Origin of the sequence: Sneathiella sp. HT1-7, from assembly GCF_020731145.1 — a bacterium.
Lineage (GTDB): Bacteria > Pseudomonadota > Alphaproteobacteria > Sneathiellales > Sneathiellaceae > Sneathiella.
Window position 1 is genome coordinate 1 of record NZ_JAJFZN010000005.1, and the last position, 57,671, is coordinate 57,671.

Annotated in this window: 53 protein-coding genes and 2 pseudogenes; 39 read left to right on the forward strand and 16 right to left on the reverse strand. The window is 49.1% G+C overall.

All coding sequences use genetic code 11. From position 1 onward, the window contains the following. Nucleotides 1–269: 269 nt before the first annotated feature. From LKE13_RS16195 to LKE13_RS16225, 7 genes are read right to left on the reverse strand one after another with little or no spacing between them, the layout of a single operon-like run. Entirely contained in the window at nt 270–1,427 is a 1,158-nt protein-coding gene (locus LKE13_RS16195; protein ID WP_227952438.1) for an acyl-CoA dehydrogenase family protein, read from the reverse strand. Between the two features lie 51 nt (nt 1,428–1,478). Next, nucleotides 1,479–1,844: a MaoC family dehydratase gene (locus LKE13_RS16200; RefSeq protein WP_227952439.1), complete on the reverse strand. Its 366-nt coding sequence runs from the start codon at nt 1,842–1,844 to the stop codon at nt 1,479–1,481. A 5-nt stretch (nt 1,845–1,849) separates the two neighbouring features. Then, nucleotides 1,850–2,236, reverse strand: a complete 387-nt coding sequence (locus tag LKE13_RS16205; protein ID WP_227952440.1) for an FAS1-like dehydratase domain-containing protein — start codon at nt 2,234–2,236, stop codon at nt 1,850–1,852. Between the two features lie 2 nt (nt 2,237–2,238). Next, on the reverse strand, nt 2,239–2,646 hold the full coding sequence (locus LKE13_RS16210) for a Zn-ribbon domain-containing OB-fold protein (protein ID WP_227952441.1): 408 nt from the start codon (nt 2,644–2,646) through the stop codon (nt 2,239–2,241). A gap of 3 nt (nt 2,647–2,649) precedes the next feature. Further along, nucleotides 2,650–3,801, reverse strand: coding sequence for a thiolase family protein (locus LKE13_RS16215; RefSeq protein WP_227952442.1), 1,152 nt, complete (start codon nt 3,799–3,801; stop codon nt 2,650–2,652). Nucleotides 3,802–3,813: 12 nt separating this feature from the next. Further along, a complete protein-coding gene (locus LKE13_RS16220) occupies nt 3,814–4,629 on the reverse strand; it encodes an enoyl-CoA hydratase/isomerase family protein (protein WP_227952443.1) in 816 nt (271 codons plus the stop codon). 2 nt (nt 4,630–4,631) lie between these two features. Further along, a complete protein-coding gene (locus LKE13_RS16225) occupies nt 4,632–5,768 on the reverse strand; it encodes an acyl-CoA dehydrogenase family protein (protein WP_227952444.1) in 1,137 nt (378 codons plus the stop codon). 177 nt (nt 5,769–5,945) lie between these two features. Between LKE13_RS16225 and LKE13_RS16230 the strand changes: the two genes are divergently transcribed. The 3 genes from LKE13_RS16230 to LKE13_RS16240 all read left to right on the forward strand — a co-directional run bounded on the left by LKE13_RS16230 (nt 5,946) and on the right by LKE13_RS16240 (nt 9,028). Continuing rightward, nucleotides 5,946–6,479, forward strand: a complete 534-nt coding sequence (locus LKE13_RS16230) for a TRAP transporter small permease (protein WP_227952445.1) — start codon at nt 5,946–5,948, stop codon at nt 6,477–6,479. After that, nucleotides 6,472–7,779 (forward strand): TRAP transporter large permease, encoded by a 1,308-nt coding sequence (locus LKE13_RS16235; protein ID WP_227952446.1) that lies wholly within the window; start codon nt 6,472–6,474, stop codon nt 7,777–7,779. Before LKE13_RS16230 ends, LKE13_RS16235 begins: the two co-directional genes overlap by 8 nt. 109 nt (nt 7,780–7,888) lie before the next feature. Next, complete coding sequence (locus LKE13_RS16240; RefSeq protein WP_227952447.1) at nt 7,889–9,028, forward strand: C4-dicarboxylate TRAP transporter substrate-binding protein; 1,140 nt, start codon at nt 7,889–7,891, stop codon at nt 9,026–9,028. 60 nt (nt 9,029–9,088) lie between these two features. On the opposite strand, the gene LKE13_RS16245 is transcribed toward LKE13_RS16240, so the two are convergent. Further along, a complete protein-coding gene (locus LKE13_RS16245) occupies nt 9,089–9,877 on the reverse strand; it encodes an IclR family transcriptional regulator (RefSeq protein ID WP_227952448.1) in 789 nt (262 codons plus the stop codon). 444 nt (nt 9,878–10,321) lie between these two features. On the opposite strand from LKE13_RS16245, the gene LKE13_RS16250 reads away from it, so the two are divergent. The 7 genes from LKE13_RS16250 to LKE13_RS16280 all read left to right on the forward strand — a co-directional run bounded on the left by LKE13_RS16250 (nt 10,322) and on the right by LKE13_RS16280 (nt 17,871). After that, nucleotides 10,322–11,311: a thiamine pyrophosphate-dependent dehydrogenase E1 component subunit alpha gene (locus LKE13_RS16250; RefSeq protein ID WP_227952449.1), complete on the forward strand. Its 990-nt coding sequence runs from the start codon at nt 10,322–10,324 to the stop codon at nt 11,309–11,311. A 2-nt stretch (nt 11,312–11,313) separates the two neighbouring features. After that, entirely contained in the window at nt 11,314–12,288 is a 975-nt protein-coding gene (locus LKE13_RS16255; protein WP_227952450.1) for an alpha-ketoacid dehydrogenase subunit beta, read from the forward strand. A gap of 13 nt (nt 12,289–12,301) precedes the next feature. After that, complete coding sequence (locus LKE13_RS16260; RefSeq protein WP_227952451.1) at nt 12,302–13,087, forward strand: enoyl-CoA hydratase/isomerase family protein; 786 nt, start codon at nt 12,302–12,304, stop codon at nt 13,085–13,087. A gap of 2 nt (nt 13,088–13,089) precedes the next feature. Further along, a complete protein-coding gene (locus tag LKE13_RS16265) occupies nt 13,090–14,334 on the forward strand; it encodes a dihydrolipoamide acetyltransferase family protein (RefSeq protein WP_227952452.1) in 1,245 nt (414 codons plus the stop codon). Nucleotides 14,335–14,350: 16 nt separating this feature from the next. After that, entirely contained in the window at nt 14,351–15,523 is a 1,173-nt protein-coding gene (locus LKE13_RS16270; protein ID WP_227952453.1) for an acyl-CoA dehydrogenase family protein, read from the forward strand. 30 nt (nt 15,524–15,553) lie between these two features. Continuing rightward, nucleotides 15,554–17,068 carry an AMP-binding protein gene (locus LKE13_RS16275; RefSeq protein WP_227952454.1) on the forward strand — a complete coding sequence of 505 codons (1,515 nt, stop codon included), beginning with the start codon at nt 15,554–15,556 and terminating at the stop codon, nt 17,066–17,068. Nucleotides 17,069–17,163: 95 nt separating this feature from the next. Further along, nucleotides 17,164–17,871 carry an IS6 family transposase gene (locus tag LKE13_RS16280; protein ID WP_227952455.1) on the forward strand — a complete coding sequence of 236 codons (708 nt, stop codon included), beginning with the start codon at nt 17,164–17,166 and terminating at the stop codon, nt 17,869–17,871. 125 nt (nt 17,872–17,996) lie between these two features. Here LKE13_RS16280 and LKE13_RS16285 read toward each other — a convergent pair whose 3' ends face one another. Continuing rightward, complete coding sequence (locus LKE13_RS16285) at nt 17,997–18,899, reverse strand: LysR family transcriptional regulator (protein ID WP_227952456.1); 903 nt, start codon at nt 18,897–18,899, stop codon at nt 17,997–17,999. A 339-nt stretch (nt 18,900–19,238) separates the two neighbouring features. Here LKE13_RS16285 and LKE13_RS16290 point away from each other — a divergent pair, with 339 nt between their 5' ends. The 6 genes and pseudogenes from LKE13_RS16290 to LKE13_RS18955 form a co-directional block, all read left to right on the forward strand. Next, nucleotides 19,239–20,048: a transporter substrate-binding domain-containing protein gene (locus LKE13_RS16290; protein ID WP_227952457.1), complete on the forward strand. Its 810-nt coding sequence runs from the start codon at nt 19,239–19,241 to the stop codon at nt 20,046–20,048. A gap of 83 nt (nt 20,049–20,131) precedes the next feature. Further along, entirely contained in the window at nt 20,132–20,878 is a 747-nt protein-coding gene (locus LKE13_RS16295) for an amino acid ABC transporter permease (protein ID WP_227952458.1), read from the forward strand. Further along, nucleotides 20,875–21,723 carry an amino acid ABC transporter permease gene (locus tag LKE13_RS16300; protein WP_227952460.1) on the forward strand — a complete coding sequence of 283 codons (849 nt, stop codon included), beginning with the start codon at nt 20,875–20,877 and terminating at the stop codon, nt 21,721–21,723. Before LKE13_RS16295 ends, LKE13_RS16300 begins: the two co-directional genes overlap by 4 nt. A 6-nt stretch (nt 21,724–21,729) precedes the next feature. Beyond that, nucleotides 21,730–22,476, forward strand: a complete 747-nt coding sequence (locus LKE13_RS16305) for an amino acid ABC transporter ATP-binding protein (RefSeq protein ID WP_321576150.1) — start codon at nt 21,730–21,732, stop codon at nt 22,474–22,476. A 113-nt stretch (nt 22,477–22,589) separates the two neighbouring features. Next, a complete protein-coding gene (locus tag LKE13_RS16310; RefSeq protein WP_227952461.1) occupies nt 22,590–24,041 on the forward strand; it encodes an aspartate/glutamate racemase family protein in 1,452 nt (483 codons plus the stop codon). 111 nt (nt 24,042–24,152) lie between these two features. Then, nucleotides 24,153–24,482 (forward strand): annotated as a pseudogene (locus LKE13_RS18955) (DDE-type integrase/transposase/recombinase); the annotation flags it as partial. A gap of 249 nt (nt 24,483–24,731) precedes the next feature. On the opposite strand, the gene LKE13_RS16320 reads toward LKE13_RS18955, so the two are convergent. After that, nucleotides 24,732–27,530 carry a penicillin acylase family protein gene (locus LKE13_RS16320; RefSeq protein WP_227952463.1) on the reverse strand — a complete coding sequence of 933 codons (2,799 nt, stop codon included), beginning with the start codon at nt 27,528–27,530 and terminating at the stop codon, nt 24,732–24,734. A 150-nt stretch (nt 27,531–27,680) separates the two neighbouring features. Continuing rightward, complete coding sequence (locus LKE13_RS16325) at nt 27,681–28,589, reverse strand: LysR family transcriptional regulator (RefSeq protein WP_227952465.1); 909 nt, start codon at nt 28,587–28,589, stop codon at nt 27,681–27,683. Between the two features lie 120 nt (nt 28,590–28,709). Here LKE13_RS16325 and LKE13_RS16330 point away from each other — a divergent pair, with 120 nt between their 5' ends. The 8 genes and pseudogenes from LKE13_RS16330 (at nt 28,710) to LKE13_RS16365 (ending at nt 37,869) form a co-directional block, all read left to right on the forward strand. Continuing rightward, on the forward strand, nt 28,710–29,999 hold the full coding sequence (locus LKE13_RS16330) for a TRAP transporter large permease (RefSeq protein WP_227952467.1): 1,290 nt from the start codon (nt 28,710–28,712) through the stop codon (nt 29,997–29,999). A 74-nt stretch (nt 30,000–30,073) separates the two neighbouring features. After that, complete coding sequence (locus LKE13_RS16335) at nt 30,074–31,054, forward strand: TRAP transporter substrate-binding protein (RefSeq protein WP_227952469.1); 981 nt, start codon at nt 30,074–30,076, stop codon at nt 31,052–31,054. Between the two features lie 23 nt (nt 31,055–31,077). Further along, the gene (locus tag LKE13_RS16340) at nt 31,078–31,614 is read left to right on the forward strand and encodes a TRAP transporter small permease (RefSeq protein ID WP_227952478.1); all 537 of its coding nucleotides are present in this window, start codon (nt 31,078–31,080) and stop codon (nt 31,612–31,614) included. After that, on the forward strand, nt 31,601–32,797 hold the full coding sequence (locus LKE13_RS16345; RefSeq protein WP_227952479.1) for a M20 aminoacylase family protein: 1,197 nt from the start codon (nt 31,601–31,603) through the stop codon (nt 32,795–32,797). Before LKE13_RS16340 ends, LKE13_RS16345 begins: the two co-directional genes overlap by 14 nt. After that, nucleotides 32,794–34,134 (forward strand): MmgE/PrpD family protein, encoded by a 1,341-nt coding sequence (locus LKE13_RS16350; RefSeq protein WP_227952481.1) that lies wholly within the window; start codon nt 32,794–32,796, stop codon nt 34,132–34,134. Before LKE13_RS16345 ends, LKE13_RS16350 begins: the two co-directional genes overlap by 4 nt. A 436-nt stretch (nt 34,135–34,570) precedes the next feature. Further along, complete coding sequence (locus tag LKE13_RS16355) at nt 34,571–35,518, forward strand: aspartate/glutamate racemase family protein (protein WP_227952483.1); 948 nt, start codon at nt 34,571–34,573, stop codon at nt 35,516–35,518. Between the two features lie 85 nt (nt 35,519–35,603). Next, nucleotides 35,604–36,242, forward strand: a pseudogene (locus tag LKE13_RS16360) (fumarylacetoacetate hydrolase family protein). Nucleotides 36,243–36,249: 7 nt separating this feature from the next. Beyond that, the gene (locus LKE13_RS16365; protein ID WP_227952485.1) at nt 36,250–37,869 is read left to right on the forward strand and encodes a GMC family oxidoreductase; all 1,620 of its coding nucleotides are present in this window, start codon (nt 36,250–36,252) and stop codon (nt 37,867–37,869) included. Between the two features lie 102 nt (nt 37,870–37,971). Here the strand turns inward: LKE13_RS16365 and LKE13_RS16370 are convergent, their stop codons facing one another. Beyond that, complete coding sequence (locus LKE13_RS16370) at nt 37,972–38,673, reverse strand: Crp/Fnr family transcriptional regulator (protein WP_227952487.1); 702 nt, start codon at nt 38,671–38,673, stop codon at nt 37,972–37,974. 150 nt (nt 38,674–38,823) lie between these two features. On the opposite strand from LKE13_RS16370, the gene LKE13_RS16375 reads away from it, so the two are divergent. The 8 genes from LKE13_RS16375 (at nt 38,824) to LKE13_RS16410 (ending at nt 48,943) form a co-directional block, all read left to right on the forward strand. Continuing rightward, the gene (locus LKE13_RS16375) at nt 38,824–40,002 is read left to right on the forward strand and encodes an NnrS family protein (RefSeq protein ID WP_227952489.1); all 1,179 of its coding nucleotides are present in this window, start codon (nt 38,824–38,826) and stop codon (nt 40,000–40,002) included. Between the two features lie 224 nt (nt 40,003–40,226). Then, on the forward strand, nt 40,227–42,401 hold the full coding sequence (locus tag LKE13_RS16380; RefSeq protein ID WP_227952491.1) for a NosR/NirI family protein: 2,175 nt from the start codon (nt 40,227–40,229) through the stop codon (nt 42,399–42,401). A 52-nt stretch (nt 42,402–42,453) separates the two neighbouring features. Beyond that, on the forward strand, nt 42,454–44,352 hold the full coding sequence (gene nosZ / locus LKE13_RS16385) for a TAT-dependent nitrous-oxide reductase (RefSeq protein WP_227952493.1): 1,899 nt from the start codon (nt 42,454–42,456) through the stop codon (nt 44,350–44,352). Further along, nucleotides 44,353–45,633 (forward strand): nitrous oxide reductase family maturation protein NosD, encoded by a 1,281-nt coding sequence (locus LKE13_RS16390; RefSeq protein WP_227952495.1) that lies wholly within the window; start codon nt 44,353–44,355, stop codon nt 45,631–45,633. 2 nt (nt 45,634–45,635) lie between these two features. Next, on the forward strand, nt 45,636–46,580 hold the full coding sequence (locus tag LKE13_RS16395) for an ABC transporter ATP-binding protein (RefSeq protein ID WP_227952497.1): 945 nt from the start codon (nt 45,636–45,638) through the stop codon (nt 46,578–46,580). Beyond that, nucleotides 46,573–47,406 (forward strand): ABC transporter permease subunit, encoded by an 834-nt coding sequence (locus tag LKE13_RS16400; protein WP_227952499.1) that lies wholly within the window; start codon nt 46,573–46,575, stop codon nt 47,404–47,406. The genes LKE13_RS16395 and LKE13_RS16400 overlap by 8 nt, the downstream gene beginning before the upstream one ends. Further along, nucleotides 47,403–47,960 (forward strand): nitrous oxide reductase accessory protein NosL, encoded by a 558-nt coding sequence (locus LKE13_RS16405; protein ID WP_227952501.1) that lies wholly within the window; start codon nt 47,403–47,405, stop codon nt 47,958–47,960. The genes LKE13_RS16400 and LKE13_RS16405 overlap by 4 nt, the downstream gene beginning before the upstream one ends. After that, the gene (locus LKE13_RS16410) at nt 47,957–48,943 is read left to right on the forward strand and encodes an FAD:protein FMN transferase (protein WP_227952503.1); all 987 of its coding nucleotides are present in this window, start codon (nt 47,957–47,959) and stop codon (nt 48,941–48,943) included. The genes LKE13_RS16405 and LKE13_RS16410 overlap by 4 nt, the downstream gene beginning before the upstream one ends. 72 nt (nt 48,944–49,015) lie before the next feature. Here the strand turns inward: LKE13_RS16410 and LKE13_RS16415 are convergent, their stop codons facing one another. Both LKE13_RS16415 and LKE13_RS16420 read right to left on the reverse strand, forming a co-directional pair. Then, a complete protein-coding gene (locus LKE13_RS16415) occupies nt 49,016–50,113 on the reverse strand; it encodes an AI-2E family transporter (protein ID WP_227952505.1) in 1,098 nt (365 codons plus the stop codon). A gap of 23 nt (nt 50,114–50,136) precedes the next feature. Beyond that, nucleotides 50,137–50,580: a hemerythrin domain-containing protein gene (locus LKE13_RS16420; protein WP_227952507.1), complete on the reverse strand. Its 444-nt coding sequence runs from the start codon at nt 50,578–50,580 to the stop codon at nt 50,137–50,139. A 459-nt stretch (nt 50,581–51,039) separates the two neighbouring features. Here LKE13_RS16420 and LKE13_RS16425 point away from each other — a divergent pair, with 459 nt between their 5' ends. Together LKE13_RS16425 and LKE13_RS16430 are read left to right on the forward strand one after the other, a co-directional pair. Continuing rightward, nucleotides 51,040–51,216, forward strand: coding sequence for a DUF1328 domain-containing protein (locus tag LKE13_RS16425; protein ID WP_227952509.1), 177 nt, complete (start codon nt 51,040–51,042; stop codon nt 51,214–51,216). Between the two features lie 112 nt (nt 51,217–51,328). After that, nucleotides 51,329–53,584, forward strand: a complete 2,256-nt coding sequence (locus LKE13_RS16430) for an ATP-binding protein (protein WP_227952511.1) — start codon at nt 51,329–51,331, stop codon at nt 53,582–53,584. Between the two features lie 21 nt (nt 53,585–53,605). Here the strand turns inward: LKE13_RS16430 and LKE13_RS16435 are convergent, their stop codons facing one another. After that, entirely contained in the window at nt 53,606–54,094 is a 489-nt protein-coding gene (locus LKE13_RS16435; protein ID WP_227952513.1) for a sigma-70 family RNA polymerase sigma factor, read from the reverse strand. A gap of 163 nt (nt 54,095–54,257) precedes the next feature. Between LKE13_RS16435 and LKE13_RS16440 the strand changes: the two genes are divergently transcribed. From LKE13_RS16440 to LKE13_RS16460, 5 genes are all read left to right on the forward strand, one after another. Then, on the forward strand, nt 54,258–54,974 hold the full coding sequence (locus LKE13_RS16440) for a response regulator (RefSeq protein WP_227952515.1): 717 nt from the start codon (nt 54,258–54,260) through the stop codon (nt 54,972–54,974). Nucleotides 54,975–55,051: 77 nt separating this feature from the next. Beyond that, nucleotides 55,052–55,339, forward strand: coding sequence for a DUF883 family protein (locus LKE13_RS16445; RefSeq protein WP_227952517.1), 288 nt, complete (start codon nt 55,052–55,054; stop codon nt 55,337–55,339). Nucleotides 55,340–55,342: 3 nt separating this feature from the next. Further along, a complete protein-coding gene (locus LKE13_RS16450) occupies nt 55,343–55,774 on the forward strand; it encodes a hypothetical protein (protein WP_227952519.1) in 432 nt (143 codons plus the stop codon). A 104-nt stretch (nt 55,775–55,878) separates the two neighbouring features. Then, the gene (locus LKE13_RS16455) at nt 55,879–55,995 is read left to right on the forward strand and encodes an entericidin A/B family lipoprotein (protein ID WP_415776552.1); all 117 of its coding nucleotides are present in this window, start codon (nt 55,879–55,881) and stop codon (nt 55,993–55,995) included. A 258-nt stretch (nt 55,996–56,253) separates the two neighbouring features. Then, complete coding sequence (locus LKE13_RS16460; protein ID WP_227952523.1) at nt 56,254–56,466, forward strand: hypothetical protein; 213 nt, start codon at nt 56,254–56,256, stop codon at nt 56,464–56,466. A gap of 37 nt (nt 56,467–56,503) precedes the next feature. Here LKE13_RS16460 and LKE13_RS16465 read toward each other — a convergent pair whose 3' ends face one another. Then, nucleotides 56,504–57,586 (reverse strand): endonuclease/exonuclease/phosphatase family protein, encoded by a 1,083-nt coding sequence (locus tag LKE13_RS16465; protein WP_227952525.1) that lies wholly within the window; start codon nt 57,584–57,586, stop codon nt 56,504–56,506. Between the last annotated feature and the right edge of the window lie 85 nt (nt 57,587–57,671).

The following is a 57,671-nucleotide window of genomic DNA, read 5'->3' on the forward strand; positions in this document are numbered from 1 at the left end:
GAGAAACATTCAAGCTTCAACGAAATGCTGCGCTGGCCGAGTGGCAGCAGCTTAGCGTGGCATAATTGGGGTGCTTTATTGGCAAATTGCGTCAAATAGAGACGAGGTCGCATTAGTCTGACAGCACCGCCATACGGAGACGATGTCGCATTCTTCTGACAGCACCTAGCGCAGCGTAATCGGGACGTCATATTGGTAAATTTCGTCAAACAGAAACGAGTTCGCATTCGCTTGATAGAACCTGACCGGTTCATTTTTGTCGGATAGAGTCATTTATGTGGGCCATGGATTCCAAGTTCCTTGCAGATAACTTGAAGCATAACCTCGTTTGCTCCGCCACCAACGGCCGTTTGACGAGCTTCCCGATATATGCGAGAGATGAAACTTTCATTCATGAAGCCTTGGCCACCCCAGAATTGGGTGAGTTCTACCGGGATTTCCATGGAAAGCCGCCCGATCAGATATTTGGCCATGCTAGCAAGCTTGGTGACATTTTCTCCGGCGACATATTTCTCGGTCGCCTGATAGAGAAGGGCACGGACTGATTCTATTTTTGCCTGGAATTCGGCAATCTTGAAATGAATAAACTGATTGTCCAGCAAAGGTTTGCCAAAGGCGATACGCTGTCCAAGATATGTGACAGTTTCCTCGATGGCGAGCTCCAGAAAGCGGATGGAACGGGCGACGACAAAGAGACGTTCTTCCTGGAATTGCTGCATTTGATAGATAAAGCCCTTTCCTTCCTCGCCGATTATATTCCGTTTGGGAACCCGGACATCATCAAAGAAAAGCAGGGCCGTATCTGAAGAGCGATAACCAACCTTGTCGAGTTTCTTTCCGACGGAAACGCCCTTTGTGTCCAGCGGGACAACGATCAGTGATTTGTTACGATGCGGCCCATTCTCCGTGGAGGTATTGACGAGTAGGCATATCCAGTCGCCTTGTACACCATTGGTAATCCACATTTTGCTGCCGTTGATTACATAATCATCCCCGTCCGCTATGGCAGTGGTTTTGATATTGGCGACATCGGATCCGGCGCCGGCTTCACTGACACCGATACAGCCGACCAGGTCGCCCGCGATGGTTGGGGCCAGAAACTCGCGTTTCAGCTCTTCCGATCCATAATTCGTGAGCGCCGGGGTGCACATGTTGGTCTGTACACCTATCGCGGAGCAAATTCCCATTGTGTGCAAGTTGCCGAGTTCTTCCGCAAAGGCGACCTCATAGGAAAAATCGAGATCAGATCCGCCATATTCGGTGGGCTTGCCAATGCCGAGAAGTCCCGCATCGCCTAGCCTTTTCATAACCTGATGGGCAGGGAAGATGCCTTCTTCCTCCCATTGATCAACATGCGGGTTGATATGTTCGTCGATTATTTTACGGGTGACCCGACGAAGTTCGTCATGCTCATGGTTCCAAATCACCGTTCTCTCCTCATTTGGTGTTGCGGGAGTATTATTATTCTTTCGGCTGGGTTACAGCTCCAGCCAGCCCTTGATCACAAGATCGCCGTTCTGTGTTTTGACGAATACGTCATACCGGTTTTCCTGATCCGCGGTTTGTGTGCCTCCCGCGGTAACAATATCGCCATTCCGCACGGGCGCGGAGAAGCGGATATTCAGCTTGGCAGAGGACACGGCCTCCTTGCCGAAGGTCCGGGTAGCCGACTGCCAGATCAGGGACAGGGACATCGTGCCGTGGGCAATCACATCGCCAAAAGGCGTTTTGCGGGCGAATTCCGGATCGGTATGGATTGGGTTGAAGTCATCCGTGATTTCGGCGTATTTCTGAATGGCAGCCTGATCGACCGAGAGGCTGCTCTCAACAAGATTTTGACCCATTTCCCTCAGCCTCCCCAGATAATGCCCATGAAACCGGTGAACAGCAGATCGCCGTTCTGGTCATGGGATTTCGTTTCAAAGTAAACCCAGTTGTTGTTCTTGCGGGTTTCCTTTTCCCGGCAATAGGTCGTGGTTGTAATCTCATCGCCAACTTGCGGAAGTTTGTGGACTTTAAACTCCTGCGTGCCGTGAATATTGCCTTTGGGGCGCGGTTGTACCGTGGCGAGAAAGGCGCGCATGGTAATGGCTGAAATCATGCTCGGCGGTAGATCAGGCAGCAGCTCTTTATCTGCCGGAAATAGTTCGCACCACTGTTCGGCCGACGCATCATTGAACGTCTGGGCGTTGGTTCCGAGGTTATTACCCGGCTGTAGTTTGTCGAAGGTAAGCATGATTACCCTTTGCTGACTGGTTTTGCCTGCGGGATGTACTGCTTACCGCGACGTTCAAAGGTAAGCTCGACATCCATACCGATATGAACATCGGCCACGTCGCAATCGAGGATATTCATCATGGCTCTGACACCCTCTTCCAGGTCGATCAAGGCAAGTACATAGGGCAAGTCTGCCTTAAAGGCCGGGCTAGGCGCGTGATTGACGACGGTGAAGGTTTTGACCTTTCCGCGGCCACTAACTTCTTGCCATTCAAGGTCTTTCGAGTGACAACTTTTGCAGAGTGCACGGGGGTAGAATTGCTTCTCGCCACAGGAATTGCAGCTTTGGATTAGGAACCGTTTTTCATTGCAGGCTTCCCAGAAGACTGCGGAATCGGGGTTGGCTACAGGAACTGGTTTGCCGGTCATATTTTAGACCCTCCCAAGGACGAGTGAGCAATGAGCGGAGAGAATGCCGCCATCTCCGTGAACGAAGGCAAGTTGGCTATCCTCCACCTGACGGCCTTCTGCTTCGTGGCGCAGTTGCCGAACCGCTTCAACAACATGGAACATGCCGCCTGCCGCCCCGGAATGACCATAACTCATCAGGCCGCCGTGAGTATTGCAGGGAAGGCGACCGCCGATTTTGAGGGCGCCGTCAAGGCAGGCGGGACCGGCCTCGCCACGTTCAAAAAAGCCGATTGATTCCAGTTCGACCAGCAGCGTAATCGTGAAGGAATCATAGATTTCCGCAACGTCGATGTCCTTCGCGGTAACGCCGGCGCGTTCAAATGCCGTGCGGGCGGCCTGTTTGCAGCCGAAATCGCTGAGGGACGGGGCCGCCATAATATGTTCATGAGTGTGACCCTGACCGGTACCCATAATCTCGATAGAGGTTTTAGGCCGATCGCCGCCCGAATCCGCGGCACTCACTACGATGGCTGCGCCGCCATCAGAAATCAGACAGCAATCCAGGACATGCAGGGGGCTCGCGATCATCCGGCTGTTCAGCACATCTTCAATGGTGATTGGCGTTTGCCGATGGGCTTTCGAATTCATCATCGCATGTTCGCGCGCGGTGACGGAGATTGATGCAAGCTGCTCGGACGTCACGCCATATTCATTCATATAATGCGTCGCGACGAGGGCGTAGGCAGCCGGGACGGACATTCCGTAGGGATGTTCAAACTGGCCATGCCCGACCTTGGCAAGCGTCGCGACCGCGCCGCCCTTGGCCATGCCGGTTAGGCGGTTATCACCCGTGACGACTAAAACATTTCGGCATTGTCCGCTTTCCACGAGGGAGGCTGCCTGCATGACCATGATGCAGGCCGTGGCTCCGCCAACCACGATGGCGGCGTTAAACTTTGGTTGCAGGCCCATATATTCACAGAAAACGGAACTCAGCATCAGATGAGGTTCCGTGAAGGAATAGGCGCAGAGAACGCCGTCTATGTCAGATTTGTTCAGTCCTGCATCAGCAATGGCACCAAGGGCTGCATCGGCATGTAGGCCCATACAGCTGCTGCCGGGAAGCTCCCCGACATCTGTATCATATGCACCGGTGATAATCGCTTTTTTCATAGAGAAGCCTCTTTACTTGATTTTTTCTTTGTCCCAGTTGAACGCCAGAGGCTGCTTCGCGAGGAACCGCGCAACCGCATCATGGTGATAGTCCGTCTCCAGGCAGATTGCCTGCGCGTAATTTTCCATTTCTGAAAGGGCGCGCTGGTCGAGTTCGGAAGACTTGTTGAGGATAGTTTTGGCCATACCGATTGCCGGACGGGACGCATTGGCAAATTGCTTGGCAAAGGCGAGAGCATGGGTGACGAGATCTTCATGCGGTACAATATCCCGGATCATGCCAAGGGATTTCGCCTCTTCGGGTTCTACTGTCCGGGCCGTGAATACAATGTCTTTTGCCGCCTGTAACCCGACAAGGCGCGGCAACAGGAAGAAGCCGCCCAGATCCGGCACTAGTCCGATGCGACCGAATACCGCGCAGAAGCGGGCGCGGGGGGAGGCGAAGATGAAATCAGCCGCTAGCGCAAGGTTCAATCCGGCACCGAATGCAGGGCCGTCAACGGCGGCAATCACGGGCAGTTCCAGATCAACCAATTCACGGAACCAGAGATGCAAATCCTGTACTCGCTTGCGATTGACTATGGTGGGGCGGCGGGCCTCGCTCAATGATTTCAGATCGCCGCCCGCGCAAAAAGACCCACCCGATCCGGTAATGACAAGAGCCACAATATCCTGATCCTCGCGGACATGAAGGATGACTTTTGTGAGATCGGTCCGCATCTGCAGATCGAGGGCATTTTTGCTGTCTGGCCGGTTCAGCGTAATCAGGCCAATATTGTCATTTACCTCGAAAGTGAGGGTTTCAAGATCTGAAATCGGCTCAGACATGATTATAGCTCCAGACTGCGGGCGATCAGATTTCTTTGGATCTCGCTCGTTCCCTCGCCAATAACATAGACCAAGGCATCCCGATGATAGCGGCCGACCGGATATTCCCGCATGATACCGGCGCCGCCATGAATACGAATGGCGTTTTCTGTAGCTCTCAAGGCGACTTCCGATGAAATCAGTTTGGCCTTGGAGGCAACCGCGTGGGTCAAAGTATCCTGATCTACACACCATGCGGCATAATAAACGAGCCATTTGGCGGCTTCAATTTCCGCACTCATATCCGCAAGCTTATGGGCAATTGCCTGGAAGTCACCGACTTTCTTGCTGCCGATCTTGCGATCACGCGCATATTCGAGGGAGGCGTCAAGAGCGGCCCGCGCAATGCCGAGGGAGTTGGCGGCAACACCAACCCGGTTCTCCATCAGGGAATCAAGAATAATGGGGTAGGTGCCTGTTTCGCCGCCCAGTAGGCAGTCGTCAGGAACAAAGGCGTCGCTGATATAGATCAATCCCGTTTCCGAACTGCGGATACCTTCTTTCTTGAGTTTCGAAATTTCGAATCCATCATTCGGCATTTCAACGATAAACAGGCTGATAGCATCGGCAGTTGGTTCCGGGCTGGTTCGTGCGGCCAGCAGGATGAAATCGGCGAAGGGCGCGTTGGTGATATACATTTTCGCGCCATTGACGCGCCAGCCACCATCGACTTTCTCCGCCCGGGTTTTAAGGCCGCGCACGTTAGAGCCCACGTCGGGTTCGCTCAGGCCAAAGGCGGCAATTTTATCTCCGTCGACGGCCGGCTTGAAGAACCGTTCTTTCTGATCTTCGGTTCCGGCTTTCCATATGGGCCAGATGCCAAGGTGCGAATGTGCGGACATGCTGGAAGCGAAGGCCTGGCTTACGTAACTTAGCTCTTCGCGGATGATGCAGTCCGAAATCTTGTCCATGCCCGTGCCGCCGCTTTCAACAGGATAACGGGTACCAAGGATGCCAAGCTCTCCCCACTTTTTAAACATCTCTTTCGGGAAGGATTCTGTCTCTTCCGACTCAAATACAAGGGGGCGCATTTCTGACTCACAAAAACGCTTGATTGTTTCACGAATTTGTTGTTGTTCCTCAGTGAAGGTGAAGTCCATCAAATGGTTCCCTGCTGTTGCTAATTAGGTTTCAGAATTTGTATTGAATTATTGCAATCCAAAAACATATTGCATTCTTTATAAAAAACAATATTCTGTAAAGAGAATTTTTGAGGCGCTGGGGCAACTGATGAATCAGTGTCCTGATAATAAATAATATTCTATTCGGGAGGATAGATGATAAAGCGGTTTCTCGATCGAATTACCTCGAGTTTTACAATGCTCTCCGGCATAGCGCTGATCTTTATGCTGTTGCAGATCAGTGTGGATGTGTTTTGTAAATATGTTTTCAATACTCCGTTGCTTTGGACAATGGATGTGGTTGCGTCCTATATGATGGTAGCGATCGTGTTCCTGCCACTGGCGGAAGTAGAGCGTAAGAATAGCCATATTCGAGTTGAATTGCTGATCCAGGGTATGAGTTATCCGGTTCGGCGCGTGATGGTGGCATTCTCGACAGTTGCCACGATTGTGTATTTCAGCGCGCTGACATGGCGCGCCTGGGGCGACGCAGTCGAAAAATATGAAATTGGCGAATATGTGATGGGTGAAGCGCAAGTAACTGTCTGGCCCGGGCGGTTTTTTGTGCCTTTTGGCTGTGCCGTTCTGGTGCTTTTGCTGATCTACAAGCTATGGCGCTACATTACGGATAAAGAATTTCTAGAATCCGAAGAAAAACTTGCAGCCTCCGGAGAACTTTTCGATGAGTGATATTCAGATTGGTTTTGCCGGGCTGGCCATTATGGTTGTGCTCATGCTGCTTTACGTCCCTGTTGGCGTTGCGTTGGGGCTTGTCGGTGCGCTTGGCATCTTTTTTGTGCTGGGCAGTGGTGCCATGTGGGGGATTATTACGGCAATCCCTTATGATTTTGCTGCACACTGGACGCTCAGCTCCGTCCCGATGTTCCTTCTGATGGGCTATGTTGCCTATCATGCGAAGCTGACGGATGGTTTGTTCCGTATGGCCCGACTGTGGCTGTCGGCACTGCCGGGTGGGCTTGCTATTGCTTCCATCGGCGGTGCGGCGGGCTTTTCGGCCGTGACGGGCTCCAGCCTTGCCTGCGCGGCTGCCATGGGGCGGATCGCGGTACCGGAAATGCTACGTTACAACTATGACAAGGGGCTCGCTTCCGGCGTGGTAGCGGCGGCTGGTACAATTGGCTCAATGATCCCACCAAGCATTATGCTGCTTATCTACGGTGTTTTTGCTGAAGTTCCGATTGGCAAGCTGTTTGTAGCGGGTGTCATTCCGGGCATTCTGACCGCATTTATGTTCGCCTTGATGGTTGTTGCCCGCGTCAAAATAAATCCGTCGCTCGCGCCCTCACTTGATGCACGACCGACTTGGAGTGAACGGTTTGTGTCGCTTGGTGAAACATGGCCGATCATGGTGATCATCATATCGGTGATCGGTGGCCTTTTCCTCGGCGTCTTCACACCAACGGAAGCCGGTGCGGTCGGTGCCTTCATGTCCTTTGTTGTCGCTGGTTTGCGCCGCAAACTGAATTTCGACCTGATCAAAAAATCTGTATCGGAAACACTTGTCAGCACGGCATCTATCTTCGTGATTGCAATTGGTGCCGCCATACTGACGCGTTTTCTGGCTTTGACCGGGGTGCCTGACTTCTTGTCAGACTTTGTTTTGGAGGCGGCTGTCAACCCGCTGACAATCCTTTTGGGTATGGCGGTAGTCTATATCATCCTCGGAATGTTCCTGGATCCGATTGGCATCATGCTTTTAACATTGCCGATCTTCCTGCCGGTTGTCGAAGCTGCGGATATCAACCTGGTCTGGTTTGGTATTTTGATCGCGAAATTCCTGGAGATTGCTTTAATCACTCCGCCAGTTGGACTGAATGTGTTCGTTATCAAGGGCATAGTGGGCGATGCAATATCCACAGTTACGATCTTCAAGGGGATCGTGTGGTTCTTGGTCGCGGATTTGATCACCATGACATTACTTATCGTGTTCCCGCAACTAAGCCTCTGGTTACCGGCTCTGATGAATTAGTTCGGTGGCGGAATAATAAGAAGAATATGCCTGCAGGATGCGTATTACCACACTGCCACACAGTTATCGCGCAGGCTTAAAATGAAGGAAAAAAGAGAGGAAAAATAAAATGAAAATCGAACTTTCTAAAATTTCACTGGTTGCAGGGGTAGCACTTGCCGCGTCGGTTTCCTTCGCCAGTGTATCTTCTGCAGATCAAGGACGTTTTGCTTCCTTTGTCTCCCCGAAGAACCCGGTCGTTGAATTCGGTGCCGAGCCATTCATTGAAAGGGTTGCCGAGGAAACTAACGGCGAACTGACCTACAAGATGTTCGCGGGCGGTTCTCTGCTCGGTGGTAAAAACATGGTTCAGGGTCTGCGAGACGGCGTTGCTGACATCGGCCAGATCGTTTTTGGCTACTATCCGGCTGAGTTTCCTTATGCCAGCCTAGTTGCCGACATGGCCATTTATGGTGAGTATCCGCCAGCTGTGGCGGCTGCCGTGACAGAATTCAATTTCCTGAACTGCACGGGTTGCCTTGAAGATTACAAGCGGAATGGCATTGTTGTTCTGGGGACAACCAGCACATCCGCCTATCAGCTGCTGGCTGCTGAGGATATGAGCACGGTTGAGGCTCTGAAGGGTAAGAAGATCCGTACGGCCGGTGCCCTGTGGTCTCGTTGGGCAGTTTCTGTTGGTGCGATTCCGGTTTCCGCTCCGTCCAGCGAAATGTATGAGCAGATGTCCCGTGGTCAGGTTGAAGTTGCTATTCAGCCGACAGGCGCCCTGAAGAGCCATAGCATCTGGGATGTTGCTCGCAAGGTTACCAAACTGAATCTTGGCACTTACCGCTCATGGGGTATCTTCTCCGTTAGCTCCAAGCATTGGGCTACGCTTAACACTGATCAGCGGACGATCCTGATGAAGAACGCATCGATCGGCCTGATTGATGCGGCGCTCGGCTATATGGCGAAAGATGATGAAGTCGAAGCCGTTGCTGAAGAAAAGCAGGTCGAAATTATCGAACCTTCTGAAGCGCTGAAGAAATCCGTTACAGACTTCCTAAAAACCGACCGGGCGACCGTGATCGAATTGGCAAAAACCAAGTATAAGATCGCAGATCCTGAGCCGCTGATGGACAAGTTTGTTGAACTCATCAACAAGTGGGAAGATCTGTATAAGCCGATTCAGGGTGACCGGGATGCAATGTCACAGATGCTTTGGGACGAAGTGATGTCCAAGGTTGATGTAGCAACACTGGGCAACTAATCAGGTCTGGATATTTTATAAAGACGGAATGAGCGGGAATTTTCCCGCTCATTTTTTTGATTAACTGGTCTGTTTCGGGATACCCTGAATGGCCGCCGTAATCTTGGTTGCGGCGTTTTTTACTGCAATGGCTATATTGTTCAGTTTTTCGGGATCAAGCTGTGCGCTAATTCCAACGGCACTGATTGTCATTTCCGGCTGCCCTTCAATATCAAACACCGGCGCAGAAACTGTCGTAAATCCGCGCGAGAAATTTCCTTCGTCGATTGCGCAATAGTTATTGCGAACCTCCGTTAGACTTTCATACCATTCCTCGAAAGGAGCGGGGTTTTCTATCCGAATGCCTGAATAGGCTGCTTTCAGCTGTTTTTTCGGAAGGCCGGAAAAGGCGGCGAAGCAACGCCCGAGAGCACCGACAAAGCAAGGAAGCCTTTGACCGATGTTCATATGGATACTGATTACAGCGCCGGATTCTGTAATGGCAATTAGCATGACCCGATCATCCCGTACCTTTTGCCATAATGTAACAGTGACTTGATATTCCGTTGATATTTGGTCAAGCAGCGGCTGAATCATTCGGACCAAACTGGCACTGTTGAGCGCCGAATGGGCTATCTCGACCAAGCCCAGCCCGATTTGATATGTTTTCGTATCCGGATTAAAGACCACTAGTCCTTCATGAACCAGAGTACGTAATAGGTTGAAGCAGGTGCTCGGGTTTATCTTCAAGTCGCGGGCAACTTGTGTAACGCCGAGGGGGCTATTGCTGGCACTAAGGTATCTCAACACGCTGATACCGCCGACCAATGCACCGACGAGTTTTGTTTGTGGAATAGTCTCGCTTTCCATATTGCTCCACTACTCTGCTTTTCTGAAATGTAACAAAATCATTCTAAACGAACCTGTTCTCCGGGCAAGCCGGTATTTAATAGAATCTATTTTCTCAGTTCCAGAGAAAAGTAGATAATTGGATGATTACTATTCTCTTGTTTTGAATAATCGATTTATCTTCTGTCCTAGCAAGGCAGACAAGTACCTCTACGTCTTGTAACCGAAAGTAACTCCTTGCCTCAAACTCCCAGGAACGTCACCTATACTCTATGCTGAAGGGAAGATACTTTTATCGCCCTAAATGACCTCACGATCTGTTGCTTTTATCGAGCAAATTCTGCAAAACCAAAGAAGTTGAGGCAAGCATCAATTGAAATTCTTGTATTCTCTTGACAGAAAATTATTCTCATATAGGAATATATTCAAGAAGTTTTTTTGCCCACGCAAATCAGGCGAATGCATATGTCACCAGCGAAATCGGACAATTCGGTGCCTAAATCCCGGCTATTGGAATTCTATGAACAGATGCTTCTGGTAAGGGAGGCAGAGAACCGGCTAAGCAAATTGTTTGCGGATGGTGAGGTTCCGGGATTTATCCATCTAAGCGTAGGACAGGAGGCCGTGTGTGTTGGCGTGACCTCGGCGCTTAAGAGGGAAGATACACTTGCTTCCAATCATCGGGGGCATGGGCATGCCCTTTCCAAGGGGGTAGAATTAAACAGCTTCTTTCTGGAGATTATGGGCAAGGAAGAAGGGATTTGCGGCGGCCGGGGCGGATCGATGCATGTGGCGGATATGTCTGTCGGGATGCTTGGGGCGAATGGCATTGTCGGTGCCGGTATTCCACTCGCGGTGGGTAGTGCCCTTGCGCATCAGGTGCGGGAAAATGGGGCGATAGCCGCCGCCTTTTTCGGGGATGGAGCGCTGGCAGAGGGCGTGCTGCATGAATCTTTTAATCTCGCGGCGCTCTGGAAGTTGCCCATTCTCTTTGTGTGTGAAAACAATGGCTGGTCGGAATTCTCTCCGACGGACCGTCAGTTTGGCGCCAATGTGAGGGAACTCGCCGGGGTGTTCGGAATTCCTTCAGATTACGTAGATGGAGATGACGTGCTCGATGTCCATGACGCGGCATCCGATCTTGTAACCGCGATCCGCGCGGGTGAGGGTCCGCGCGTTCTGGAATGCGTCACCCACCGGGTGAGAGGGCATTTTGAGGGAGACTCCCAGAAATATCGCGCGGAAGATGAGATGAATTCGCTGTCCAATCATGATCCGATTGCGAAACTTGAATCCGTCATATCGAAGCGACGCATTCCTAAGAAAGAAGTTGCGGCAATCCGGGAGAAAATTGACGCCAAGATCAATGCGGCGGTGGAGGCTGGTCGCGCCGGCAACGCCCCGGATTTTGACCGGGCGCAGGCGGATGTCTACACCGCAGTGAGAGGGGTTTGAAAATGGCGGAAGTCAGATTTGGGAAGGCCGTGAACATGGCCCTTGATGACGCACTGGCGGCTGATCCGACAGTTATCCTCTTCGGTGAAGATGTGGCGGAAGCAGGTGGTCCCTTCGGTGTGACCCGTGGTCTGCTTGAGAAGTACGGCGATCGCCGGGTGAGAGATACTCCAATATCAGAAGCAGCCATTGTCGGTGCGGCAGTTGGCGCAGCAATGAGCGGGTTAAAGCCCATTGTTGAGATCATGTTTATGGATTTTGTCGCTATCGCCATGGATGCAATGGTCAATCAGGCGGCGAAGGCGCGCTTCATGTTCGGCGGGCAATGCTCGGTTCCGATGGTGCTGCGCACACCTCATGGGGGCGGTGTGAATGCAGGCCCACAACATTCGCAGTGTCTGGAAGCCTGGTTCGCGCATATTCCCGGCCTGAAAGTCGTGGTGCCGAGTAATCCGTCCGACGCAAACCGTCTGTTGAGGGCGGCGATTGCAGATCCTGATCCGATCGTGTTTGTTGAGAATAAAGCGATGTATTCCCTTAAAGGGGAGTTTGACGAAAGCAGTGAACCAATCGAGATTGGTAAGGCTTATGTGGCGCGAGCGGGGAATGATGTCACCATCGTCAGCTATGGTGCTGCTGTAAATACGGCCTTGCAGGCCGCGGACAAGCTGGCATCCCGGAATATCTCTGTCGAGGTGGTCGATTTACGGTCCATCCAGCCCTGGGATGAGGAGGCGGTTCTAGCCTCTCTCTCACGGACCCATCGTCTCGTCGTCCTGCATGAGGCAGTTACGGCCTTTGGCGTCGGGGCGGAGATTGTCGCGCGCATGTCGGATATCGGATTCGATGAGCTGGATGCCCCGATCAAGCGGGTCGGCGCCCCCTTTATGCCGACACCTTTTGCGAAGTCCCTTGAAAGCCAATACCTGCCGAATGCGGAAGACGTGATCGCCGCAGTTGAGCAGGTGCTCGCCTAAACCGGAGATAAAAATGACTGAGAACGCTATCCTTATTGAGCAGAACGGACCTGTTGCTACTCTGACCATCAACAGACCGGAAACACTCAACGCCCTGGATGTGCCGACACTTCTGGAAATGGAGAAGGCGCTCACAAAACTGGAGAACGACGATAGCGTACGGGTGATCGTGTTTACCGGCGCAGGTGATCGCGCCTTTGTTGCGGGCGGTGATATCAGTGATCTCAATTCGCGGGAAGGGCTCGCCCATTATGAGGAGTTTGCCGAGATCATCCATCGGGTATTCCGTCGGATCGAAAGCTGTGACAAACCAACAATTGCCGCCGTCAATGGCTGGGCACTTGGCGGTGGAACAGAACTAATCCTCGCGCTGGATATTAGGATACTCTCCGACAAGTCGAAACTGGGTCTGCCGGAAATTACGTTGGGGCTATTCCCCGGTGCCGGAGGAACGCAGCGGATTATCCGGCAGATCCCGCTCTGTCGGGCCAAGGAAATCATGTTTACCGGCGATCGCATTGATCCCGAGGAGGCCGTCAGTCTCGGCCTTGCCAATAAAGTTGTTCCGGCGGATCAATTGATGGACCATGTGAAGGAACTGGCGGAGAAGATTGCCCATAAATCGCCGCTCGTCCTCAAGCTCTTGAAGCGTGGCCTATTGAATGGAGCAGATATGCCGCTTTCCGCGGCCTTGCCGTATGAACAAAGCCTGATCGGGCTCGTTCTCGATTCCAAGGATGCCCATGAAGGATGCAGTGCGTTTCTTGAGAAACGGCCGGCGAGCTTCGAAGGAAAGTAAACATGTCACATGTGACAAACCTGAATATGCCGAAGCTGGGGCTGACCATGACGGAGGGGACCATTTCCGAATGGATGATCTCCCCCGGGGCCAGCTTCAAGAAGGATGATGTTGTTCTGGTTGTTGAAACGGAAAAAATAGCGAATGAGATCGAGGCACCCGCCGATGGTGTCTTGCATGACATCCTTGTCGAGGCGGGCGAAACCGTTGCGGTCGGGGCGCCGCTTGCGAATTGGGATGTCGGCGCTGCCGTAATGTTCGAGGCTGCAGTCGAAGGAGAGGATGCCGCTGCAACGACGCCCGAACCCGCAAAGGAAATTGCAGCCGCTACTACTTCCATAGAGGTGACAAAAATCACGGCGCGTGGAGTAGAAAGCAAGCGTATTATCGCGACGCCACTTGCCAGACGCATTGCCCGCCAGAATGACATTGACCTGGCGGACATTTCAGGTTCCGGCCCCAAAGGACGGATCAAGGCAGAGGATGTGCACGCCGCAATAGCGGGCGGCACGTCCCGCGCTGCGCAAAGTTCCGGCGTGACGGTTACGTCACCTGATGTCCTCCCAGACCGTCGCGCCGCGACCTCCTATGAGACTGCGGCCGCCCGCCGACTGACCGAGGCGAAGCGCGATACGCCGCATTTCTACCTCTCGACAGAGGTGGATGCGGCCGCGCTGCTCGCACTGCGTCAGCAGTTGAACGCCGACAATGAGGGGCTGCGGATCAGTGTGAACCATCTGATCATCGCGGCGGTAGCCCGCGCGCTTCAGGAAAATGAGACTGCCAACTGCGTATGGCGCGATGGCGAGATTATGACCTACGGCACCACCGATATCGGGATGGCGGTCAATACAGAGAAGGGCCTCTTCGCCCCGGTTTTGAAGAATATCGGGAACTTTGGCATTGCTTCCATCGCCGAGGCAGCGAGGGAACTTGCGGAGCGGGCGCGGAGTGGCCAGCTCTCCTCCGATGATCTGAGTGGTGGTGCGGCAACGATTTCAAACGCGGGGATGTTCGACGTCACCTATATGGGATCGATCATTAATCCGGGCCAATCCTCCATTCTGGGCGTGGGAAGCATTCGCGAAATCTTCCGGCCCGATGAAGACGGGCAGCCTGAGTTGAAACAGGAAATGGGGCTGGTGCTGTCCTGTGATCACCGAATTTTCGATGGCGTCAGCGGGCTTACATTTTTGAATTCCATAAAAGCAAATCTGGAAAAACCGCTCCGGTTGCTGGTCAACTAGAATAAGGGACAAAGAGATGGACTTTCGTTTAACCGACGAGCAGAAAATGATCGCCAACACCGCCTATCAGGTGGGCGCAGAATTCGGTGTTGATTACTGGCGCGCGCAGGATGCGAAAAAAGAATTCCCGAAAGAGCTTTGGCAGGCGGTTTGTGATGCGGGCCTCGCCGGTGTTGCCCTGCCGGAGGAGTATGGCGGTGCAGGCGCGGGAATGCTTGAAATGGCGTTGATTGTTGAAAATCTGTCGGCAAGCGGTGGTGGATCGACACTCGGCCAGCTGTTTATGATCAATCCCATCTTTGGCGGGGTTACGATTTCCAAATATGGCACGGACAAGATGAAGCGGGAGCTTCTACCCAAGCTGATTTCGGGGGAGATCAACTTCTGCATGGCCCTGACGGAAGCGCGGGCGGGAAGTAACAGTCTGGAGCTAAAAACCTTCGCGCGCGAGGATGGCGACGGCTGGCGGCTGAATGGGGAAAAACTCTGGATCACTGCAGTTGATAATGCGCAGAAAATGCTGGTGATCGCCCGGACCAAGAAAGTGGAAGATGTCCAGAAGAGAACGGAAGGCCTTTCCATGTTCATGATCGATGTCGAGCGGGATGGCCTGACCTATCACCCCATCGATAAAGTTGGAACCAAGACTCTTTCTTCCTGCTCCGTCTTTTTTGATGATGTCCGTATCGAGCCAGAGGAACTTGTTGGCACCTTGCATGGTGGTTGGAAAGAGTTGCTTGATACGCTCAATACCGAGCGGATCGTGACGACAGCAGGACTCGTGGGCGCGGGTGATCTTGCACTGCGCCTGGCGATTGACTATGCGAACGAACGGAAAGTCTTTGGTGACAAGCCAGTCAGTGCTTATCAGGGAATCCAGTTCCCACTCGCTCAAGCAAAGGCAGAAATCGAATGCGCCCGGCTGATGAACTACAAGGCGGCGGCGCAATTCGATATCGGGGAGCCTTTCGGAAGCGAGGCAAATGCGGCGAAACTGATCGCGGCGCAGGCGGTGGCATCGGCAACCGAAAAGGCGATGCAGGCCATGGGCGGCATGGGTTATGCGACGGAATCGCATCTGGAGCGGCTGTGGCGGGATGCGCGATTGTTCCGTTTCGCACCGGTATCCGAGGAAATGATCCTGAATTTTATTGCCGTGCATGATCTCGGGATGCCACGCTCCTACTAAGACTCTTAATTTGACGGCGAGGCGATAGCGATGATCAATCTCAGCAGTTTCCTGAAATATCATGCGGAGCGGTGGCCAGATAACATCGCCATTGTCTATGAGGACCGCCGCATCAGCTATGCCGAACTATGGGAACGTGTCCGGCAACTCGCGCGCTATATGACAGAGCAGGGGATCGGGCGCGGGGATGTCGTGGCAGCATTCATGAAGAATAGCCCGGCTTTTTTGGAAATCTCCTTCGCAAGCAGCTATCTGGGGGCGGTCTTCCTGCCCATAAACTACCGGCTCGCGACTGATGAGATTGCTTATATCGTCGGAAATGCCGAGGCCTCAATCCTTTTCGGGGATGAGGAGTTTGCGGATATTCTCAAACTTGATGTGCCGGTCCGGCTTCTGGATGAAGAGATGCAGAAAGATATTTCCATCCTGACGGGGTGGGGGGAGGCTATTCCCCCGCAAGCCTATGTGAAGCCCGATGATCTGTTCCGGCTCATGTATACTTCCGGGACGACGGATCGACCGAAAGGCGTGATGCATAGCTACCAGAATTTCTACTGGAAAAGCATGGAACATGTGGTCGTCCTCGGTCTCAGCCGGGAGACCCGTTTGCTCGTCACCGGTCCGCTATATCATGTTGGGGCTTATGATCTTCCAGGTGTGGCGGTTCTTTGGCTCGGTGGAATGTTGAAAATCCATCGGGAATATGATCCGCTTGAGGTCCTCGCCGGGATTGAAGCGGAAAAACTCAACGGGGCTTGGCTTGCGCCGGTCATGCTCTCCGGTATTCTGGGGCATCCCGAGCGAGAGAAGTATGAGGTGAGCAGTCTTGAGTGGTGCATCGGTGGCGGCGAGAAAACGCCGGAAGGCCGTATCCGGGAATTTCAGGATTATTTCAAAAACGGGCGTTATATCGATGCTTATGGCCTCACGGAATCCTGCAGCGGTGATACCTTTATGGAGCCGGGCTGGGAGATAAAGAAAATCGGCTCGACTGGACGGGCAACACCACATGTCTCCATCCGTATCACGGATGAGGAAGGGGCCTCCCTGAATGCCGGGGAGGAGGGGGAAATCTGCCTCCTCGGGCCGAAGGTGGCGGAAGGGTATTGGAAAGATCCGGAAAAGACAGCCGAGACGCGACATGGCGACTGGTTCCGGACAGGGGATGTCGGCTATCTTGATGACGACGGGTTCCTCTATCTGACTGATCGTATGAAGGACATAATCATTTCCGGCGGTGAAAACATTGCCTCCTCCGAGATTGAGCGGGTCATCTATCAGATGCCGGGCGTTCTCGAAACGGCAGTCATCGGCATACCTGATTCCCGTTGGGGGGAAGTGCCAATCGCAGTGGTTGTGATGGAGAATGAGGAAAAACTGAACGAGCAGGAATTGGAAGCACACTGCAGAGAACATCTTGCAGGTTTTAAGGTGCCAAAACATTTTATCTTGAGAGAGACCTTACCACGGAATCCTTCAGGCAAGATTTTGAAACGTGTTTTGCGGGACCAAATTTCAGTTTGCAGCCTTGTAAATGGAAAGTGAGACATTGTTGCAAGAAAACAGTTTGATGGGTATTCGCACAGCATTGTCAGATAAAAATAGCTTGTCCCCAATATATGGATTCTTAATCTCTCTGTATGACAGGACATAATCCATTTCGCTATTTTAAGACCTCACCTGAGATCATCCGCTTGGCGGTGATGATGTATGTCAGTTTTCCTCTTTCACTTCGCAATGTCGAAGACCTTCTTCATGAGCGCGGCATCGATATCTGTCATGAAACAGTATGCTATTGGTGGGGCAGATTTGGCCCACTGTTCGTCGGCGAACTCCGTAAGAAGCGGACCCAACCGTTTCACAGTTACTCAAATTGGAAATGGCATCTCGATGAGGTCATTGTAAAGATAATTGGAGAGACACATTACCTTTGGCGTGCCGTTGACCATGAGGGGGACGTGCTGGAAGCCTATGTTTCTAAACGCCGCGATCGCAAAGCAGCAATGGTTTTTCTTAAGAAACTTATGAAACGGTATGGACGCCCGCGCAAAATAGTGACGGATAAATTACGTTCATATCGTGCCGCAATGAAAACCATCGAAAATGCTGAGATACAAGAAGTCGGGCGGTGGAAGAACAATCGCTGTGAAAACTCCCATCTCCCGTTCCAACAAAGAGGGCAGGCGATGCTGCAATTCAGGCGCCGGTGTTGTTTGCAGAAATTTGCCTCAATCCACGCATCAGCCCATAACCACTTCAACCTTGAGCGCCACTTAGCCAACCGAGAAAAATTCAAGCTTCAGAGAAATGCCGCACGGGCCCAGTGGCAGCAACTTAGCGCGGTATAATGGAGGCACTTTTGTGCTATTCTACGTCATACAGAGACGAGGTCGCATTAGTCTGACAGCACCTCTTTTCCCCCTGCCCGGTCATGCTTTTTTTGAAGGCACAGTTCCGGCGTTTGCTCGGCAACTCAATTCAGTTTCTTGCTTGAAGACAACGCCCACAACCGTTCAATTTCGGTACGGCTTCTCTCTATCGAGCGGTGTAGTTTTACTGATAAACTTGTTTCCTGGTCGTAAGAGCTAATTCGTATCAACCTCCCGTCTTTAAGTTCGTTTTTAATGCCGATCGAAGGGAGCCATGCGACGCCAAGACCTTCAACACATGCAGCCTTTAAAGCTTCCGATACCGAGTTTTCATATCGAAACTCCGCATATTCAGTGAGGTTTGATTTTTCGAGAACATAGCTCGTAACACGACCTAACAGGCTTTCCGCAGTATAGGCCAGGTAAGGAAAATTCCCCCCACTGTTGATGGTATGTTTCGGGTTTCCAGCTGCATCTGGTGCACTAACAGCAATCAGTCGGTCTTCAGCCAGTTTAATCGAGGGATAACGGTCATCGTCGAACGTGGTGGGCACGATAGAATGCTGGTAACACAGCATGAAGTCGCTGGAATCCGAGAGAAGTGATTCGACACAACTGGAAAAATTCTCAGCATTAATCCGAACTTTCAGTGCCCCCAGGGAGCGCTCGATTTCGGATATCCAGACTGGATAATAGGATATTGCGAGAGTATGAAGCGCGACAATGTCGATGATTTCACCATGTCGTGATGCCAGATCCCGTGCTTCTTCCTTGGCTATCGAAAGTGATTTTATCACTTCATGAGCCGTTGGCTTGAACACTTCTCCGGCAGGGGTAAGCCGAACGGGATGTACGCTTCGATCAAACAATGGTGTCCCAATCCAGTACTCAAGGTTCTTAATTCGGCGTGTGAAGGCCGGCTGACTTACATTGCGCGCCTCCGCTGCACGGGAAAAAATCCTGAGGGATGACAATGCCAAAAAATCTTCAAGCCAGGCCAATTCCATGCTGTTCTCCATTTTTACGTTGTAACGGTAAACCAGATTTCAGGAATTACATGATGCAAATGTTGCATAGCCCTTGCGGTTTTTGCAATGGAAAGAGTTCGACTATTATGCGTTTATATTATTGCTTTCGCATGAAGTGACGTGTTCAATAGCGATTATCATTCGCATTCGATTGTTTGGGAGAAGGATAAAAAATACGACAAATTCCAATTGAAAATATTGAGTTCGTTTAATTGGTAGATAGTGGCGTGCGTTAAGAAAAATTTGTGGAGAATTAAACCGCATAGATTCTCAAAATTTGCGTAATTGTTGCGGATATAAACTAGGGAGACTGAATCAATGAAGACAACTATCAAATGCATCATTGGCACTTTATGCTTGGGCGCAGCCGCCCTTTCAGGTCAGGTCGCGAATGCAGAGGCGCTGGATGACATCAAAGCGGCAGGCGTAATAAAAGTTGGCGTGAAAGCCGATTACAAGCCGTATGGCTTTTTGGATTCTTCCGGTGCGTCCATTGGAATCGAACCAGAACTCGCACAAGATGTTGCAGACAAACTCGGTGTGGAAATTGAATTTGTGCCAGTTGTCAGCTCAAACCGGATGCAATTCCTCGAGCAGGGCAAGATCGACCTCATGATTGCCACGATGACGGATAAGCCAGATCGCCGGAAGGTCGTCGGCATTGTTGATCCAAATTATTATTCATCAGGTACAAATATCCTGGCACCCAAAAAATATGGCTTTAAGAAATGGGAAGATTTGAACGGTAAGCCTGTTTGCGGTATCCAAGGCGCTTTTTATAATAAGCGGACATCCGAAAATTACGGTGCGACAATCGTCGCCTTTAAAGGCACAGCGGAAGCCTATGCAGCATTGCAGGCAGGTAGCTGTGTCGCGTTTGTCTATGATGATTCTGCGATCGTTGCGAAAGCCAAGGAAGCTGGCTTCGAAGAATATGAGATGCCTTTGCCAACCATTGATGATGCCCCATGGGGCCTGGCGGTTCCGTTGGGCGAAGAAAAATTCAAGGACTTCATGAGCGAAATGACGATCGACTGGCACAAGTCAGGCCGCATTCTGGAGCTTGAGACAAAATGGGGCGTTGCCAACACGCCATTCGCCATAGCAATGCACGAAAAGTACAAATAGGCTGCACATTCCTCCCAAGGTGTTGCGTCGTAGGGCGCAACACCCACCATTTGTGAATTCGGTAATACCCAGGGGCAGGTAATATGCAGGAATATTTTGAATGGTTCCGGATCCTTTATGAAGAGACGGGGATAAACCTTCCCTTCTTATATGATTCCTATGACCGTAACCGGATGTTCCAAGGCTTTCTGATGACGATTAAATTATCCGTCGTCTGTCTTTTCTTCTCGGTCATCATCGGCATTATCGGCGCCTGGCTGCAAGGCTCCTCACTTAAATGGACGCGCCGAATTGTCGATGCCTATATTCAGCTGTTTAGAAATACGCCGCCGTTGGTCCAGCTCTATTTCTTCTATTTTGCCATCGGTTCGTTAATGCCGAAAGTCGCGACGGAGTGGGGGGGCGAAGCGCCGCTTCTGGGTAATTTTGCATGGGCCGTGATTTCGCTTTCCTTTTTTGCCGGTGCCTTCAACGTGGAAATTTTTCGGTCCGGTATCGAAGCTGTTCCTAACTCCACGGTTGAGGCGGCGGAAGCCTTGGGGTTTTCCAAATTTCAAATTTATAAAGACATTACTCTGCCGCTTGCCTTCCGGGTGTGTCTTCCCTCCCTCAACAACAATCTCGTAAACCTAGTGAAAACGACCACGCTTGCATATGCGATTGCTGTGCCGGAAATGCTGTATGAGGCTAATCAAATCTGGTCGGACAATGTTAATGTTACCGAAATGATGCTGTTCTTGCTGTTTGCCTATTTCATTCTCGTCGGGGCGTTGGTGTGGTGCACGAACCGGTGGGAACGGGCTTTAAGAATTCCGGGGTATGGATCATGAGAACAACGACTCTGAAATCTGTCCTGCCTGTATTACTGCCTGCCAAGGCTAAATCAGGCAGTTTATTCAGTTTCCGATTGAAGCTGTGGCACGGGATTATCCTGCTTTGCATTTGCCTGCTGACCTCGACAGCCGGATTTGCGCAATCGGATCCGATCAAAGCGTCCGTATTCGAAATTCTACTACGTTGGATGCCGTTGTTACTGACGGCATTTATTTTCAACATCGCCATTTCCATGCTGGCAATGGGGATTGGTACAGCGGCGGGAACCGTTCTTGGTCTTGGCCAGATCTCTCCGAACGCTGGGTTGCGCAAGTTCTGCTGGTTTATCACTCAATTCTTCCGCAACTCACCTTGGTTGGTTCTATTGTTTTTTGCGATGTTCCTTCTGCCTTTCGAATTTAGCATTGGCGGAATAGATATTCCGCTCCCTGACTGGCTGAAGGCAACGATTGGTCTGTCATTGCCGGTTATGGCCAATATGTCGGAGATTGTCCGGGGGGCGGTCAATTCATTGCCAAGTGGACAATGGGAGGCTGCGGAAAGCCTTGCTTATTCGCGTCGGCAGACCCTGTGGCTGGTTATATTGCCCCAATGTGTAAAACGCATGCTGCCGCCCTGGATGAACCTTTATTCCATATTGACGATGGCTACTGTACTTGCCTCGGTGGTTGGTGTTTCAGAGGTGATGACGACCACGGGTCGGGCTTTGGCGTCCGAAGGCGGCCGCCCGGATCTGCTTGCTCCTTTTTACTCATTCGTGCTCCTGATTTTCTTCATCTACTGCTATCCGATCGCGCGGTGGACAGTTTATTTGGAAAAGAAATTTGCGGTGAAAGGTTAGAATTTGATGACTTGGACAATAAACGAACCCATGGTTTCCATCCGTGATGTCTATAAGTCCTTTGGAGCCTTTGAAGTACTCAAAGGCATTTCGCTCGATGTCATGAAAGGTGAAGTTATCTGCATCATAGGGCCTTCCGGTTCCGGAAAATCCACACTTATACGCTGCATCAATGCCCTCAATGATATTCAGAAGGGCTCCATACTGGTTGAGGGACAGGAAGTAAATGACCCCAAGCTGGATAAACTGGAGCTTCGAAAGAAAGTTGGCATGGTTTTCCAGCAGTATAATCTTTTCCCTCATAAAACGGCCTTACAAAATATCATGATGGCGCCTGTCAGGGTGCTGAAACAGGATAAGGCAGAAGTTGAAAAAATTGCACGGGAACTGATTAGAAAGGTACGCCTCGAGGGGAAAGAAGACGCCTATCCGGGAGAACTATCCGGTGGGCAGCAACAGCGCGTTGCGATTGCCCGTTCGTTGGCCATGAATCCGGATGTTATCCTGTTCGATGAAGTGACAGCGGCTCTCGACCCGGAAACTGTTGGCGAGGTTCTGCAAACGATCAAGCTTTTAGCGGAAGAAGGGATGACGTGTATTCTTGTAACGCATGAAATGGCCTTTGCGCGTGAAGTTGCGGACCACATCTATTTTACGGATCGTGGTGTCATTGTTGAGCACGGTCCACCGGAGACTTTTTTCTCCGAGGCCAAGGATCCGAGAACGAAAGAGTTTCTAAGTCAGATTTTATAATCCCTGAAATTCCTGATTCAAATTGGAAAAGCCAAATTGCGGAGGCTTTTGGTAACATCGTCGCTTAAGACAGCCCGCGATAAGTTGCTCTTCTTACGGAGATGAAGTTTAAGATGACATCTGGCAGGCACTTAAAGCTGGGCATTGTTGGAGGACTAGGTGCGCGCGCGGGTGCTGACATTCTCAATCAAATAGTTCGGCTGACGCCTATCAGATCTGAAGGGGATCATCGAGAGATCTCCTTCGAACAAAAGCCGCTGATGGAAAGTATCTCCGCCGCAGACAAAGATTATGTCCCGACCCACCGCAAGTTCTATGTGTATGATACCCTGGCCCGCATGGAAAAAAACATGTGCGATGCTGCGCTTTTGCCATGTTTCATCACTCACACCTTTATCGAAGAATTGCGCGTGGAACTCGGAATTAAGCTAATTTCCATGATGGAAGCCATTGGCGAGTATATTCACGATCATTATTCCGGGGTTCATCGAATAGGTGTTCTGACAACACCTTATGTACGAGATAAAAGACTCTTTGATAATTTGTTGGGGCCGCAAATTGAGGTGATCTATCCTGATAAGGAAGCCCAATCGGAAATGCTGCAAGCCATCTATGGCACGGCGGGTTTTAAGGCCGGTCACAGCGGAAATGAAGTAAATGACCGCATTGCAAATGTTATTGCCAATCTTGTAAAAAATGATGCTGAAATCATCGTCCCGGGTATGACGGAAATACCCTTGATGAATATTAATATGAGTCGCCACAGGAACATTCCGCTCATCAACACCAACGAAGTCTATGCGCAATTCGCGTTGAGCCAAACTTCTGAAGTATATGGCAAACCGTTCAAGATCGGAATTGTCGGAGGTGTTGGACCCGCCGCGACAATAGATTTCATGTCCAAGCTCATTGCTGCGACTGAAGCGGAGCGCGATCAGGATCACATCAAACTTATGGTCGAGCAAAACCCGCAGATTCCAGATCGGACGTCAAATCTATTATCAGACGGGACGGATCCCACTCTCGCGCTGTATTCCACCTGCAAAAAACTGGAAAGTGGTGGCGCAGATATAATCGCAATTCCCTGCAATACTGCGCATGCGTATGTCGATCGCATTCAGCGTCATTTGAATATACCAATTGTCAATATTCTGACGGAAACCGTCGACCATATTCGCAAGAGTCGTCCGAAAATACGAAAGGTTGGGATTTTGGCGACATCAGGAACGATCGCTAGCTGTCTCTATCAGGAAGCTCTTCGCGCCGAAAATCTGGTGCCGGTCGTTCTTCAGTCCGATGTCCAGGCGAAGGTTATGGATGCGATTTACGGTGAGATGGGCGTCAAGGCGGGCCATAGAGAAGGTCTATGTCGGCAGCATATGATCGAAGCCATTTCGGCACTTGCGGATAATGGTGCCGAAGCTGTCATCATGGGTTGCACGGAACTACCACTCATCGCGCCCGAACAATGCGATACTCAATCTCTAATACTTTTTGATCCAACCCAAATTCTCGCTCGAAAATGCGTCGATTTTTCTGGAAAGCAAAAACTCCCGGCTTTGTAAAAAGAAAATGGCTTGTTGTCCTATTATTCATTTTCTACTCTTCCTGAATGAAAAGAACATAACCCATTTCGCTATTTCAAAACGTCACCTGAGATCATCCGCCTGAGTGTGATGATGTATATCAGATTTCCGTTGTCCCTTCGCAACGTTGAAGATTTACTTCATGAACGGGGTATCGACATTTACAACAAGACTGTGCGCTATTGATGGAATAAATTTGGCACACTGTTCGCGCGCGAAATTCGTGAGAAACGGGTCAGTCGACCTCAAAATTATTCGAACTGGAAATGGCATCTTGACGAAGTCTTCGTAAAGATCAATGGCGAGACATATTACATTCGGCGAACCATCGACCATGAGGACGAAGTGCTGGAAGTCTATGTTTCCAAGCGCCGAGATCGCAAGGCAGCGATCATATTTCTTAAGAAGCTTATGAAACGGTAAGGACGTCCGCATCAAATAGTGACGGATAGATTACGTTCATATTGTGCCGCGCTGGCGGAGTGGCAGCAGCTTAGTGCAGCACAATAGCGGGGCCTTTGTGCCATTTTACGTCATACGGAGACGAGGCCGCATTCGTCTGACAGCACCAAATATACTATTACGGGAAATTAAATTGGCCCGTTTAATCAACGGGCCAATTCAACTTACAGAAAGAATAATATATTGAGAACGATAAATATTGATTGATTACAGCTTAGATTTAATCTTATGTCCCTTGCGGAGCGTTTGTTGTGGTTTCGGTTTTTCGCCAATCGGCAGTGAAAAATCAATCATTGGCCGGAAGTCATTGTCACGGTATAGCGGCACTTGGTTGTCGGTAAACTTTGTTTTGTCTCCACGATACTCGCGAACTCCGCCGGGAATGGCATTATAGGCTGTCACTTTTTCTCTACTATCAAACGCGACAATATGGTTTTGAGCCCCGCGATTGCGGAAATAAGGTATGCTGAGCGTTGGCTTCCGACGGCTAGTTGTTGCTTTTTCCGCCATTCTAGTTGAAATGCCATAATAGCTCCGGTACGCCGCCGGAATATTTCCATTACTGTCCTTTACTTCGGAATACATTTTGTCGAATTGACTATTGGCCATTTTCAAAGCAGTAGCCATCATCATAAGCGCCTTCTTCTGCGACGTTTTCTTATTAATATTATCAGAATTAGTGCCACCGATGATGTCGTAAGCATTTGGGTCGGCATACTGCACATTTCTAAAAATGAAATGCAGGTTGTTGAGCATAATGCGGCCAATCGGATGAATGTTGGAACTTGTATCAAAAGTTAGCTTGCGTTTTGTACCATTAGAAAACTTCGGCTGTTTCAACTTGGAAAAGTTTGCGGTCCAGGCTCTTGCCAGACCTTCACGCGCCTCTTTTTCGCCCGCAAGAACAGGAATTTGGAACAAATTCGCAAATTCCTGCAACCAGAGCTGGAAAAGAACCTGACCGCCATTCACCCACCTATCTTCATCATAGCGCGTCAAATTATTCGCATCATCACGATATCCATTCCATGTGAGAATTTTTTTAAGTGCTTTGCGTTGATCGCCGTTTAACGAATTGACATCCAGTTTTTCCAGAAATTGTTTGAACTGACCGTAATAAACGTCCTTTAACGACAAAACTCCATTCGTCAAAGCCGTCGACAATACCGATGGCCGCGTGTTTTTCAGGGCGTCAACGATATACAGCGAACGATCCCACTGGAACCAGGCGGAATGGATATAGTCCGGATCCTGCATCATCAGGTAAGGTTTATGATTCCAACTCGTGATCGCGCCGTCATCTGTGGCATAATTAAGTTTATAATACTGAGGAGATTCTTTGCGCCAACCCTTGGTAGGAGACATTGGAATTGGCATGCGAAGATCAAATTTGGTCAAGAAGTTCATTGGATCGAAGGGATTCTTCGATTTGTCAACATTCGTACCGATGCGAGGCGGAATAACACCTGTCAAACGGAAGAGAATAATGCCGGATTTATGGGCCGCCACGACATTCAAGTTACCCCCGAAGGAATCATGCGCCTTTTGAAGTTCTTTTATTGTTTTCGCCTGACTTGCCTCAATGCCGGCGGCGAATGAGCGGATCGTCTGTCCTTCCCAACTCAGGCGCTTAACAAAGGCAACCGCTTTACTACCATTTTCGTTTTTATCCAACAAGACGACCGGCCAGTTGGTACCCCTAATATAATATCCTGTTACGCCAATTTCCCTAAGATCAGGGTTTTGCGCCAGTTCTAGACCTTCGGCGGATTTGTAATTCCCATTTGGGCTCATCGCAACATCTATACAGAAAAGATCGGAACTCCCGTTATTGGCGGCAGTCACCCCAAATGCAAGATTTCCATTTTGGCCGGTGAGAGGTGAAAAAGTACCGGGGAAAGTAGTGCCAGCATACCTGAAACCTTCTTCGCTGCTCAGATTAATCGGATAGAATAAGCTCGGATCAAGTGCGCCGGTCTGAGGACCGTTGATCAACAGGCTTTTCAAATTAGGGTCGACGCTTTTTCCGGCAACAGCCCAGAAGTTACTTGCCGTTGTCGGATACATTTCCGCGGCAGCAAGCTTTTGATCCGGGCGACCATTAACTTTTTTCACAAAGTCGGTTGCGGACGAATAAATGTGGCATTGCGCACTCTTATCTGACTCAAGAAACGCCCCTTCCATCATGTCGCGATATTGCGCCATCATTTTGCGCATCTTCGCGCCCTCTTCGTCGTTGGGCACCGGAATCTCCGTGGCTGCATTTGGATCAGCTACCCATTTACTCGTATTGAAAAGACGGCGGGCTCTTTCAAGATCGTTTGGGTTTGCGCTTTCCAGAGCTTTATAGAAGGCGAGACCGTTCAGCTGATCGTTTCTTGCTGAAAACATATCCATAATTCTATTATGGAAAACGTGGAATATGTCGAATCTGGTCCACTTCCCAGGGAACTCCCAATGATCTAGTGCGAGTTTAATTTGTTTGATTTCACCTTCATCCAAGGCATCTCCAAAAGAAAGTTGCGAGCGAATTTTTTTCTGCAACGGACCTGAATAGCAGGAGTTCTTTACCGCTTCTTTGCCATCTACAGAAGGCTTCGAATTAAGATCGGTCAAAAACTGGTTAATACCGGCGGCCATACAATCTGCAACGGCAAGGGGAAGCGTCGTTATATTGTCCTCCAAATTACCAAAGTTCTCTATTTCTTTATTTAGCTGGCTATGGATGTTTGGATACCGGCTTCTGATAATAACGTTGTAGGGGAAAACATTTTCATCTTTTTTTGAGTTTCCGTTAGCGAGGCGCAAAAGGGCGGCCATTTGACCTATTCTGTCTCGCGCCATGGAATAACCCAGCCCGTAGAACAATTCCTTATTAGTGGTAGCCCGGATGGCAGGGACACCAAATTCATCTCTATTTATCGAGAGCTCCGCAAACGCAGCACCTGGCAAAATAAATGTTGTAAAAAGGAAAGTGCATAGGGATCTTTTTGATATTCTACGCATTATTTTTCATCTCCTTGGTTAAAAAAAAGAAGACGTAAAAATTTTCTACTTTGTGAAAAGTAAAATTAAATATCGATCCGATAGTATTTTAATATTTGGAATTAATAATTCTACGTTCGGATTTGCATAATTTTTGTATTTGCAGTGCTGTTATTGCGTATTCGATAACAGTAACATCGAGTCGCGTAACGAACGAATGTAAAGGTCATCGACAGCCCGATTTGCTGCACCTGCATTTCGAATAGCTTGTACTCTAACGCTAATATCGACGGATAATGGTATTGCCTTTATGTCAATATGCGCGCTTGCAGCAGCTGTCAGGCTGTCTGAAATCCCGCAACAGCCAAGTGCTTCGGCCAACCGCGGTACAATTGCTGGGGAAACTGCGGTCATCAATCTTTTCGCTGAAATACCATGCTTTGTTAGTTCCCGGTCAATAAACCTGCCGACAGGCGCGCGGGTGAAAGGCATAACACAAGGGTATTCTTCCATAGCCGATATGGGGAAGACATCCTCCTGCGCCATGGGATGATTTTTCGGGACAATCATCACAATTTTCGTATGCCCTATGGTAGAAATCTTCAATTCTGGGGTTTCAGGTATTTCAGCGGCGAGGCCGACATCTATATTTCCCTCTCGAAGGGATTGTATTTGATTGGCGCTTGAGCCGACGTCCACCGATACATCAATTTCTGGGTATTCTTCCTTAACTCTTTTCAGGGCAACGGCGAGGAACGGGAACGAAAAGAAACTTGGAGCAGACATCAGGCGTAATGTTTGGCCTCGCCCCTCGCGAATTCCGGCAATGTCATTTTCAACCTGTCGTATTCTTTCGTATGCTCCTTCGCAAATTTGGAATAGGCGATGCGCTTCCCAGGTCGGTTTTATTCTCCCGCTTTTATTAATGAAAAGGCTGAGTTTTAAAGCGGCCTCAAAATCCCTGATGTGCCGGCTGACGGTGGGTTGCGCCAGATTTAGGCGGCGTGCAGCCTCACTTATACTGTTAGTCTCGTAAATAGTTTTGAAAATTTCGAGACGCTGGAGAGTTAGTATTCGCATTAGTCGATACCCAGTTTTGTATGCCGCACAATCTATAGTAAAAAGCTATGGATAGGCAATATATTTTCTATTGTGTTATTGAGCGGTGATTGCCATTCTCCTTTAAACAGGGAAAATAAAATGACATTGATCTGGACACCCTTTCTATTTCTAGTGGTCGCATTGATTTCCGGGACAGCCATTGCCTACCTCGTTGGTGGGTCCGCGGTAATCGGCTTCATTGTGTCTGATAACTCACAATTTTTGGCGGCTTTGCCGCAGCGGGTTTTTAGCCAGCTTGATGTCTTTGCGTTTCTTGCGATGCCATTGTTCATATTCGTTGGTGAATTGATGAACAGAGGCGGAATAGCCGATGCGCTGATCCGTTTTTCCTTGACCATCCTCGGTCGCTTCAAGGGAGGGCTCGGTCACGTCAATATTCTCACGAGCGTTTTTTTTGCAGGAGTATCAGGATCGGCAACGGCAGACGCTGCCGCACTCGGCAATACTCTGGTTCCGATTATGGAGAAAGAGGGCTATCCAAAGGAGTACGCAATCGCGATAACGGCGGCATCATCCATTATCGGGCCCATCATTCCACCCAGCATCATTTTAATTTTTTATGGTGCGCTGATGAACACTTCTGTCGTCGCATTGTTTGCTGCGGGTATTGTTCCCGGTTTGCTACTGGCCGTTATGCTTATGATTCTTAATAGTTTTTTTGCTGTTAAGTATGACCATCCTGGTGGCAGGGGGTCGGATATCCCCAAATTTTTCCCTGCGCTCTCGCATGCCCTTCCGGCCCTCAGTCTTCCGGTCATCATCTTGAGTGGAATTCTATTTGGTTTCATGACTCCGGCTGAGGCGGCCGCGTTGGCTGTTGTTGTTGCTGCCTTGGTCGGATTTATGTATCGGGAGCTTAATGTCACGAAAGTGATTGCCGCTGCCCATCGGACGATAATATTGACGGGTGCGATTTTCGTAATTCTCGTCGCCATTGCTACATTTGGGTATCTATCTTCTCTGGAGCAGATACCGCAATTGCTTGCTTCGTCGATAACGTCGATGGGGCTAGGGGCAACAGGATATATGTTAGTCCTCAACCTTATTTTGATTATTGCCGGAATGGTGATGGATGTTAAGGCTGCCGTCGCACTGCTTGCGCCTCTTCTTGTCCCACCGGCTCTCTTGATGGGGGTTGATCCGACGCATATGGGCATCGTCGTGGGCTTTAATCTGACAGTGGGCCTGTTGACACCTCCTCTGGGGGGTGTGCTGCTAATCTTGTCGACGGTAACCAATTTCAATTACTGGAGTATTGTTCGCGCCATTATCCCATTCCTGGTGGCTGAACTGTTCTTCTTGGGCTTCCTGATCTTCGTTCCGGAGATCAGCTTAGCGCTGCCAAGAGCTCTCGGATACTTGGGCTAACTTCTACACCAAATCTCGACAGTGCACCTGTCATAGTAAACGATATTTTTAACTTTCAATGGAGATTGATATTCATGAAACGTTTATTAGGTATTTCGATGGCTTTACTTTTGACCTTCTCGTCTGCAGCGATTGCGCAGGAAGTCAAAATTGCTCTCGCGGGAACGGAAGATATCCAGAAGAATGGGGAATATGTTTTTATTAAAGCTTTCGCCGATCATCTGAATGCTAACGGTATGAAGACAAAAGTTTTTCCATCAGATACCCTCGGGAAGGAAAAAGAGCGGTTCGACCAGGTTTCCCAAGGCCTGATTCAAGTCGACATGGCTAATTCAGCCGTCCTGTTCAAGCTCGCCCCTATTAGCAAGGGTATTTTTCTGCCTTTCCTGTTTTCTGGCAATGACCATTTCGATACAGCGATGAAAAGAGGGAAAATTATTGAAAAAATTAACAAGCAGATCGAACCGCACGGTGTGCGCCTCGCCGGATTTCCTATGCGAGGTGGTAGCGCGGGTCTCTTTAACACTAAGGTGCCGGTAAGCAAACTAGATGACGTTAAAGCGCTTCGAATTCGAGGTAAGGACGGCGAGCAAATTAAGTTGTTTGAGGCGTGGGGTACAAAAGGGACGGTCGTCAGCTGGGCGGAGGTCGCCAACGCTCTTCAAACAGGTGTTGCTGACGGCTACTTTAACCCTCCCGCATCGGCACTTCTTTATGGGCATACAGCAATTTTGAAGCATTTTACCCCTCTCGACAGTGGTGTTTCAGCTCGCGTTGCGCTGCTTTCCGAGGATTGGTACAGCGGCCTGGATGACAAAGATAAATCTGTCGTTGATGAAGCCGTCGCAAAGGGCATTGCCGCGAACCGTAAGTGGACTGAAGAGTGGAGTAAAAACGCTTTGAATATGCTTAAGGGTGAAGGCGTAACTATAACCGAATTGGAGCCTGGCGAGAGGGATCTCTTTGTCCAGGCAAGTCAGGCGATTTGGGAAGATATAGTTTCGAAAGATGATCTCGAAATTCTCATAGATGCTTCACAGTACCAAGGGAACTAATAATTTCTGGAAAGGCGAGTACCATGACGTCCATAACGAAGGCCATTACCAAGATAAGTAACGGTTGCGACCGAGTGGTTACAATTGCCGCCATAGCATTCCTCGGGGCGATGGTGTTTGCTATCGCCCTGCAGGTTGTGGCGAGGTATGTCTTTGACTCGCCTCCACCCTGGACAGAAGAAGTTGCCCGTTATGCAATGGTATGGGTCGGCTTGTTAGGGGCAACCGTGTCGTTTAAGGCCGGTTTCGACCCGGTTCTTGCCCGCGTACCCGATAATCTGCCAATCTTCTTGAAACGATGTGCCGGCCTGGTCCGGTGGGCTGCCGTGCTCATATTCTTACTGCCCATACTTTGGTACTCGTTTTTTGGTCCAGGCACTAACTTTGTCCGCGGATTTCTGGCAAGGCACTGGTATCTGGAGGCAGAGACTTTCGAAATATCGACCTTCTACGTTGCGATCGGAGTTCCGATATTCATTGTAGTGATACTTCTACATGGGCTTAGCCTTTCGCTCCTTCCAATAACGAAAAGAAATGAAGAAGAAAATGACTCTGTATAGTGATTTGGGTTTGGAAGCTGACCCTGAATTTTTTGAAGAGCTGGTAACGTTGCGCCGGGATATTCACAAATATCCGGAAACAGCATTTCAGGAAACACGAACAGCAGCAATCGTTGCCGCCGAGCTCGAAAAAGCAGGTATTTCGGTAAACTGCGGTCTGGCGGCAACAGGTGTCGTTGGTACTCTAAAAGGAAAGACCGCGAGCTCCCGAACTATCGGCCTGAGAGCAGACATGGACGCACTCTTCATCCATGAAAAAAACGAATTTGAATATAAATCGGTAAATGCTGGAAAAATGCATGCTTGTGGCCATGACGGACATACGGCAATGCTTCTGGGAGCGGCTAAGTATCTTGCGAAACATCGTAATTTTTCTGGAACCGTTCATTTTATATTCCAGCCCGCCGAAGAAAGTGAAGGCGGTGCCCGCGTAATGATCGAGCAAGGCTTGTTTGATAAATTTCCTTGTGACGTTGTTTATGGGATGCATAACATGCCGGGGCTTGGCGTTGGAAAATTTGTCATCAAATCTGGGCCGATGATGGCGGCCGGGGATACATGGCAGGTTGAGTTTGTCGGCACGGGTGGTCATGGAGCCGCTCCGCATCTGGCAACAGATCCGACGATGGCATCCGCCATGTTTATGAGCAATATTTCCACTGTTGTTGCCCGTAACGTCCCTGCTGTTGATTCTGCAGTGATTAGTATTGGACATATCGCAGCGGGTGAATTCAACTCGCCAAATATTATTCCATCCACTGTCCTGGTTCGGGGGACGGCGCGAAGCTATACGCCTGAAACGCGTGACAATATAGAGGCAAGACTGTCAGTTCTGGCGCAATCTTCAGCAAGCGCTTATGAGTGTCAGGCGAATTACAAATTCATCCGCCGTTATCCACCCTTGATTAATTGGCCGGACCAAACTGCTACTGCTATCGACGCGGCGACACTTACGACCGGGCATAAAAATGTCGACGGGAAAGGACAAGCTCTAGGTGGCTCTGAAGACTTCGCCTTCATGCTGGAAAAAGTGCCTGGAGCCTATATTCTGGTTGGGAACGGTGACAAGGAATCCAACAAATTTGTTCATAACTCTCTTTATGATTTCAACGATGAGGCATTGCCATACGGCGTGGCTTACTGGGTAAATCTTGTTGGTGTCGAGCTTGGTGGCGTTTCATGACAAAAGTCCCAGTCGCAAGCATATTGGCGGAATGGGCTGCAGATCTTCCGTCACCTAACTCGGATCTTAGTGATAGTCGGGCAAATAATGCCTTCATAGATACGTTGGCCTGTATTTTTGCAGGCAGTCAAGAAAAGGCGACGCTTTCCGTCCTCGATGCGGCACGTAAGATTCAAGGTGAAGGCAATCATACGATTTTCGGGCATGATGTGAAATTACCGCCCGCCGGAGCCGCCCTGGTCAATGGCATGGCCGCCCATGCGTTAGACTTTGATGACAATTTCCTACCCGGTTATACACATGCCAGCGCGGTCTTGGTGCCGACATTGATTGTCATCGGCGAGATGCAAAAACATTCGGGCCTACGATTGCGAGACGCTTATGTGGTTGGACTTGAATTGCAGGCCCGTGTTTCTTCGCTGCTAAATCCTGGTCACTACGGCGCCGGATGGCACTCTACATCCACGGTCGGCGTTATTGGTGCCGCGGGTGCTGCGGCGGCCTTAATGGGTTTGCCGCCTGAAAGTATTTGTTCCGCTATGAGCATTGGTTTCAGTCTTGCTGCTGGGTCAAAACTCCAGTTTGGGACTTCGACAAAGCCATTACACGCAGGTCTCGCGGCTCACAATGCGGTTTTGGCAGCCAGCATGGCGGCATCCGGTATCGGAGCTCAATCGGAGTTCCTGACAGGACGGTGGAGCTTTCAAGAGTTATATGGTCATGGGAAAAAGGTGGATGATCGCATAGCTCTCGAGGGCTTTGGAACGCATTGGGCTATTGAAGAGCACGGCTTGATGACGAAAAGATTTCCCTGTTGCGCTGCATCACATCTGGCGCTGGATGCCATTGAAATATTAAGGGAAAAATTGGGAGCGGATACCAGTGATCTTTGCAAGGTAACGGCGAGGCTCCCCAAGAGATTATATGATAACCTTCGCTTTGACCGTCCAACTACAGAAAATGAAGCAAGGTTTAGTTTTACCTATCCTGCAGCATGTCTGTTGCGTGAAGGCCATGTATCACTGCATCATTTCACGCCAGAAGCAATTCAAGATACGAAAAGAACGACACAATTGGAGTTATTCCGACGAGAGAGCGTTGATATGAGTCCGGACGACACCCCGATTTCGGTAACGCTTTTGGCCGAGTTTAAATCGGGCAGAAAAGAAGAGATCGTCGCAACGGACTTAATCGGCGGTTCAAACCAGCCTTTAAGTGAAGACGATCTGCAAAGGAAAATATCGGATTGTCTTGCTTGGTCTGGACTGGAGACGAAACGCTCCGTTATCGATAAATTTTCTGACCTCAAAAATATCCAAAGTCTCGAATGCTCCTAATGTCTGATTTGACGCCGTTGATGGCATATGAGGTATCTAGAGTTTTGGGCTGAAAAGGAGATATTTGGGCTGGGTTGCCACCTTTCTGATTCAGCTTTTTGATATCTCCCTGGAGGACGATGGCTGGCTCATCAGACTTATCCTCCTACTTAACCAATGCCCACAGTGGGAAATACACGTTGTCCCGCCATGGGCATTGGTTTTTTTGTTTGGGCAGTTTTTTTATCGAAGAGCTGCATGGGCTCTCTGTTTTTATTCTACTGCGGTCGCTGAGTGGTGAAGAAGCCACCGTATTCTTCTACCATGCAATCAAAATATCCTGCAGTCCCAACCACTGCCGCATTTCACATCGCGGTCAAAATAATCGATATATACAACTTTAAATAGTAATTATATTTTTTAAATACTCTCTATTAGTTCATCTAAGGAGAGAAAAATGTCTGATAAAGAGGTTTTAGCGGAAGAGAAAAAAACTGATGTTCAACAATTTAAAAAAGTCATTCTGTTAGCGGGTGGTGTTGGTCCTGCAGCGGGTGTTTCAGCGCACCATCAAATTGTCGGTCTGACGGATAACGGAAGTTGCAAGGATCAAGGGCATGCATCTGTCATTCATTTAAGTTTCTCGGGAAGTGTTCTGGACAGAACCGTTTGGTTATTTTCGGACCGAAAAGCGCCAAATCCAGGTGGTGAAATGGCAAAGGCTGTGAATCGAGCAATGGACGGCTTTATGAAACAAAATTGTAAAGTGGTGCTGGGGGTTCCCTGCAATACCTTTCATGCGCCGGCTATCTGGGATGTGTTTATAAAAAATCTTAATTTTGTAAATCGGATAAAAATCGTCCACATGATTGAAGAAACGGCTCAAGCAATCAAGAAAGTTAAAAAGAACAACGGTAAAGTACTTAAAGTTGGCCTTATGGCGACGGACGGAACGCGAAAATCAAAAGTTTACGATAACATCTTTAAGAAATACGGCGATCTGCAACTCGTTTTTCCAGAGGTTTTCGATCAAAAAAACATTATGGATGCCATTTACAACTCGAATTATGGGGTCAAGGGTCAGACGCCCGACATGCAAAAAGACCTTAAGTTAATTAATGGCGTTATCGACAAACTTCGCCAAAAAGGTGCAACCGCCTTTATCCTCGGTTGTACGGAACTTCCGCTTCCATTCCAGGCTGTCAATGGCAAGATTCCTAACGACTGTTTCGATCCAGCAAATATCCTTGTCAGAACTTTAATTACCCAAAGCGGGCATACTTTGAAGGGGCTTTTGAATATGAAGAAAGATGGCGAAAAGGACCCGATAACAGGGAACGATTTCCTCAATATACCGACCTCTGGGAAGTTTTTTGAGCGAATATATAGACCCTCGAAACTCTGAGGTTAGAGGATTTATAAGATGCATGGATGGCTTTGTCAGGAGAAAATTGCTTGATGGCTATTTACGCGTGGACTAGCCTCCGCGCATGACAAAAAAGGATACCTTCTGGAGTTTTAAAACCTTACCTGAGATTATCCGCCTCGCGATGATGATGTATGTCCGATTTCCGCTTTCTCTGCGAAATGTCGAAGACCTTCTTCATGAGCTCGGCATTGATATCAGCCACAAGACTGTGCGCTATTGGTGGAACAGATTTGGCCCCTGTTTGCGCGCGAGATCCGCAAGAATGTTGTAGAGGAGAATGCTCTCGATTATGTCGCGGGATACTTCATTGTCAATGAACTCTCTGAACGCGAATGGCAGGCTGAGCGTGAAGGACAGTGGACCAAAGGAAAAAGTCACGACACATTCGCCCCGCTTGGGCCTTGGTTTGTCACCGCAGATGACATTGCAGATCCCGGTGACGTGAACTTAAAGCTTACGGTGAATGGGGGGCCGGCAGGATGGATCAACAAAAACCATGATATTTGGGGTCGCGAAGGTCTTGAGCTATATTAGTGGTTTCATGACCTTGGAACCAGGTGATATCATCTCTACCGGGACGCCGCCTGGGGTAGGGCTGGGCATGAAACCGCCGCTCTATTTGAAAGAAGGGGATCGTATGCGCCTGCAAATCAATGGTCTTGGCCATCAAGAGCAGCTTGTCGTCAAGAAGGCAGATTGACTTCATCATGGCGAATTCGAACAATCCCGCAGTTTATGGTGAATTTGATATTGTCATAGTTGGCGCCGGATCTGCGGGGTGCGTGCTCGCGAATAGATTAAGCGCCGATGCGGACACCCGTGTTTTGCTGATTGAGGCAGGGGGAAGTGATAATCGGTTCTGGATCCATGTCCCTGTTGGGTATCTCTATTGCATGGGGAATCCCAAGACGGATTGGTGCTATAAGACCGAGCCGGAAGAAGGACTAAATGGGCGCTCCCTCGCCTATCCTCGAGGTAAGGTGCTTGGCGGCTGTTCCTCCATCAATGGCATGATTTACATGCGCGGGCAGGCGCGCGATTATGATATATGGCGTCAGCAGGGCAATATCGGTTGGGGGTGGGATGACTTACTGCCCTATTTCAAAAAATCTGAACATCATTATGGCGCGGCGGACGAGTTTCACGGCACGGATGGGGAGCTGTTGGTTGAAAAACAGCGTCTGGCTTGGCCCGCTCTGGACGCAGTGCGTGAAGCGGCAGAAGAACTTGATATTGCGCGGACTGATGATTTTAATTCGGGTGACAATGAAGGATCTGGCTACTTTCCGGTGAACCAGAAAAAAGGCATCCGATGGAATGCCCGAAAGGCATTTATTGATCCAGTCCGTAATCGTAGCAATCTCACGATATTAAAAAATGCCCAAGTGGAGAAACTGATATTCGAGGGCAAGCGGGTTGTTGGACTGGAATTCAGACGCAATAATGTGGTTGAACAGGTTACAGCCCGGAAAGAAGTTATTCTTTCTGCGGGCTCCATTGGTACACCGCAAATTCTCCAGCTTTCAGGAATTGGCCCGTCGCAAGTTCTGAAGGATAAATCTATCCCGGTCATTCATGAACTCAAAGGCGTCGGCGAGAACCTGCAGGATCATTTGCAGATCAGGACAATTTTCGGAATTGAAGGGGCCGCCACGTTGAATGAACGCTCCAATAGCCTTTTTGGCAAATTGTCGATTGCCGCGGAGTATTTTCTTAAGCAGTCGGGTCCGATGGCGATGGCACCCAGTCAGCTTGGCATATTTACAAAATCGTCAGATGAATATGACACGGCGAATATCGAATATCATGTTCAGCCTTTGTCACTGGACGCTTTCGGAGAACCCTTACATAAGTTTCCGGCCATTACTGTCTCTGTCTGTAACTTGCGACCGGAAAGCCGTGGCACATGCCATATTCGAAGCAATGACCCGAGTGATTTTCCTGTAATCAAACCCAATTACCTTTCAACGGTGACGGACCGAAACGTCGCGGTGGACAGTATTCTGCATGCCCGAAAATTGATGGCGACAAAAAGAATGACTGAGTTTTCACCTGTCGAGCTCAAGCCCGGCGCGGATATTTGCACCGCGGAGGAATTGGCGAAAGCAGCGGGAGACATTTCGACGACGATATTCCATCCTGTGGGAACAGCTAAGATGGGTAATGATGAAAATGCCGTCGTAGATGACCAACTCCGCGTTCACGGCGTCGGTGGGTTGAGAATTGTTGATGCGTCTATCATGCCGACCATAACTTCCGGCAATACTCACGCTCCGGTCACCATGATAGCTGAAAAAGCGGCGGATCTGATCGCATTAACACGTTAGTCGATCTATTTACTAACGCGGCATTATAATATGACGTTTTCTTAATGGATTATTGCGCGTCAATGCCTTTTCGGACTGTCATATCGCGAAAAAAACTAACCGCTAGTTATGAAGATCCCTACTTGCTAATACGGCTAGCTGATGGCTATCAGTCACAGTAATTTTCTTTCGGCTGCTCTTAACTATTCCCTTGTTTTCCCACGCACTTAGGAGTCGGGAAACGGTATGTAGTGTCGTGCCGGTCATTTCTGAAATATCCTGCCGTGATATGGGAAAAGAGATCAAAATGCCGTCGTCGGTTTTTTGTCCTGTCTGATTGGCGAGTTTTGAAATGGCCTTGGCGACACGTTGTTCGACCCGTTCCGTCGCCATCTCCACCATTTTGTTCTGTGCCTCCTGAAGACGCGCGCCGACTGTTTTGTATGTGTTGGTCGCAAATGTTGGATACCTGTCAGTGATAGTTTGCCAATATGATCCGGGCCAAGATAACGCTATGCAGTCTACTGCGGCCACGGCGTTGGCCGGATAGCTATCGAGGCTAAGCGCTTGCGCAATCCCGAAGAGTTCACCGCTTGATATATAGCGGGCGATCATCTGATCTCCATCGGGGGTAACTCTGACAACGCGGATATGTCCGTCCAGCAGCAGGAAAAAAGAATGCGCTTCTTCCCCCTGACGGAAAATTGTTCTGCCCATTTCATATCGTTCCGACCTTGCTTTTGAGAGCAATTCAACAAGATTTTGACGCTCTATTCCGCGAAAAGGCGGGACATCGGCGATGAGAGAGGCGTCCAGCAAAGACATAGAAAAATCCTGTTCAATATTTGTCGAAACGCAAATCAATAGTGGCGCTGGCTTGATATACTAAGGCAACATGAATTCCCATAATTTGTGAAAGATATACTACGCGAAAGCAGCCGGATATCGCAATTCTAATGGCGGATGGATTTCTTGATGGCTATTCCAAGACTAAAAAAATATCGGGGCCCCGCTCTTCTGAGCTATGGCTATCGCCCATTTTTCATGTTTGGCGCTCTTTATGGTGGCGCCTCAATTTTGCTCTGGCTGCCCCTTTTCTATGGAGAGCTTACGCTTTCTACGGAATTTGCTGTCGTGGACTGGCATATTCATGAGATGTTTTTTGGCTTCCTGAGTGCAGTGATTACAGGATTTCTGTTCACCGCAATTCCCAACTGGACCGGTCGTATGCCGATTCAGGGAATTCCTTTGCTCTTTCTTCTATTGATCTGGGTAGCAGGAAGGATCGCTGTTACCTATTCAAGCCATATTGGATGGATCGCGGCTATGATAATTGATGTGGCGTTTCTTGCGATCATACTTGCGGTTCTAGCCAACGAGATTATCGCCGGTAAGAACTGGCGCAATCTCAAGGTTCTTTTTCCGCTCGGCTTGCTGATTGCGGCGAATACAGGGTTCCATCTGGAAGCGCATTTCTACGGTTTGAGTGATATTAGCCGGCGGCTCGCAATGGCGGCCGCTATTATACTTATAATGTTGATTGGTGGGCGTATAGTTCCGAGCTTCACCCGAAACTGGCTCGTGCAGAATAATCCCGGCCGCTTGCCTGTTCCCTTCAATCGATTTGATGTTGTGACTATTGGCGTCGCGATTGTTGGCATGACAGCCTGGATCATCAATGATGTGGATGTTTACACGGGCATAGTTTTGTTACTGGCAGCGGCAATGAATTTTTGCCGGTTGGCCCGATGGGGTGGGGATCGTACGCTACGGGAGCCTTTGGTGCTTGTATTGCATCTCAGCTATCTTTTTATTCCAGTCGGGTTCACCCTTCTGGGGCTGGCAGGGTTGTTTCCGGATAGCTTTTCTGCCCTTGCGGGTATTCATGCGCTGGCCACCGGTGCGGTTGGCGCGATGACGCTTTCTGTAATGCTTCGGGCTACGCTTGGACATTCAGGCCAGGCCATTCGTGCCGGAACTGCTGCGAACCTGATATTTGCGTGTATTTATCTATCTGCCACGTCCAGGATTGCGGCTGAGTTCTGGGGCGACAATTACAACGTTCTTTTACATATCTCAGCGTTTGCCTGGTTTTTTGCCTTTGTCGGGTTTGGCATTGCTTTTGCCCCGTTATTTCTAAAAAGGAAAAGATAACCCAGGACAGTAGGAAAAACTAATGTGAGCTTGTTTAAGAACAAATAAGCGGAAAAATTAGCAGCTAAATTATGCCAAGTATCTGAATTAATCCGACCGTTGGCGAAGTGTCGTCGCAGGATAAATTAAAAGGATCTGGCGACGAGATGCAAAATCGAGCTCCGACAGGATTGACTAAAAAAGCTTTGGCTAGGCTTATAGTTTTTAGTCTGTGTGGATATCTTTTGACCATCGCATTCGGCCATGCGGCGCAACCCGGAAAACTTTCCAGCTACCTCGAAAATATTTCTCCATCTGAAATGCTTGCGGGTGCGGATAAGTATGGGCAGTTAATCGAGAATACGCCTGTGGTTCCGGTGATGAGCGGGAACAATGTTGTTGGCTATGTTTTTCTGAATACGGATTTTGTTGGTGCAATAGGCTATTCCGGGAAACCGATTGAAGTTCTTATCGCCATGACCCCGGAGGGACGTATCGCCGCGGGTCGTCTCATGCATCATGCAGAACCAATTGTGCTTTCAGGTATTCCAGAGCAGAAGATTATCGATTTCATTGAGGGCTATAAAGATACCGATATTCTTAAATTGGCGCGGGAAAAAGGTGGAGAGCCACCGCCAGTTGATATTGTATCCGGTGCGACGGTTACTGTTATGGTTATCGATGATAGTATCAAAAGGGCCGCAGTTCGTGCTGCTGCTGCTTTGGGCCTTGGCGGCTTGCAGGGAGTATCACGCGCCACCTCTCCAAAAAAATCTCTCGTCATCGAAGATGGTGATGTTGAAGACTGGCAAACCCTTCTTGGAAACGGGTCCGTCCGTCGCTTGCGCCTTAATCTGAAGGATGTAAACGACGCCTTTATTGCGCAAGGCAATGCGAAGGCGATAGAGCGACCGGAACTTGGCGGTGATGATGAGGTTTTTATCGATCTTTATGTTGCGTCACTCGCTATCCCGACAATTGCCCGTAGTCTTTTAGGTGTGCGTGAGTACCAAAATCTTCAAAAAAAACTGAAGCCCGGACAAAATGCGTTTCTGGTTATGGGATCCGGGCGTTATTCCTTTCGGGGGTCGGGGTATGTCCGCGGCGGCATCTTTGATCGGATACAGGTCGTTCAGGGCGAGGAGGCATTTCGCTTTAGGGATCGGGGATACAAGAACCTCGGTCGCGTCGAGGCGGAAGGCGCGCCTGATTTCAAAGAAGTTGCCCTCTTCAGAACGTCCAAGGGAGCTATCTTCGACCCTGCCGAACCATGGGAACTTCAACTCCTCGTGCAAAGAGCCATTGGCGCCCTCGAAAAAGTATTTGTGGCATTCGAGCTTAACTATCAGTTTCCCGACCAATATGTGAAAACAGAGGCTCTTCCGGACACTGCGGCACCCGTCGAACAGAGCACCTCAACTTTTGAAGCTGAGGATACAGCTGCCGCGAATGCTCTATGGCAGCGCATCTGGAAACAAAAGTTACCTGAAATCGTTGTCCTTGTATGCGCCCTCGTCATTCTGACTATTCTTTTCTTCGTTCAGGATCAGGTTGTTCGCAGCAAGAAATTCACAGACTGGTTCCGCATCGGCTTCTTGACTTTCACTTTGTTCGGGATTGGCTTCTATGCGCAGGCCCAGCTATCAGTCGTCAATGTGTTTGTCTTTGTCAACGCCCTGCTGACGGATTTCCAGTGGCAGTTCTTCCTGATGGAGCCCTTGATCTTCATCCTGTGGTGCTCTGTCGCCGTCTCCCTGATTTTCTGGGGACGGGGTGCTTTTTGCGGATGGCTTTGTCCTTTCGGTGCCTTGCAGGAACTCACCAACAAAATCGCCCGGTTTGTCGGCATCAAGCAGTTTACAGTTCCCTGGTGGCTGCATGAACGCCTTTGGCCCATCAAATACATCATTTTCTTAGGGTTGCTCGGCCTCTCCATATACTCGCTGCACCTTGCAGAAACATTTGCAGAGGTTGAGCCATTCCGCACCTCCATTGTGCTGCGGTTCATGCGGGGCTGGCCGTATCTCCTGTTCGTGTTCTCGCTATTGTTTGCAGGTCTATTTATTGAGCGGTTCTTCTGTCGGTATTTGTGCCCACTAGGTGCGGCGCTTGCCATCCCCGGTAAGCTGGCCATGTTCAACTGGCTGAAAAGATATCGAAACTGCGGTGATCCCTGTCAGACATGTGCCAAGGAATGCATGGTCCAGGCTATCGATCCGCTTGGCAACATTAACCCGAATGAGTGCCTCTATTGCCTGCATTGCCAGGTGAATTACTACGACGAGGATGTTTGCCCGGTTGTTATTCATGCACTTGCCAAGGCGCGCAAAATGGACCCTGCCGCGAAGAACACGGTTGCCGATCAAGACCCAGCCTATCGCAGGGGGCGACGGCTAAATCAGCCCAGAGCCTATGAGTAGACTTACAGGTTGCCACAGAAACAAGGGAATTTATTGAAGAAGGAAGAGAAAGATGACGGATAACTCAGAAAAAATTGCAGATGTGTCACGCCGTTCATTGTTGAGGGGGTCTGCTGTCGCTGCCGGGATGGGTGTGGTGGGCGGGGCAAGTCTGATGCCCATCTCAACCGCACGCGCCGCAAGTGGAAAGAATGAAGTTGCTCCCGGTGATCTTGATGAATATTACGGCTTCTGGAGTGGCGGGCAGTCTGGCGAGCTGCGGATCATGGGGGTTCCCTCCATGCGGGAACTGATGCGAATTCCTGTTTTCAACCGATGCAGCGCCACAGGATGGGGACAGACGGACGAAAGTATCAAAATCCTCACAGAAAATATGTTGCCGCGTGAAAAAGAATTCTGGGCGGACAAAGGCGGCTTTCCAAGCAATGGTGATACTCATCATCCACATATGTCTTTTACAGACGGGACATATGACGGGCGGTATATTTGGGTGAATGACAAGGCAAACACCCGCGTCGCTCGCATCCGCTGCGATATCATGAAAGTGGACAAGATCATCTCCGTTCCCAATGCCGCGAGTATTCATGGCCTGCGTCCACAAAGATTTCCAAAAACCAAGTATATCTTTGCGAATGATGAACATCGCGTACCGTTGCCCAATGATGGAACCGTACTCGACGATCCGACAAAATATCACGCTGTTTTCACGGCCATAGACGGCGAGAAAATGGAAGTTGCCTGGCAGGTCATCGTCAACGGCAACCTTGATAATGTCGATGCGGACTATCAAGGAAAGTATGCGATTTCCAGCTGCTATAACTCAGAAGAGGGCGTGACACTTGCCGAAATGACTGCAAACGAGCAGGACTGGGCGGTTGTATTCGATATTGCTGCGATTGAGGCCGGAGTCGCCGCGGGCGATTTCAAGAAATATGAAGGGGATGTGCCGGTCCTGGATGGTCGCAAGGGGTCGAAATATACTCGGTATATTCCGATTTCGAACAGCCCGCATGGCGTAAATGCGTCGCCGGACGGTAAATATATGATGATCAACGGCAAGCTGTCGCCAACTGTGTCTGTTATCGAAATGGCAAAATTGCCGGACCTTTTTGCAGATAAGATAAAGCCCCGCGACGCTGTGGTCGCTGAACCGGAGTTGGGTTTAGGCCCGCTCCACACGGCTTTCGACGGGCGGGGAAATGCTTATACGACCCTGTTCCTTGATAGTCAGATTTGTAAGTGGAATATCGATAAAGCTATCCGCAAATTCGCTGGAGAAGAGGTAGATCCGATTGTCGAGAAGCTCGACGTTCACTATCAGCCAGGCCATAACCACACATCCATGGGAGAAACCAGTCAAGCCGATGGCAAATGGCTGATTTCACTAAATAAATTCTCAAAAGATCGATATATTAATGTGGGGCCTCTGAAGCCGGAAAATGACCAGCTTATTGATATTTCGGGCAATAAAATGAAGTTGGTGCATGACGGGCCGACATTTGCCGAACCACATGATTGCATTATCGTTCATCGCTCAATTGTTAATCCGAGCCAGACCTATGATCGTGAAGACCCCATGTTCGACGCCATCAAGGCGCAGGCAAAAGCCGATGGGGTCGAGGATCTGGATTATGCGGAAGACGTGATCCGGGACGGGAATAAGGTTCGGGTCTATATGCATTCGACCGCGCCGATATTCTCTTTGGAGAAATTTACTGTGAAACAGGGGGATGAAGTCACCGTCGTCGTCACCAATATCGATGACGTGGATGATCTCACCCATGGTTTTACAATTTCCAACTACGGTGTGGCGATGGAAATAGGCCCGCAGCAAACTGCGTCGGTTACCTTCAAGGCCGATATGCCGGGTGTTCACTGGTTTTATTGCCAGTGGTTTTGCCATGCACTGCATATGGAAATGCGCGGTCGCATGTTTGTTGAGCCAGCATAAATGATGTCCATCCAAAGAAAAATTCTTTGGCTTTGCAAGGTTGCGGTGGCAGGCATAGTCACCGCATCCTTCACTTATTCTTATGCGACGGCGCGTGAGATTAACGTCTCGGGGGATCTTCAAAAAGCGATTGATGCGGCAGCAGCAGGCGATACCTTGACCTTGCAGCCCGGAACCTATGACGGACCGATTTCCATCATAAAGCCGCTCACAATTTTAGGGTCTGGGAAATCTGAGATAATCGGATTATCGACAGGCTCTGTCATTCAAGTTTTGGCGCCAAATACAACGCTGAAAGGTCTGACGATTACTGGTTCCGGTCTTTCTTTGGAAACACAGGATAGCGGAATCTTTCTACATCCTGAGGCCCTCAACGCCGTTGTTGTGGACAATGATGTAACGGATAACCTAATTGGCATTTATGTATCCGGAGCGGAAAACGCGCGGGTGTCGGGCAATCGCATTTCTGGTCGTCGTGATCTGAGGATGAACGAGCGGGGCAATGGAGTCCAGATATGGAATGCGCCCGGAACCGTCATAGAAAAGAATGACATTCGTTACGGCCGAGACGGCATCTTCGTCACGACGAGCAAACGGAATATTTTCAGAGCCAACCGGATGCAGGATCTTCGGTTTGCCATTCACTATATGTACACCAACGACAGCCAGGTCATCGGCAATCAATCTATCGGAAATCATATTGGTTACGCGATTATGTCGTCGCGTAATCTGAAAATTGAAGGCAATATTTCCGATCAGGATCGTGACCGTGGATTGCTGTTCAACTATGCGAACCACGTATCCGTAAAACGCAATATTGTGCGTGGTGGAACGGAAAAATGTATTTTTATCTATAATTCGAACAGGAATGCCTTCGAAGAGAATCTGCTGTCAGATTGCGCTATCGGCATCCATTTCACGGCAGGTTCCGAGAGAAATGCTCTGACACGAAACGCTTTTGTAAACAACCAGAATCAAGTCAAGTATGTCGGCACAAGGTGGCTCGAATGGTCTCGTGATGGTGTTGGAAATTACTGGTCGGATCAGGTCGCTCTGGATCTGGATCGCAACGGTATAGCAGACAGCGTATATCGCCCTAACGATCTAACGGACCGGATAATCTGGCAATATCCATCTGCACGTCTTCTTATGAACAGTCCGGCGGTCCAGGTTTTGAAGTATGCGCAAGGAAACTTTCCGGCATTACATCCTGGTGGCGTTATCGACAGCGCTCCGTTGATGGCCATTCCAGAAAGCCTGACCGATGGGGGGAAGTCATGAGAATGGAAAGACTTTCTATGATCGAGTTACTTGGCATCAGCAAATCCTATGGCAGAAAAAAGGCGCTTGAGGGTATTTCCCTCACGCTTTCAAACGGTCAGTGTCTTGCTTTGGTGGGGCATAATGGTGCGGGTAAGACAACGCTCATCAAGATTATCTTAGGCCTCTTAAAGCCCAGTAACGGATCGGTGGCGGTATTGCACGGTGATCCAGGAAATCGGAGCTTCAATCGCAATCGTCGCCACATCGGGTTTTTGCCGGAGCAGGTACTCTTCCAGAAAACACTGACAGGGCGTGAAACTCTTGCCTTTTATGCGCGTCTTAAAGGGCTTTCTGTGAAAACACTCGATACGTATTTTGAACGTGTGGACTTGCTAGGCGCCGCGGACCGCCGTGTCGGGACTTACTCTAAAGGGATGCGGCAGCGTCTCGGTATTGCACAGGCACTCCTCGGGCAGCCAAAATTGCTGATATTGGATGAACCGACAAGTGGGCTGGATCCTGTTGCGCGCCAGAATATCTATAAAATTCTGGATGAAGAAAAGCGGAAGGGCGCCGCGGTACTTATTTCGTCACATGTTCTTACGGAACTCGATGACCGGATTGACAGGGTTGCTATTCTCAATGATGGAAAGCTGGTCGCGCAAGGATCTATTCCTACTCTTCGACATCAGATTGGTATGCATTCGCAGATGAAAATCAGTGCGGACAGGGAAATCTGTCGCGAGCTAATGACAATGTTCCAGAATGAGATTCCTGCGCGGAGCCAGTTTGCAGGGGAGGTAATTCTGACTTGCCCGCCTGCACGAAAAGTGGAAATTCTTGGTAAGGTGATGGCCTTTAGGGGCAGAATTCAAGACATTGAACTAACTGATCCAACGCTTGAACAGGTCTTTAATGCCTATTCAACGTCTGATCATTCTGCGGGGGAACTATCAGATGCCTAATATGCTGATACTTGCGCAAAAAGAAATCAGGGACGGTTATCGAAACAAATGGATTTCTGTCATGACACTGGTCATGGCAGGTTTTGCGTTGGTACTTGCGTTTCTCGGAAGCGCGCCTGTTGGAACTACCGTTATCAGTCCGCTTGCTGTAACGGTAGTTAGTCTCTCCTCTTTGGGTATTTTCTTTATCCCCTTGATTGCTTTGCTGTTATCTTATGACAGTATTGTTGGAGAAGATGATCGTGGCACCCTAACCCTGTTGCTTGCCTATCCGATAACTCGTTCTGATATCGCGCTTGGTAAGTTTCTTGGACAATTATTTATACTCGCCTTCGCTATTATTGTCGGATATGGCTCTGCCACTCTCGCGATTGCATCGTTCGGGGAAATGCCTGTGGCTGACTTGCCGTGGAGCATATTTCTGAAGCTGGTTTTCTCTTCCATTCTGCTCGGGTGTATTTTTCTCGCGCTGGGTCTGCTCCTAAGCATTTTAACAAGGGAACGCGGAACGGCCGCTGCAGGTGCCATCGGCATCTGGCTGGTATTTGTCGTATTGTTTGATATGGCTCTGCTTGGAATTCTTTCCTCCGGAGCCTCAAGCCTTATCCCGGACGACGCCGTTAAATGGATTATGATGGCGAGCCCATCAGATGCGTTTCGAATGTATAATTTGGCAACTAACAACGAGACTGCGTTGTTATCGGGGATGTCGGGATTGCGCGCCGATCAAGTTGTCCCCGCCTCAATATTGCTTGTTTTTCTATGCAGCTGGATAGTCATCCCGCTTTTTGCCTCCTGCGTTTTTTTCCAACGGAGGGCGTTATGACCTCAATTTTCAGAGTGGGATCGGCCCTGATATTTTTGTTGCTCGTATCCGCCTGTGAAGATGGCATTGGCGATATTCCTTTGCCGCAGGCGTTGCCGGAAGGGGCTGTTGGTACATATTGCGGGATGATCCTGACTGAACATGCCGGGCCAAAAGCGCAAATATTTGAAAAGGGTCGCTCGGAACCACTCTGGTTTACGGCGGTCCGGGATGCAATAACCTATACCCGGCTACCCGGTGAAGGACAGAGCGTCGTCGGTTTCTATGTCCATGATATGGCGCGCGCTAGCAGCTGGGAAAAACCACAATCTGAAGGTATCTGGATTACTGCCGATGCCGCTTTTTTTGTTGTTGGCAGCAATAGGCTTGGTGGTATGGGGATGCCGGAAACGGTGCCCTTCGGGACAGTAGAAGCCGCCGAAACTTTTGCGGAAAAATACGGAGGACATGTGTTTAGGTTAACCGAAATTCCAGTCTCCGCTCTGTTAGTTATGGATACAGACAATGGTGACAAAATTGCCGATCAACATTTTGGGGCAGAGTCGCAAAAATGACAAAAATACCACCCATACCAAAAATTACCCGCCGCCGCTTTATCATCACGGCAAGCGCAGCTGGCGCTTTTGCTTCCCAGCCCGTAAGCGCGGCCACATTGGCGGGCGGATTACAGCAGGTTAACTGGAAAGGCGCGGCACTGGGAGCCGAGGCCTCCATTCAGCTATTCCATCGCGATCCGCAATGGGCGAGAGAGCAGCTTCAACGATGTCAGAAGGAAATCTATCGGCTCGAAGAACTCTTCAGCCTGTATCGCCCTGATTCCACGATCTGCCGGTTGAATGCGGATGGATATCTCGATAATCCGGATATTGAGTTCTTGAATCTCCTGTCATTGTCAAAGTCATTCTCTGAGCAAACGAAGGGTTTTTTTGACGTAACGATACAGCCGCTCTGGAAACTATATGCCGATCATTTTTCCGAAAATAATGCAGACCCGTTTGGTCCATCGCCTTCAGCGATCAGTGCGGCACTTGAGAAAGTTGGATCCTCGAAGATTGAACTGTCTGCCAGCCGGATAACGTTCAAACGACCCGAAATGGCAATTACCTTAAACGGTATTGCCCAAGGCTATATAACTGATCGTGTCTCAGACCTTCTCAAATCGGCGGGCTTCGAAGATGTCCTTGTTTCTTTGGGCGAAAACTTTGCATTGGGCAGGAAATCAGATGGAAGTCCATGGCGAGTAGGGATTCTGTCGCCGGCCGATGGGAAAACAATTTCATCGACCGTAAATCTGACGAACAAAGCGCTCGCGACGTCAGGGGGATATGGAAGTCCTTTTTCTGAAATATCCAAGGCTAATCATCTTCTCAATCCACAAACTGGAGAATGGTCAGAGCTTAATCGCTCTGTTTCAGTCATATCCAGTTCCGCCACTCATGCAGATGCTGCGTCGACAGCGCTTGCCTTGATGACCAGTGAGGAACGTGCTGATTTTATTGAAAGGCAGCCTTTAATAGAAGAGGTGATTTACGGATAAATTTTGCACGGTCAGAAGAAAACTGCCTCCAGAAATTCTTTGCCCTTTACATTTTAGTCTTTTCGAACGCCATCAGGAAGTATTCTTCGTTGATAAAGCTGCCGGTTCGGCAAACATCTGATTGTATATTGCGAAAATGATCAGGAGAGATGGTACTGCAATGAAGCCGCCCAAAGGCCCCCATAGCCAGATCCAGAAGACGATGGCAAGGAATACGATAAAGGGGTTCAAGGTTACTCGACGGCCGATCACCAATGGCGTTATGATCTGAGCTTCCAAGAGATTAATTGCCAGAAATACAAAGGCCGGTGTAACCATGCCCCAAAGAGACGCCGAACTGATCAGACCGACACCAAGCAAGACAACGAAAGTAACGGCCGGTCCAATAAAAATCACATAATTGAGAACGGCGGCGAGCATTCCCCAAAGCAAAGGTGAAGGGACGCCCAATGCCCATAACGCAAGGGTTACGCTTAATCCCATTCCAATATTTATGATGGTTATCGCGAGGAGATAGTCCGATACATTGTTTTCAATTTCACGGAAAACACGCGCCATGTGCCATCGGGTTCTTCGGCTCATCGGCAAGCTCAATATGGTTCTTCTCAAGGTGTGGCGCGCCGCAACGAAGAAATAGAAACTCGCTAGAAATAGCACTATTTGACCGGCAATGGTGGGGGCAAGAATAGCAGCGTCCTGAACGGCGGAGCTATCGTCTACGACAACGGTATCCTCGCTTTTCTGACCCGTTACGCTTCGAAGCTGAGCCTGCAATTCCGAGATTGTGTCCAGGTTATCCTGCCAGCTCGCGAGCTCAAACCGCAGCCTCGCCCAAATTCTGGGTAATTGGTCAATCCAGGTCGACAACGGGGCCGCAAATACGGCGATTGCTATGCTTATTAGGATAATAAACAGCAACACAACAATCGCCGCCGAGCGGGATGCCGGAATATGAAATCTTTCAATGCGGTCCGCTATTGGGCCGAACATGATACCGATCACAACCGCAAGCATTATGGGCGCCAGGATTGTCTTGGAAAAATGCAGCGTTGCGACAAGTGCAACTAAGGCAAGGAATATAATCGATACTCTCGCCGCCGCTTCAATTCTGCTTCTATGTTTTGAAGCAGCAGAGGAGGTGCCGATTGTTACTTGTTCCAAGTTTTGCATTTCGGTGTGTCCGATGCCGGTTTCTAAACGTGTTCTTCTTCTTGTTGCTTGCGTTTATCAAACATCCGAGACATTTCAGTCGCATCCGCACCGCTTACCAGGTCTTTAGCAAGTTTAAATACGTCTTGTTCTTCTTCCTCGATATGATGTTCAAGCTCATCTTTTAGCTTTTCGAATTTCTGTATCCAGCCTGCGCTGCTCATATCCATGTCAGAAAGCTCATTGATCAGTTCATCCGCACCTTGATGCTCAGAAACGCTATGGCGTGCTTGTTCCTGGCTATTCGGATCCTCGATCAGAACGGCGTAGAGGGTTTGCTCTTCGGCGTTGGCATGGCTCACTGCTTCTGCCTTGAACTGTTCGAACAGGCGACGCCGTTCGTCGGAATTTCCCGACGTCTCCATAATTTGATTAGCGAGGTTCTTTTGTTTATCGTGATCCTTGATGAGGCGCTCATAGATATCCATAGATCTGCTCCTTGTGTTGTTTGACGCATTACAAACATCCGCAAACGCAAAGAGTTCCCAATGAATGAGATTTTTTGGGGGACAACGCTTATCGATCCGTCGGAGTTACAGCTCTAATTAAGCGATTTTTTCCACCACATCTTGAGCAATTGTTTATGTCGCAATTGAGTGAAGTAGTATTTTCTGGCGTTTGGATTAGCTGAAATAATTCTTTCTACGCGTCGGATATCTGCCGGTTTCAGCATGCCGTCCACATAGCGCTGGACTTCCTCCTTGCTAAACTCGCTTGAACTCATACCACTAGAATATTTGTCATGAGGCAATGAACAACTCTCTTTAGTCTAAATTTCCAATCCTACTCATATACCCAATGAATTTAGATCGGTTTTGGTTCCATGGAACTTTTTGCAGGCTGCGCTGTTTGTAAGTCTGTATGAAGCAAATTTGAGGAGAATCCAGATGATTGGTTGGGCAATAACATTTTTATTAATTGCATTGGTTGCGGCAGTATTTGGTTTTGGCGGGGTCGCCGCTGCCTCCGCTGGGATTGCAAAGATTATTTTCGCGGTATTCATCATCCTGTTCGTTGTGAGCGCGATCGTACATGTCATCAGAGGCCGTAAACCTCCTATGTAAGTAGCGAACTTTCCATATTTCAGGATAGCACGGTTAAATTGATCAAAACGGCACTTCTGTTGAAGTGCCGTTTTTGTTTCTCGTAAAGAACCAGCTCTTGTAAGATGGGAAAATGAAATATTTATCCCTGAAGTTTTTCTCAGCTTATCTCGCAGTTTTGCTCTTCGGCTTGGTGTTTTGCACATTCCTGCTTGTTGTCGGTGAAAGCCGGATAAGGGCCGAAAGCAAAAATATTCAGCAATTGGTGCAGTCCCTTTTTGAAATGGAATCCGCGAACCTTCTGGTCGAAAAAATGCTTCTGAGCCAGCAGGGTTATATGATTTTCGGTGAACAACAATTTATTGAGGATTATGAAGAAACGACGCAGAGGCTCTCTAAAACGCTGACTGATTTGTCGGTCTTTAGCCTAGAGGATCAGTTACAACGAGGTATCCTCGGGTCAGTGGATCAAAAAATTTCCCTCCTTGAAACAGAACTTGAAAGCCGGGCAGCCAACAGGCTGACTGTGAATACAGCTGACATCGTTACTGCCAACCAAAAAATTGATGCGTTGAAAAGTGAAATTTCCGAGACTTTTGAAGCCCTTATTATCGAGGGAAAAAGTCTTCTCGATGCTCAAAGCCTGTCTGCGGAAAATAAAACAAGGCAAAATGAACAGCTCATGCTTGTAACGGCGGGCATTGCAATATTGCTGATTATATCGATCGCGGTGAATTTCATTCTCAGGCGAAGTTTTCGCCGTCTTTTTTCCGGACAGGTTTCTGAAGAAGAGCAGGTTTTGGAGCTGGCGGTTGAGGGTAGCAAGGACGGCATTTTCGACTGGGATATTCAGTCCGGAGAAGTTAATTACTCGGATCAGTTTATCGCCATGTTGGGATGTGATCGCGAAGAGTTCAGCGGGAAAGTTGAAGATTTTGCTGACAGGCTGCACCCGGAAGAAAAAGAAACAGTCCAAAACTATATCGAGCTTTATCTAAAGGGGCGTTTATCCGAATATTCAAGTACTTTCCGGATGCGGCATAAGTCCGGGCGATGGATTTGGATCAGGGCGCGGGGGGCTGTCATACAGGATGACAACGATAAGCCGTCTCGATTTGTCGGCACGGTTACGGATATTAGTGCAGAAAAAGACTACGAATTGAAACTTGAAGGGGCGATACAAAAGGCTGAAGAGGCGAATGCCGCGAAAAGCGAGTTCCTTGCCCATATGAGCCATGAAATAAGGACCCCACTGACAGCGATTACCGGTGTCGCGGACATACTAAACCAAGGCTCAGGTGAATTGGATCAGAAAAAGCAGAAACTAGTCAAAGTGCTGCATTCCAGCTCTATCAGCCTGAAGGATCTCATCTCGGACATTTTGGATTTCTCCAAGATTGAGAGTGGAGAACTTGAACTGGAGGAAACGTCTTTCAGCCTGCCAAACATCTTTGAGCATATAACAAGTATTATGTCCGTCAGGACAAAAGAGAAAAATCTGGAATTTGTTTTCGACTATGCGGGCGTAAAGGAGCTTGAATTCTTCGGTGATCCTGTTCGCATTCGCCAGATATTGATCAATCTAATTGGCAATGCTGTCAAATTCACCGAAGAGGGCCATGTCCATGTGGAAGCCAAGACCGAAGATCAAGGTGATTTTTCAGTTCTCAGAATAGATGTCGAGGATACAGGTATCGGGATTTCCAAGGATCAGGCGAATCTGATTTTTGAACGTTTTAAACAGGCGGATTCGACAGTATCGAGAAAGTTTGGTGGCACGGGGCTTGGGCTTCCCATTTCGAAGAAGCTTGCCAGCTTGATGGGCGGGAGTATCGAAGTTGATAGCGAGATCGGCAAAGGATCTGTTTTCTCTCTTATCTTGCCAATCACCGGCGGCATCAAACAGTTCAAGGATGGATTTGAGCAAAGTGAAGCCGATAGAAAGAAGCGCATCGATGAAATGAAAGCCCAAATTGAAGAAACTCAAAAAGCCTTGCTTGTCGAAGACTACGAAGGAAATATTACCGTTCTAGGGCATATCCTGGGTGATCTGGATGTAGAGTTTGATATCGCAAAGACGGGTCTGGAAGCGGTCAATCTTTGGAAAGAAAATCACTACGGCCTCATTTTGATGGATATTCAAATGCCGGAGATGGACGGATTTACGAGTACCAGACTAATCCGGAGCATCGAAAGCGAGAAGGGGTTTGATCGAACGCCAATTGTCGGTATGACCGCCCACGCCCTTGTTAGCGATAAGGCGAAATGTATTGAAGCCGGTATGGATGGGTATTTGCCGAAGCCGATTGTTGAAATTGACCTGAAGGCGACTGTATTGAAATATCTGGGCAATATGTCGGCAGAAGAACTAGAAAGCCCGGATGTTTGATCCGGGCTTTCAGCAAAAACATTAATGAACTGTTGGTGCCTCTAGAAGCTGCTGTAAACTCTCACGGGCGCGTGAGAGACGGGAGCGTACCGTGCCGATCGCGATCTTCAGGAAATCGGATACTTCCTGGTAGCTCAGGCCCTGGACGCAAATCAGGATCAGAATTTCCTGATGTTCATGGGAAAGTCTGTTCATGGCCTCATTCACCGTCTTCAGTTCCATTTGCTTATCTTGTGGCGCTTCAATGGATTCTGCTTCCAGGTAGCTTTCCGGATCGTATTTTGTTTCATACTTTGCTTTCCGACGATAGTCAGATGCAAACTGGTTATACATGATCTTCGATGTCCATTTAAAAAGATCCGTGTTTTCCTGGAACAAATGCTTCTTCTCAATAGCTCTTAATAGCGTATATTGAAGTAGATCTTCTGCATCATGATTGTTCTGGGTCAGGCGACGGGCAAAATTCCTGAGACCGGACACTTCTGTAGTCAATTCTTGATTGTTGAACATTTGCGTCTTCCTTTTTGCTAGTCGTTTTCGATATTGCAAAATGGAAGTTAGTTGACCGATGTAACTTGTGATTTTCGCCTTTGTATGAATTGCGAAAGAGTTTGTAACATTTTTGTATGCGGCTGATAAAATGCCCTGAGGCTCTATAAAAAGGATAGCTTAAATGAATAAGGGCGCGGTCCTGTTAATTGATGATGATGAGGGGCTTCGGACAGTGCTATCGCACTATTTCGAGGCAGAGGGGTACTCAGTCATCACGGCAAAGGATGGCGCAGAAGTTTCAAATAAACTTGCCGCCGAGCAATTAGACGTCATTTTGCTTGATCTGGTGCTCCCCGATACGGAGGGTACCAGCCTTATTCCTGTTATAAGACAGTCGACATCAGCGCCGATTATCGTTGTCAGCGGGAAAAATGACACTACAGAGAAGATTATTTGTCTGGAAATGGGGGCAGATGACTATCTCACAAAACCCTTTGAGTTGAGAGAGTTAAAGGCTCGTATAAAGGCTGCGATGCGGCGCGCGAATGAACATAAAGCCGATCCTGCGGCGGTGTCTGAAACAGTAACGGAGACTGAGGTCATTGCTTTTGGCCGTTTCACACTGGATCGCGATCAGTATCAGGTTTTTGATAAGGACGGTAATTCCGTCGATTTCACCATTGGTGAGTTCCAGTTGTTGGAGGCCTTGGTAACCTCTCCTAAAAGAACCTTAAGTCGCGAACAATTGTTTGAAAAAACCCGCGATGGCAAGTTTGATGTTTATGATCGTGCAATTGATATTCAGATAGGCCGCATTCGTAAAAAGCTCGGTGAGGATGGGCCAATTCTTATCAAGACGATGCGCGGCGTCGGTTATATGTACGCGCCAAAAAGCTAGAGCCCGTCCAAAATATTGGAACTTTTTTTTGATTTGTTTGTTTGTTGGATGCGAACGAAATCAAATGGAGTTTTACAATGGTCAAATCTACCGAAACTTACCCAGAAATTGACGAGCTGAAAGACGATCTTGCGGCTCTGAAAAAACATATGTCGGAACTGACGGCAAGCCTGAAACAGGATGGCGTTGATGAAGCAGAAAAAATTGGCGCAAGAGCCAAGGAAAAACTTGGTGAGTTGAAAGACCGAGGAAGTCAGGGTATCGAGCAGATCGAAGGCAGGGTCAGAGAGAAGCCAGGCCAGAGTATTGCGATCGCCTTTGCCGCTGGTTTCTTGGCCAGCATGCTTATGCGGAACCGGAGCTAACCCGTGAATCCGCTGCTGCAAATCCTACAACAAACGCTCGCCGATAATTTTGCGCCTAAAAAATCAGGCATTTTGCAACGTGGAGCAATAGGGGCGTTTGTTGTGGCCTTAGTCGTGGCCCTATCATTTATTGCGTTATTCTTCCTGGCGCTGTCCTTTTACAGCTGGATGCTCATGTATGTTGTGCCTCCTATGGCAGCACTGGCCACCGCCGGAAGCATCCTGCTGATATGTCTTATTGTTGTAACGGCGCTGTACTTCATTTTGAGGTCGAAGCCGAATACACCGTCGCAGGCGGATGAGACGGCCCGGATGATTTCGACCGTCGCCGCAATTGCAGGAGACGAACTTGGTAAAACAGCGGAAACCAACCCGAAGACGACGCTGCTTCTTGCGGGTGTCGCCGGCCTTATTGCCGGAAAGTATCTAAATTAGTTGGGAACTTTTTGAGCGATCAGGCGTTGGTTTTGTTGATAATCAAGAGAAAACGAAAGGACAGGCTGATGAATACAATTAGCAAGGAAGCACGCGTAATTTTTATGTTGGGACTTTTCGCCCTTGCGTCACTCTCTCTTGCTGCCTGCGAGACGATGGAAGGCGCAGGCCAGGACATAGAGAAGGCTGGGGAAGCTATTCAGAAAAAAGCAAATGAATAAATTTGCTTGAGCTGGTATCAGATGAGTAACCGAAACTCTTTCTCTTACAACATGTAACCAATAAAGCCGCCTTGGTCAGGCGGCTTTATCTTTGCACAAATTGCACTGTTGCCTTCTTTACTGACAATGGTCTACAAAGCGGCCTTGATAAGGCTCGACTGGAGTATACCCTTTCCGTCTATAATCAATTCTGCCATAATAATCATCGCCTTAGGATGCTATGCTGGCGGAGTTCGGCTGTTTACGTAGGAAAATGACATGAAGTGGGTGGCCCAGAAGCTTTGCACCGAAGCTGGTGACTACGAATTATTTGTGGAAAAACAGAAGCAGGACTGGGAATGTGATGAACCCATGGATCTGTGGAAGTGGGCAGTCGTGTTCCACGGTACAATTGTGGCGAGCGGGGCGACGAGAGATATGGAAGACGCGAAACGCATTGCCGAAGCCAGTATTCCGAAAGAAAACAACTAGATTAATTCGGTTGCCGGGTGATCGCATAAGCCTTTGGTTAGCCTTCCCAATCTTCTCCTACGGGTTTTCTTGACCGGTTCTTTTCAGTGTCTATCAGCCTTTCCGCCTCTTCACGATCGTCGGCGGTCGCGTCGTCTGGCAGGGAATTGTCATTTTTGAAAACCAAGGCAAATTCATAGAACATCGGAAAATGATCTGATCCGATATGCGGCTGCCGTTCAATGGACACGAGCTCAAACTCTTCCGAATGGAAAACATGATCCAGGGGCCATCTTAAAAATGGAAAGCGGGCGTCGAAAGAATTGAACATTCCGCGCCCCTGACGCGGATCCAGCAACTGGGAAATTCTGAGAAACCGCCGGGTTGTTTCTGACCAGGCGACGTCATTGAGATCTCCTGTTACGATCAGCGGCCGTTGTCTTTTCGCGGCTAACTTTCCGGCAACAAGTATCTCCGCATCTCTTCCTTGCGTATCCCGATGTGGAACAGGAGGGTCGGGATGGATGGAAATGAGGTCAAACAGGTGCCCGTCTGTGACTTTAAACGAACAATGAAAACTCGGAATTCCCTCATTTAATAAGTACTTGATTTCACCGCTTGGCATCTCCAGGCGAGAGGTCAAATACATCCCATAGCTGTTGTCCTGCGGACAGGAAATTTTTTGAGCATACTCAGTCAGCGATGCGTCAAGGGCGTCAACCCATTGCTGATCAGTTTCCATCAGGATGAGGATGTCAGGATCACGGGTGTTAATCAGCTTGATTAGGTCTTGATACCTTCGATTGCCTTGTTTCACATTACAGACGAATAGGCTTATAACGTCTTCGCCCTTACTATCTGTGGAATGTTTGGCTGACTGCTGTGCCCAAAGAGGCGTAAAGCGAATGATATAGATCGTTTGAATTGCAAGTGCCGCGACAAGCATTGCGAGAAAGATCAGGCTAATCCAATTGATGGGCAGAATTGCCAGCACGAAAATGGTTGTCGTGATTGAAAGGAGGGCGAGTTGAAGACGGCCGAAATCAAATACTCTAACTGCACCATGTGCAATGGGTATAAATGGAATCAGGCTAGCCAAAAAACTGAATGACGCAACTGTGCCCAACACATAATACGACATGAGATTCTTTCAAAAACTATCGGTTATCAGTATATAGAGCTCAGCATGAAATTACTGCTACAATTTCATCTTATATTGTTGAGAT

Excerpts from the sequence above, each read along its gene's own strand:
- LKE13_RS16415 (WP_227952505.1), bottom strand. The coding sequence starts at position 50,113 with ATGCAAAACTTGGAACAAGTAACAATCGGCACCTCCTCTGCTGCTTCA.
- LKE13_RS16435 (WP_227952513.1), bottom strand. The coding sequence starts at position 54,094 with ATGTTCAACAATCAAGAATTGACTACAGAAGTGTCCGGTCTCAGGAAT.
- LKE13_RS16445 (WP_227952517.1), top strand. The coding sequence starts at position 55,052 with ATGGTCAAATCTACCGAAACTTACCCAGAAATTGACGAGCTGAAAGAC.
- LKE13_RS16215 (WP_227952442.1), bottom strand. The coding sequence starts at position 3,801 with ATGAAAAAAGCGATTATCACCGGTGCATATGATACAGATGTCGGGGAG.
- LKE13_RS16210 (WP_227952441.1), bottom strand. The coding sequence starts at position 2,646 with ATGACCGGCAAACCAGTTCCTGTAGCCAACCCCGATTCCGCAGTCTTC.
- LKE13_RS16405 (WP_227952501.1), top strand. The coding sequence starts at position 47,403 with ATGACCTCAATTTTCAGAGTGGGATCGGCCCTGATATTTTTGTTGCTC.
- LKE13_RS16305 (WP_321576150.1), top strand. The coding sequence starts at position 21,730 with ATGACTTGGACAATAAACGAACCCATGGTTTCCATCCGTGATGTCTAT.
- LKE13_RS16395 (WP_227952497.1), top strand. The coding sequence starts at position 45,636 with ATGGAAAGACTTTCTATGATCGAGTTACTTGGCATCAGCAAATCCTAT.
- LKE13_RS16345 (WP_227952479.1), top strand. The coding sequence starts at position 31,601 with ATGACTCTGTATAGTGATTTGGGTTTGGAAGCTGACCCTGAATTTTTT.
- LKE13_RS16235 (WP_227952446.1), top strand. The coding sequence starts at position 6,472 with ATGAGTGATATTCAGATTGGTTTTGCCGGGCTGGCCATTATGGTTGTG.
- LKE13_RS16350 (WP_227952481.1), top strand. The coding sequence starts at position 32,794 with ATGACAAAAGTCCCAGTCGCAAGCATATTGGCGGAATGGGCTGCAGAT.
- LKE13_RS16290 (WP_227952457.1), top strand. The coding sequence starts at position 19,239 with ATGAAGACAACTATCAAATGCATCATTGGCACTTTATGCTTGGGCGCA.
- LKE13_RS16275 (WP_227952454.1), top strand. The coding sequence starts at position 15,554 with ATGATCAATCTCAGCAGTTTCCTGAAATATCATGCGGAGCGGTGGCCA.
- LKE13_RS16400 (WP_227952499.1), top strand. The coding sequence starts at position 46,573 with ATGCCTAATATGCTGATACTTGCGCAAAAAGAAATCAGGGACGGTTAT.
- LKE13_RS16230 (WP_227952445.1), top strand. The coding sequence starts at position 5,946 with ATGATAAAGCGGTTTCTCGATCGAATTACCTCGAGTTTTACAATGCTC.
- LKE13_RS16460 (WP_227952523.1), top strand. The coding sequence starts at position 56,254 with ATGAAGTGGGTGGCCCAGAAGCTTTGCACCGAAGCTGGTGACTACGAA.
- LKE13_RS16325 (WP_227952465.1), bottom strand. The coding sequence starts at position 28,589 with ATGCGAATACTAACTCTCCAGCGTCTCGAAATTTTCAAAACTATTTAC.
- LKE13_RS16420 (WP_227952507.1), bottom strand. The coding sequence starts at position 50,580 with ATGGATATCTATGAGCGCCTCATCAAGGATCACGATAAACAAAAGAAC.
- LKE13_RS16225 (WP_227952444.1), bottom strand. The coding sequence starts at position 5,768 with ATGGACTTCACCTTCACTGAGGAACAACAACAAATTCGTGAAACAATC.
- LKE13_RS16310 (WP_227952461.1), top strand. The coding sequence starts at position 22,590 with ATGACATCTGGCAGGCACTTAAAGCTGGGCATTGTTGGAGGACTAGGT.
- LKE13_RS16295 (WP_227952458.1), top strand. The coding sequence starts at position 20,132 with ATGCAGGAATATTTTGAATGGTTCCGGATCCTTTATGAAGAGACGGGG.
- LKE13_RS16270 (WP_227952453.1), top strand. The coding sequence starts at position 14,351 with ATGGACTTTCGTTTAACCGACGAGCAGAAAATGATCGCCAACACCGCC.
- LKE13_RS16320 (WP_227952463.1), bottom strand. The coding sequence starts at position 27,530 with ATGCGTAGAATATCAAAAAGATCCCTATGCACTTTCCTTTTTACAACA.
- LKE13_RS16260 (WP_227952451.1), top strand. The coding sequence starts at position 12,302 with ATGACTGAGAACGCTATCCTTATTGAGCAGAACGGACCTGTTGCTACT.
- LKE13_RS16410 (WP_227952503.1), top strand. The coding sequence starts at position 47,957 with ATGACAAAAATACCACCCATACCAAAAATTACCCGCCGCCGCTTTATC.
- LKE13_RS16250 (WP_227952449.1), top strand. The coding sequence starts at position 10,322 with ATGTCACCAGCGAAATCGGACAATTCGGTGCCTAAATCCCGGCTATTG.
- LKE13_RS16365 (WP_227952485.1), top strand. The coding sequence starts at position 36,250 with ATGGCGAATTCGAACAATCCCGCAGTTTATGGTGAATTTGATATTGTC.
- LKE13_RS16465 (WP_227952525.1), bottom strand. The coding sequence starts at position 57,586 with ATGTCGTATTATGTGTTGGGCACAGTTGCGTCATTCAGTTTTTTGGCT.
- LKE13_RS16375 (WP_227952489.1), top strand. The coding sequence starts at position 38,824 with ATGGCTATTCCAAGACTAAAAAAATATCGGGGCCCCGCTCTTCTGAGC.
- LKE13_RS16280 (WP_227952455.1), top strand. The coding sequence starts at position 17,164 with ATGACAGGACATAATCCATTTCGCTATTTTAAGACCTCACCTGAGATC.
- LKE13_RS16340 (WP_227952478.1), top strand. The coding sequence starts at position 31,078 with ATGACGTCCATAACGAAGGCCATTACCAAGATAAGTAACGGTTGCGAC.
- LKE13_RS16355 (WP_227952483.1), top strand. The coding sequence starts at position 34,571 with ATGTCTGATAAAGAGGTTTTAGCGGAAGAGAAAAAAACTGATGTTCAA.
- LKE13_RS16245 (WP_227952448.1), bottom strand. The coding sequence starts at position 9,877 with ATGGAAAGCGAGACTATTCCACAAACAAAACTCGTCGGTGCATTGGTC.
- LKE13_RS16240 (WP_227952447.1), top strand. The coding sequence starts at position 7,889 with ATGAAAATCGAACTTTCTAAAATTTCACTGGTTGCAGGGGTAGCACTT.
- LKE13_RS16390 (WP_227952495.1), top strand. The coding sequence starts at position 44,353 with ATGATGTCCATCCAAAGAAAAATTCTTTGGCTTTGCAAGGTTGCGGTG.
- nosZ (WP_227952493.1), top strand. The coding sequence starts at position 42,454 with ATGACGGATAACTCAGAAAAAATTGCAGATGTGTCACGCCGTTCATTG.
- LKE13_RS16425 (WP_227952509.1), top strand. The coding sequence starts at position 51,040 with ATGATTGGTTGGGCAATAACATTTTTATTAATTGCATTGGTTGCGGCA.
- LKE13_RS16220 (WP_227952443.1), bottom strand. The coding sequence starts at position 4,629 with ATGTCTGAGCCGATTTCAGATCTTGAAACCCTCACTTTCGAGGTAAAT.
- LKE13_RS16430 (WP_227952511.1), top strand. The coding sequence starts at position 51,329 with ATGAAATATTTATCCCTGAAGTTTTTCTCAGCTTATCTCGCAGTTTTG.
- LKE13_RS16255 (WP_227952450.1), top strand. The coding sequence starts at position 11,314 with ATGGCGGAAGTCAGATTTGGGAAGGCCGTGAACATGGCCCTTGATGAC.
- LKE13_RS16370 (WP_227952487.1), bottom strand. The coding sequence starts at position 38,673 with ATGTCTTTGCTGGACGCCTCTCTCATCGCCGATGTCCCGCCTTTTCGC.
- LKE13_RS16205 (WP_227952440.1), bottom strand. The coding sequence starts at position 2,236 with ATGCTTACCTTCGACAAACTACAGCCGGGTAATAACCTCGGAACCAAC.
- LKE13_RS16285 (WP_227952456.1), bottom strand. The coding sequence starts at position 18,899 with ATGGAATTGGCCTGGCTTGAAGATTTTTTGGCATTGTCATCCCTCAGG.
- LKE13_RS16335 (WP_227952469.1), top strand. The coding sequence starts at position 30,074 with ATGAAACGTTTATTAGGTATTTCGATGGCTTTACTTTTGACCTTCTCG.
- LKE13_RS16440 (WP_227952515.1), top strand. The coding sequence starts at position 54,258 with ATGAATAAGGGCGCGGTCCTGTTAATTGATGATGATGAGGGGCTTCGG.
- LKE13_RS16265 (WP_227952452.1), top strand. The coding sequence starts at position 13,090 with ATGTCACATGTGACAAACCTGAATATGCCGAAGCTGGGGCTGACCATG.
- LKE13_RS16200 (WP_227952439.1), bottom strand. The coding sequence starts at position 1,844 with ATGGGTCAAAATCTTGTTGAGAGCAGCCTCTCGGTCGATCAGGCTGCC.
- LKE13_RS16455 (WP_415776552.1), top strand. The coding sequence starts at position 55,879 with ATGTTGGGACTTTTCGCCCTTGCGTCACTCTCTCTTGCTGCCTGCGAG.
- LKE13_RS16330 (WP_227952467.1), top strand. The coding sequence starts at position 28,710 with ATGACATTGATCTGGACACCCTTTCTATTTCTAGTGGTCGCATTGATT.
- LKE13_RS16300 (WP_227952460.1), top strand. The coding sequence starts at position 20,875 with ATGAGAACAACGACTCTGAAATCTGTCCTGCCTGTATTACTGCCTGCC.